Genomic DNA, 54775 nt, shown 5'->3' on the forward strand with positions numbered 1-54775 from the left:
CCTACGGAAAATCAGGCTTTTGTAGTTTCGGGGCAACCACGGGGGGATTGCCCCTACGGAAAATCAGGCTTTTGTAGTTTCGGGGCAACCACGGGGGGATTGCCCCTACGGAAAATCAGGCTTTTGTAGTTTCGGGGCAACCACGGGGGGATTGCCCCTACGGAAAATCAGGCTTTTGTAGTTTCGGGGCAACCACGGGGGGATTGCCCCTACGGAAAATCAGGCTTTTGTAGGGGCGGTGCCCCCGTGCCCGCCCTCACCCACAGATGATTTCATGGGTATTTCAGGCATCGGGGCAACCACGGGGGGTTTGCCCCTACAAGAGAATGAAACCGCCCTGCCACATTAGGGCATTCTCACTTTCTGATATCCAATGAAAGCCAATTTACTGCTGATTGCAAGCTTATAGACGGCAATAGCAGCATTTAGAAAACCAGTTTTTGAGATGTTTCGGATTAATTAAATAAGCGTGCGAAGTGCGACCAGGATTTGGTATCAGATGAAAGCAACTTGAGTTAAATGATGACATAATCTTCGCCCAAAACAACTTGATTGACCTGTGGTTCCGGGTCTATTGGGTCGCTGTAATGAGTCTCAATGTGTTGGATGAAACTTTCCCGATAAGCTTTGAGATGCGAGTTAAGTGCTTCGATATCCTGTTCTCCTGTCGCGTAACCCCTCTCTTTTCGGAAGTGACCGGATTCCTTAACAAAAGCCATGTCAACTTGCCACAAAGCTGAATCAATCGGGCGATATGACAAATCAACAATATCGTAAGCTGCGAAGCCTTGGGACTTCATAAAACTCATTACATCATACATCTGACCGAATAAAGTAACTTCTACAATTACATATTCAGTCTGCTGCAAAATCTCAGTTGCTCCTGCTAAAACATCTAATTCCTGTCCGTCTACATCAACTTTAATTAAATACGGGCCTGGCAAGTTTCTTTCCCTGCATATTCCATCCAGGGTAATTGCTGGTATGTTCCTCAAATAAGGATTGCTGCTGTCAGTAACGCGATTTTCAGCAAGTGAAGAATGCACCATACCGGGACTGACGTTGAGGGTGAAAACTCCCGATTCTTTGGTCGCTGCAGCAATAATGTATTCTGCACTTTTGAGCTTGCGGAAAATTTTGGCGAGGTAAGGTTCATTTTCGGCGATGGGTTCAATTAGCAAATGTCGCGAATTGGGGAAAGTTTCGTAAAGGTTAAAAGTTCCCAAGGCGGCACCGACATCAATCACAGTTCTTGGTTGAAAACCTAACTGTTTAGCCAGCAACAAGCTGCCTGACATCGAGTTTCTAAGAGGTTCTGTTTGTTGGCTCACAATTTTTCCCAGATTTAAATGTGGATATAATTAATATTATGTCTGCCAGCAGAGTTATTATATGTCCGAATAAAAAAAACGAAGCAATCGCCGAGGTTTGCGATTGCTTCCCTTCGGATCGCAATGACAGAAATAGGTTTCAACTGAGATATTGCACCATTCTCAATCAGTTTTTTTAGGAACAGGCTTTCCGGCCTGTTCCACAAAGAGTGAATTTTCTGGTGAAACAGGGATCTTGCCTGTTAAGCGAGAATGGTGCAAGATGTGAGTGTCAATGCAACCTGCTACTATTTCGCGGATTTCTGCGCCTTGTTTTCCGGTTCGACAGATTGCAAAGCTTCGTCGAGAATTGCCCGCGCTTCTTCGGCTTTACTTCTAGCTTCTCGATAGCGGACGTTAGCTTGAGCAAAGTTTTTGAGAACCTTGAAACCATCTTTCAAACGACTAATTTCCTCGGCAGTCACAGCCTCATCTGTAAACAAAATGTCGATCGCCGCCCGGATTTTGAGTGCTTCTTCGCGGGATTCCATCACTTTCAATTTGAGACTTGCCAAATTGCTCAAAATCTGCACTGCTTCAGTAATCGCGTCCTCGCCTTCAGACGCAGCATCTTCGATATCCTTAACTTCAACAAACTGCTTGGGCCCAAATCCCTCCACGAGTTCCGTAGGCAGCTTGCCCTCATCCATGAGCTCCATCAGCCGATCCATCGCTTCTTCGCGGGCTTTGGCTGAATCTTTCCCTTTGACAGTTAAAATAATTTCGGGGCTTTGAGGAAGTGTATAGCGAACCATATTTTGACAGCCTGTGCGCGAAAACAATTGAATGATATTTTATCTTTATTCGATCGCCAGTTGCAGCTATCAATCCGCTCCATTACCAACCGCTTGCCAAAACTTGACACATATACACTCAAAAGGAACCCTCGACAATGAAAGATAAATTTCTTAACTTGCTCAACTTGTTTTTAGTAGCTGATGTGTTTTTCGTCTTTGCCATTTTTGGGTGGTTTGTGATCGCAGTAGCAGGTCGATCGACTGGCGTGAATCTCGGTTTTGATTTGTGGTACAGTCTCTGGCAGCCCGTATTTAATCCCGCCCTCGGAATTCTTATGGGCGGTGCTATTCTCAGCGGTATAATTAACCAAGTTTCTAAACGCCTCAATCCCAAGTAAAATTGATGTTTTGTTGGAGACGGTGATTGGCGATGCTACGCAAGTTGGCGATCGAACTTGTGGAATGCTTCAGAGATGAGGCACTCAATTAGGTCGATGAAGCTTGAAAATACATAAGTAGTCAAAAACGAGTGAAACGCTCCCCAAAGGAGCGATATCTTATGAAAGCAATCACAAAAGTTATGATAGCTTTACATTCTGTTACAGAGTAAAGTTTATTTTTGCCTACCTATTTACGTCTAAAATCAGGATTGGACGATCGGGATCTAAAAATATCAACTCATATTCAGAGTAACAAAAGTCGGGCAATTATGGGAGAACAAAAATGTATCGGTATCCTCACCAGCGGGGGTGACTGTGCAGGCTTAAACGCAGTTATTAGAGCCGTTGTCTACCGCGCAACGGGAACTTACAATTGGAAAGTGATGGGGATTCGTCAAGCCACCAACGGATTGATGAGTCGTCCCCCTGAAGCAATTCCATTGGATATTGAGAAAGTAGACTCGTGGCTCACCATTGGTGGTACGATGCTAGGCACGACAAATAAGGGCGACCCTTTTGCTTTCCCGATGCCGGATGGGACTCTACGCGATCGGGCTGAGGACATTATCGAAGGCTATCATCAACTAGGTCTGGATGCCTTAATTGGCATTGGTGGCGATGGCAGTCTCGCCATTCTCAGGAAGATTGCTCAACAAGGTAATTTGAATTTAGTTGCTATTCCTAAAACTATTGATAATGATGTCGGAATTACCGAGCGTTCCATCGGTTTTGATACTGCTGTCAATATTGCCACTGAAGCACTCGACCGCTTGCATTTTACTGCGGCCAGTCACAGCCGCGTTATGATTGTTGAAGTCATGGGACGCGACGCCGGACATATTGCAATTAGTGCCGGAATTTCAGGGGGAGCTGATATAATTCTGATTCCCGAAATCCCTTACACAATTTCCAAAATCTGTGCCCAAATCCAAGAACGCCAAGACCGGGGAAAAAACTACTGTTTAATTATAGTAGCGGAGGCAGTTCGCACTGAAGAAGGCGAATTAGTAATGCACACAAATCGTTTAGGTCAAAGTCGATTAGGCGGAATTGGTCAGTATTTAGCTGATACAATTTCTGACTGCAGCGGTGCAGAAACTCGCGTCACCGTTTTGGGACACATTCAACGCGGAGGAACTCCTTCATCGCTAGAAAGATTAATTGCTTCTGCTTTTGGCATCGCAGCAGTTGATTTAATTGCCGAAGAGAAATACGACTGCATGGTATCTTGGCAAAAGCGGGAAGTTGTGAGCGTTCCTCTGGAAGATGCGATCGCCAAATACAGACCTGTAGACTTCGATGGTACTCTGGTTAAAACTGCCCGCGGTTTAGGGATTTGTCTGGGAGACTAAACAATTACCCGTCCGATTTCTCAAAGGTTTAGTCGGGGACGCACTCAGAACCACGAAACTGGGTTAACCGAGACTGAGGGTTTTAAGCCAGTGTATTGTGGTTAAAAAACCAAGGTGCTCACCGATCGTGCTTCCACGACTAATATTAACCTGGAAGTAGTGGCGTTTCAACTATGATTAGTGTAACTTGCAATCAGTTCCGATCGAGTATCGACCCAGAGCGCGATCGCACTCGGAACTACAAAATACCGCAACAAGTGGAAAGGTGAGAAATTGGCACCATTTACTGCACAAATTAGAGTGCGCCATTACGAAATGGACGCCCTCGGTCACGTAAATAATGCTGTCTACCAGCATTATTTAGAACACGCTGCGATCGAACATTTAGAACACTTGGGATTTACACTCGATCGCTACCGGGAATTGGGCGGCGTCTTTGTCATGCGGCGGATAGAGATTGACTATTTGCGATCGGCAGCCTCGGGCGATCGATTGGAGATATCCACTTGGATCGAACAAATGCGCGGCCCGCGCGCTGTCCGCCGCTACGAAATTCGCTTGGCTGGAAGTGACGAAATATTGTTAAAAGCAGAGGCGCTTTGGGTTTGGGTTGAAGTGACCACCATGCGCCCGCGAGCAATTCCCAAACAAATAATTGATATTTTTGAATCACAATCTCAAGCATTACCAACATAAAGCCAAAATCAACTATTATATTTGCAAAATCCTGTAAAAATCTATTGGTTTGTAGTGACGGCTTCAGCCCTTCATTCCCCCTTTGTAGAAGTGCAAAAAGTTGATTGTCGCCGGGGCCGCAAATCCCGATCGCAAAAAGTCGGATCGCCCGCCTGCCAGTTTGGATGCCGCAGAGGTACGATGGAATATAGGGAGGGAGGCCAAGCCGGCGAAGGTTAAGCTTGGTGACAATACCCACAGGAAGGAAAAAATGACACTTAACTTGCGGCGACCGATTTTGATAGGCGGAATAGGACTTTCAGCAGCGCTGTGGCTGCTGGAAACTCTACAGCATTCGGGTTCAGAAATGGGCGAAACGGCACTCATCGGCTTGGCGGCTGCCGGTGCGGGGTATTGGTGGTGGAAGCAACAATCCCCCAAACTCGAACTCGCACTCCCGCAACCCCTGGCCAACCGGGAAGCAGCCGAAAAAGCGATCGCGACTTCAGAAACAGCAATTAAATTGCTCGCTTCAGAAGCTCCAAACTCTGCTGATCCTGCTAATCTAACAGCACAGCTCGATCGGCTCAGAAGCGAATTAGATAGACAAGATTTACGGATTACCGTAACTGGCGGCAAAGCTGTCGGCAAAACTGCCTTAATTCAAGTTTTAAATTCTAATTGGGTCTCTCAACACTCGCAAAAGCTTAGTTTACAAGAAACAGCAGCGCTGTTTGCTAATACAAATGCCGATGCCAAAATCAACGGTGATTTAGTGCTGTTTGTGACAGCGGGCGACATCACAGATTCGGAATTTCAAACATTATCTCAGCTAGCGTCTGCAGGTCAGCGCGTGCTGCTAGTCTGGAACAAACAAGACCAATATTTGCCAGAACAGCAGTCGCAGGTTTTGCACTCTTTGCAGCAGAAAATGCAAGGAATATTGGGGACAGAAGAGATAATTGCGATCGCAGCTTCTCCCAATTCTATTAAAGTGCGGCAGCACCAAGCGGACGGCACAGTTCAAGAACGCATCGAAAATCAAGTCTCTCAACTCGACGGGCTGACGGAAAGATTGACTAAAATCTTAACTGAAGAACGGCAACAGTTGGTCTGGGCGAGTGCAGTGCGCGAGGCTGCAAGTATCAAGTTAGAGGCGAAAACCTTATTAAATGCAGTCAGGCGCGATCGGGCACTTCCCATTATCGAACAATATCAGTACATCGCCGCCGCCGCCGTCTTTACTAACCCGGTTCCAGCTTTAGACTTGCTAGCAACAACCGCCATCAGTACCCAACTTGTAATCGACCTCGGCGCTATCTACCAGCAAAAGTTTTCCTTAGACCAAGCTAAGACAGTAGCGGCAACTTTGGCAAGTCAAATGTTTAAATTAGGGTTGGTAGAAATGTCTACCCAAACTATTACTGGACTGCTGAAAAGCAATGCCGTCACCTACGTAGCAGGAGGCGCGGTGCAGGGAATTAGTGCAGCATATTTTACCAGAATAGCTGGACTGAGTTTAATTGAATATTTCCAAAGTCGAGAAGGGGAAAATGCTGGAATAGGCATTTTAAATATCGACCATTTGACTAAAACTTTGCAAGCCGTATTTACGCAAAATCAGCAAGTTTCTTTCTTGCAATCTTTCGTCAACCAAGTGGCGAGTCGCCTTTCCTCTCAGGTATCTGGACCCGAAACCCTTAAGTCGGCGGTCAATTAAGTAAAATAAAGGAACAGGCTTTCCGGCCTGTTCCACAAGACAGTTTTTTGTTGTGGAACGGGCATCTTGCCCGTTCCCCGGCAGAGCAGGGGAACCAGTTAATATTTTCCTTCTTCCTTCTATTATACAATCAAAGACAGTTTGCACGATGATACAAACTCAACCAAAAATACTAACCTTTGAAGAATTTATAGAATCCAAAGCTGAGAACAGATGCTACGAACTTCACGATGGGGTAATGGTTGAAATGCAGCCAACAGGAGAACACGAAGATATCACAGCATACCTTGTTCAAGAATTTACGCTGCTCTACACCGAACTGCAACTTCCATACCGCATTCCCTCGAAAGCGCTAGTTAAGCCACCAGCTAAAGATACAGGATATATCCCTGATGTTTTGTTATTAAACCGTCAGGCTTTAGCATCTGAACCCTTATGGTTGAAGTCAGCAACAATCACCCAAGGAACATCTATCCCGCTACTTGTTGAAGTTGTCAGTACCAACTGGCGCGACGATTATCTAAAAAAGTTGGCAGATTACGAAATGATGGGAATTCTCGAATATTGGATTGCGGATTATGCTGGATTCGGCGGTATACGTCATATTGGCGACCCCAAACAACCCACGCTTTCGGTTTGTCAGCTTGTGGACGGAGAGTATAGGATTACACAGTTCAGAGGGAGCGATCGCATTATTTCGTCTACATTTCCTAACATGGAGTTGAACGTCGATCAAATTTTCCGAGGCGGAGCCTAGTGTTAGGGAAAAGAACAGGCTTTCCGGCCTGTTCCACAAAAATTTTTTGTGATTGTGGAATGGGCAAGATGCCCGTTCAATATTTTTTGGAAAATTAGTAACTAAAAAGCTAGATTTTTTTTTTAAATTGTATTAAAATAAGAAATAGGATTTATAATTCGACGATCAATTATACCTGCTTAAACAAGCCGATCGCCAATGGCTGACAATTCCCTTCAAGAAAATCGCTTATCTCTTGCCCGTGCCAGTTTGCGCGAATCCCTGGCGCGCTACTCTCACCTGCGCCAAGGCAAAAAAAACTCGAATAATACAGAATTAGAAGCGGCGCTGCAATATCAGTTAGATATTTTAACTTCCACCTCAGAAAAACTAGACCACAACATAATCCGCATTGCTACTTTCGGCTTAGTCAGCCGTGGCAAGTCAGCCGTATTAAACGCGCTTTTAGGTCATAAAATTCTGCAAACAGGCCCTCTCAACGGCGTGACTCAGTGGCCGCGTTCCGTGCGCTGGAGTGTGCCTTTATCCTTCCTTGACAGCGAGGAACCCCCCCAACCCCCCCTTGCCAAGGGGGGGCTTATGGAACCCCCCCTTGCCAAGGGGGGGAAAGGAGGGGTGCAAGTAGAATTAATCGATACTCCCGGACTTGATGAAGTTGGCGGCGAAGTGCGCGGCGAAATGGCGAAACAAGTAACTCGCCAAGCTGACTTAATTCTGTTTGTCGTTGCAGGCGATATTACCCGAACTGAATATCAAGCACTGTGCGAATTGCAAACAGCTCAAAAACCGGTGATTTTAGTTTTTAATAAAATTGACCTGTATCCAGAATTAGACAGAAAAGCTATTTACCAAAGTTTGCAAGCGCTGGGAAATTCTGAAGAGTTAGCAGCCGCTGCGGTAATAGAGGAAACAGATAGCGAAAATTTGTCCGATCGCCCAAACAACTCCTCCGATAAATCTACTGTAAAATCACCGCCTAAAACTTCCAAATCTTTAGAAATAGTCATGGTAGCCGCCGAACCAGCGCCGGTGCAAGTGCGGGTGGAATGGTCCGACGGAAGAGTCACTTACGAATGGGAGTCGCCGCCCGCGCAGATAGACGAACTCAAACATAAAATTTTGACAATTCTTAACAGAGAAGGTCGATCGCTCCTCGCTCTAAATGCTTTAGTTGAAGCTAGAGATGCCGAAGCAAACATTGCCCGTCACGTTCTCAAATTGCGGCAAACAGAAGCCGAAGATTTAATCTGGCAATTTGCAAAATATAAAGCTTTGGCTGTCGGTTTAAATCCCGTGGCTTTCTTGGATGTAATGGGAGCAAGTGTCGCAGATTTAGCGTTAATTCGCTCTTTATCGAGACTTTACGGCTTACCTATGACTGGTTACGAAGCCGGGAAACTTTGGCAGACTATTTTCTCCAGCGCTGGCGGCGTACTTTTGGGAGAATTGGGTAGCAGTTTCCTCTTGGGATTTGGCAAAACTGCGGCCGCTGCGGCCCCGCACATCGGCTTTTCTACTTTTGCCGGAGTTGCTGTCACTCAAGCTAGTTTAGCAGCTTACGGAACCTACGCTGTCGGTCGCGCCGCCCAAGTTTATTTAGAAAAAGGCTGCACCTGGGGCCCCCTTGGACAAGATACGGTAATTCAAGACATTCTCGCCACCATCGAGCGTAATACAATTATCGATCGCCTGCAGCAAGAGTTTAAAATTGGCAATTAAAAATTGCCCTAGTAGTTGAGTAGGGTGCGTCACCAGATGGTTATTTGTGAATAATCGAAGAGCTAGCATCTGACTCACCCTAATGCTTTTCTTCTTACACAATGGTCAAAAAAGTATGCAACTGTAGGTAAACTCCCAACCACCATACTCATCAGTAATTCCCAATTCTCTAATCGAAAATCGAAAATCCAAAATCGAAAATCGTATTACCGTCTGGCAATTCTAACACCTTCCCTAAAATGCGCGATCGTCGCAATTACCGCTATAGAAAAGTAAAATATTCTAATCAGCCAAAAACAAACCCGCATTGACCAAGAAACAATAGTCGGAGCAATACCTGTGAACTGTACAAATCTGGAATTAACTTTTTTTTCAAAGCTGTCAAGGTCTTTCATCTCTGATTGTTTCGTCGGAATAACCGGAAACTGACCACTATATACGTAATAACCGATAAAACCAGGCAGTCCTACCTTTCTGTTCAAAAATGAGTTAGTTAATGTGGCAGTTTCCGGAGGCGATAATTTATCGGATTCTCCTACTTTTTCCAGCCAAGAATTATATCTGATGGCTGGCGTAATCATGAAAACTAAGGGAACTATAACTATCAACAAAGCCGCACTAATTTTGCGACCGTATTGAGGGTGTAGAAGCCTTGTCGCCACACCCACTCCCATACCGATAAATGCAAATACCAATATATTTAACAGTTCAATAATTTCGATACCCCTCAACAAATCCCCGATAATCAGAATTGTATATAATAATTTGTCTGCCAGTAGCAGAGCTGCCCACTTGATGAGCATTGAAACGCCTACAATACTAGCTACAATTGCTACATATCCGATGGCACCTAGAACGTAGAGTAAAATCGAGCCGGCTTGTTTGAATGATTGCATGGAATTATTCACTCTTGTGAAAGTTTAGGAGTCTGATTGACAAAAAAATTGAAATTTTAGATCAATCTGGAGTTCCTAATTTGACTTTTAAAATAGATTAGCTTGACATCTTGAAATCAATCTACAATCTACAATCTACAATCGATCGACAAGTTCCCGCGCCGCCGCTTTGGTAACTTGTGCGATCCGTTCCTTCACAACATCCTCTTCGTTAGCGCAGCCCTCGAAGAGGATCGCCCTCGGCTCTGGCTCCTGTTCGCGATCGATCCCCAACCATAAAAGATACTCGATATTACCGGCCGGGCCAAGTAAAGGCGACCACGTTAAGCCGCGTTGCTGCCATCCTAAAGCTGTGGCTGCCTTCCACACTTGAAAAATCGCATCAGCTTGAGTTGCTGAGTCTCGCACTACGCCTTTTTTCCCGACTCTCTCCCGCCCTACCTCAAACTGCGGTTTTACCAGCAACACTGCTTCTCGCGGTGGTACCAACAATTCCCACAGCGCGGGTAAAATCTTATCCAGGGAAATAAACGACACATCTACTACCGCCAAATCTGCATAAACCCCTATTGGCAAAGAATCTTGCTCCCCCCCTTGACAAGGGGGGGCTGGGGGGGGTGAATCTTGCTCCCCCCCTTGACAAGGGGGGGCTGGGGGGGGTGAATTTTGCTCCCCCCCTTGACAAGGGGGGGCTGGGGGGGGTGAATTGCCGTAAAGCTCAGTAGCAGTCATGTACCGCAAATTGGTGCGTTCTTTCAAAATTACTCTCGGATCGTTCCTCAAGCCCCAATCTGCTTGACCGTAGCCAACATCTACGCCGTACACTAGGGCAGCGCCGGCTTGCAGGAGACAGTCGGTAAAACCGCCTGTGGAAATGCCACCGTCGAGACAAATTCTGCCTGCAACGGGAATCGCAAAAACTTCTAAAGCTTTGGCTAATTTGTCGCCGCCTCTGGAAACATAGCGCGATCGCTCTTTGATCTGAATTTTTGCTGCAATGTCAACCTCAGTGCCCGGTTTGTCAACTACCTGTTGGTTGATGGAGACTTTCCCAGTCCGAATCAAGGCCTGAGCTTGCTGTCTGGAACTGCACAAATCTAGGCTGACCAATAAAGTGTCTAGTCGCTGTTTAGCCAAGGTTTTTAATCTGTACGGATAGGGTTAAGAACCATTAATGTCAACAATCGCCTGAAACCCTTGGGAAATCTCGTTTTTACGCTAAGTCTAGATCCCCCTAAATCCCCCTAAAGAAGGGGAGTAGGGGTTGACTTTGAAAAGACTCTTGTCCCCCCCTTCGTAGGGGCGGTGCGACCCCTACTCCCCGTGCCCGCCCGCTCGCTAGGGGGGATCTAGATTTAATAGCCACACAGCAGTCTGTGATGGGGTTTGACGTTAAGTTGACACCAATGGGTTAAGAACAGTACCAGATTAGCACTTACGCACAAGCCCCACTGCTAATTTTTGGCGATTATTTTGGTTTTTCCATTGTCGCGGGGCGATCGCCCCACCTCACATGATGTGACTGAGATCGCTCTGAGTGTGTAGTTTTATCACAGATAAACATCCGTAGAATCACACAATAATTTTTGCGACTAGCGGATGATTTATATGCAGCTAAAAGCGCTACAAATACCATCAGGGCGATCGACCATGAAAACAATTAACTTTCCTATCAGAAATCCTGGCAATTGTCAAGAAAATCCCCTCGCCTTCGTCAGCGGTGACATCATCCACATTCTTTACCCCAACGGCGAAGTAGAAGCAACAACCGTCGCACAAGTCGCTCTGCGCCAAAGCAAAAATCCCCTGGACAAATGCCTCGTCTGGGGATGTGTTGGCGATTTTTAGCACGAGTTTCAAACAACCATGCAATTATAGGGAAGCTCCAAAGCCTTAATTCGTTAGTCATTCCCCCTTATTAAAATTTTTAATCTATAATTTTTAATCTATAATTTTTAATCTTAAATCTTTAATCTCAAATGGCATAACCCATAAAAAAAGATCGCTTGGAGGCTGTGAGGTCAAAAAAAGCGATCGATCCAACTGCTGCTAACTGCAAGCAACAAGCGGAATTTGCTGCTAAAAGAACTAGCAAATTGACGTGAACAAACCTGACGGTCAACTGAGTACAGACTGAGTACAGTTAGACCGCAGGCTTCTTTTTCCTTTTTTTCAAAGGCTTTTTATAGTGAGGTAGTTCCACCTCCACTTGCCAATATAGTATCAGAGTATTTCCAGATTATCAAGGGATATACAGAAATAATTGTCGCTTTGGGTACCTACACCCGACGAGCCTTTCATCCCTGCGGTAATTTATTCGGGGTACTTCGCGCAGCGCTCAGATTAATCCCCTTTAAATATACCGAGGGACTTCCCGGCTGGTAGTTAAATATCTTGTTCGCTCAATTCGCGAATCATGTAATCAAAAGGCTGATCCAAAAAAGGCCCCACAGACAAGCCAGCAGCTTGCACTTGAGCCTTAACCATCTCCTTCATAATGCTAATCCCCATCACCGTCGGGCCAATGGGAACGCTTAGAGAATTGTAAGTTTCTCGCAAACCTTGCAGCACGCGCTCGTCGAGCACGTCGGTACTTCCAGCCACCAGGGCGTAAGTAGCATAGCGCAAGTAGTAGTCCATATCCCGCAGACAAGCCGCGTAGCGACGAGTCGTGTAGGCATTTCCCCCGGGACGGATCAGTTCCGGCTGTTCAGCAAATAGCTGAATACCAGCTTGCTTGACAATTGCCGCAGCATTGCTGTTAATCGCCGCCGCCGCCTGTACCCGTGCCGTGCCCGTTGCAAAATAAGATTTCAACCGATCGATACCATCTCGGTCTAAATACCTACCAGCAACATCATAATTTTCAATCAGGCTCGTCACTGCATCGCGCATAAGTTTCTCTCCCAAAAATCTTTATCAATACTTTGCTATCTGAGACAGACCGCCTATTGTAGACTACTACAAATCGGCGTTTGATTAAGATTTGAGATAGGATTTTCACGAAGGGTAGTCTATCCCCGGCAAACTGTCGTAAAATTCAGCCGTTTGCCTTGTATGTTCAGCCGAAAAATAATCCACAGGGCAAGCATCTCAAACTGCCGGGTCGCACTGGGTCACTATTTCTGAATTTTGTAGCCCTAGATACAAAATAGTGGATACTGAAGGCCTACGATCGCCCAAACAGTCTGAAATCGGCAGATCGCCAAGACACAACCAATATCAGGAGTAAGTCATGTTCCAGACACCCCAAGAAGCCTTAAACTACATACAAGAAAATAAGATCCAGATAGTTGACCTAAAATTCATCGATATGCCGGGGATCTGGCAGCACCTTTCCCTGTACCACGACCAAATCGACGAAACCGCATTCACAGACGGCGTACCCTTCGACGGTTCCAGCATTAGGGGCTGGAAAGCCATCAACGAATCAGACATGACGATGGTCATCGATCCGACCACCGCTTGGATGGACCCGTTCATGGCAGAACCGACCATCAGCTTCATTTGCAGCATCAAAGAACCTCGCACCGGCGAACCATACAGTCGCTGTCCCCGCACCATTGCCCAAAAAGCCATAGACTACCTGCTTTCGACCGGTCTCGGCGATACAGCATTCTTTGGCCCGGAAGCAGAATTCTTTATTTTTGACGACGTTCGCTTCGACCAAACCCAAAATTCCGGCTACTATTACGTAGATTCGATCGAAGGTCGTTGGAATTCCGGCAAAGAAGAAGCAGGCGGCAACCTCGGCTATAAACCGCGTTACAAAGAAGGTTATTTCCCAGTAGCACCAACCGATACCTCTCAAGACATGAGAACGGAAATGCTGCTGACAATGGCAAAATGCGGCGTACCCATCGAAAAGCACCACCACGAAGTCGCCACCGGCGGTCAATGCGAACTCGGTTTCCGCTTTGCCACTTTAGTACAAGCCGCCGACTACTTGCTGACTTACAAATACGTCATCAAAAACGTCGGCAAAAAATACGGCAAAACCATCACCTTCATGCCCAAACCGCTGTTTAACGACAACGGTTCCGGGATGCACGTTCACCAGTCGATTTGGAAAGACGGCCAGCCTCTATTTGCAGGCGATCAATATGCTGGTTTCAGTCAAATGGGACTGCATTACATCGGCGGCATTCTCAAGCACGCACCGGCACTTTTGGCAATCACCAACCCCACGACCAATTCCTACAAGCGTTTAGTTCCGGGCTTTGAAGCGCCTGTAAACTTAGCTTACTCTCAAGGGAATCGATCGGCATCAGTGCGGATTCCGTTGTCGGGAACCAACCCCAAAGCCAAGCGGTTAGAATTCCGCTGTCCCGATGCCACATCCAACCCCTATTTAGCATTTGCAGCCATGCTGTGCGCCGGCATAGACGGCATCAAGAATCAAATCGATCCGGGCGAACCTTTGGACGTGGACATCTACGACCTTTCCCCTGAAGAATTGAGCAAAATTCCTTCAACTCCCGGTTCCTTGGAAGGCGCTTTAGAAGCTTTAGAAAAAGACCACAGTTTCTTAACTGAAACCGGCGTATTTACTGAAGACTTCATCCAAACCTGGATTTCCTACAAACTCGACAATGAAGTCAACCCGATGCGGCTGCGTCCTCACCCCTACGAGTTTGCTCTCTACTACGACTGTTAGAAAATTAATAATTGAAAATTAAAAGTTAAAAATGGTAATTATACCATTTTTAACCTGTGATTTTTAATTAAAAAGAACGCCGCCCTTAAAAGCGGCGTTCTTTTTGAGTTTAGAACTTCTGGATCAACGCCCAGACTCTCCCGTCACCCGACACTATCTGGGCAACGCTGTGAGTAGTAGCGCCCTCTGTAGCTTCTGAGACATCCTCTACAGCCCATTTATTTGCTTTCTCATCAACAATAAACAAATCCTCAGCGGTAGTGCCTTCCTGAACCCGATATATCTTATTCAGAATGAAACGCTGCCGCGCCTCAGCTTTTGGTATGCCAACCACATCATCTGGATCGACAGAGATGGCACTGCCTTCTTTTAATGTACCTTTCGAGTTGCTTAAATTGCGATCGTCCCTTTGAGCAACCCGCACGCCGTGAATCTGCAAACCAGGCTCATTCTCAGAGATATTCCAGACAGCAGCTAGGGCCCCACTTCTTCCCAAACCGAGAACCGCTGCACTAATAGTCAAAATTAGCAAAAACTTGAAATAATTCACTGTATTTATGCTCCTTTGTTTGTGAGATTATGCACTCATTCTAAATTAGCAATTAGCAATTACCAATGACCCAATGATGTCCGATATTTTTGTGATGATCCGCAATCAGAGTAACGTCGCCATGACTTCAGTTGACGGCATTGCGTTTGTCACTTTACTGACTCAAGAAGGACGAGTGGTGGCCGAGGAGACAGTTGATCTGTTTGAGGCCGATGTGAATTTTGATAACCTGAAGCAGGGAAAATATACTGTAGTTGTAAGGCACGAAGGCGTTGAACCTCGATCGGCAACCTGTAGTGTTACAATCACCGATGAAGATAAAGTAATCATGCTGACATTTGTTTACTTGGAGCTAGAACGGGTGCTGCTGGGCATTCAGACTTCAACCGAAGAAAGACTATGACCGTAAGGAACCCCACGCTTAAAAGCGGGGGCTTTTGGGAAGTCCGGCTCGATCGCCAGCGGTGCAAGAAGAAAGCCCGAACCTTACCAGAGACAGGATTAGACCTACGTTTTTTGAGTCATGATACCGGAGAATGCGACGCTAGTTTTCCGCTCTATCGCTAAAAGTTAAACAGGCTCGGGCGGGGTTAAACCAGTGCTTTTGGCATAACAAGCTCATAAAACATTCAAGGGAGCGAACATTACCCAGGAATGGAGGACTTTATGTCTAATTTCGTTTTTGTACTTGATAGTCACAAACGACCGCTCAATCCAATCCGCCCAGGATTGGCTCGCAAATTGCTAACCACTGGCAAAGCTGCTGTTTTTAAAAGGTATCCATTCACACTCATTCTCAAAGTAGAGGTAACAGCACCCCAAAAACCAATCACTCTTAAATTAGACCCTGGCTCCAAAACTACTGGAATCGCATTAGTGCAAGGAGAGGACGTAATCTTTGGTGCAGAACTAGCTCACGCCCGGTCAATCAATTAAAGCTAGCTTGGAATCTCGCCGTTCACTGCGTAGGAGCAGAAGAAATCGCCATACTCGCTATCGAAAAGCGAAATTTTTAAATAGAACTCGCCCGAAAGGGTGGCTGGCTCCAAGCCTACAACATCGTGTCGAAACAACCCTAACCTGGGCAACTAGATTGATGAAAGTCGCTCCCATTGGTTCTATTGCTCAAGAACTTGTGCGATTTGACTTACAACAACTAGAAAATCCAGAGATTAGTGGACTGGAGTATCAGCAAGGCGTTTTATGTGGTTACGAGATCCGCGAATATTTGTTGAATAAGTGGGATAGAAAGTGCGCGTACTGTGGAGCTACAGATACACCACTACAAGTCGAACATATTCATCCCAAAGCCCAAGGCGGATCTAATCGCATTTCTAATCTTTGTCTTGCCTGTGAAAAATGCAATGTCAAGAAAGGAACTCAAGGCATTGAGCAATTCCTCTCTAAGAAGCCAGATGTCTTGAAAAAGATCCTGTCTCAAGCAAAACGTCCATTAAAAGACGCAGCAGCCGTTAATTCGACTCGCTGGGCGTTATTTAATCAACTCCGTATGACTGGTTTACCAGTTTCTACTGGTAGTGGCGGCTTGACAAAATTCAATCGCACTCGTTTGCAGCTACCTAAATCTCACTGGTTAGATGCTGCTTGCGTAGGTAAAGTCGAAGAATTAAAGGTGCTGACTTCTCAACCGCTGCTAATAAAAGCAGCAGGACACGGTACTCGACAAATGTGTGGCACGGATCGGTTTGGCTTCCCAATTCGACATAGATCAAAAAAGCAGATCCATGTGGGTTTTCTCTCCTGGCGATATTGTTGGCGCGACAGTCACCGCAGGCAAGAAAGTCGGTTCCTACGTGGGACGAGTTCTTTGCCGTGCATCCGGTTCGTTCGACATCGCTACAATGAAGGGAAGAGTAGCAGGAATTAGTCATAAATATTGCCAACCTATTCACAAAAAAGATGGCTATTCCTATGGATTTTGATTCAAGGCGACTGAAGTCGCAGCCGCTTTCCTCCCCATGTCTAAAGCCAGGGGCTTCTCGCTCGTTTTCTGGTGAAAGTTACTCCGCCAAATTCAATTAAAATGTTTCGCCCCGCGAGTGCATTTCTTGGCAAAAGACCTCTGGAGGGAAAAAAACCCGATTTGTCGGATGAATCTGGCTTTACAGTTAGCTGATGTGGCGACTACTCTGGCTAGATTAGAAGTAGAAGAGGCGCGAAAATTTCAACAAGAGTCTGCTAGTGTTGAGGCTTCAGACTCGACGGAACCTGACAAGTTTTGAGTGTATGAGGTTGCTTTGTGTGCTCCGCGCAACCCTTGCGTGATAGGAGCTTAAAAAAATAACGTAACTGTAGAAAAGCTCCAAACCCTGATAGTCATCAGTCATTTTTAATCTAAAATCTACAATCTAAAATCTCAAATGGTATGACTCGCAACTCAAAACTATTGTCATTGGTTGAGCTAGTAAAAAAATTGTCTGTATAAAATTCAATCTCCGTGCTAAACAATAACTTTCTGCCTTGCGAGTGAATTAGGAAGCCGAAAAACTGCGTTACACTTATATAGGTATCTTTACAAAACAACATAAAAGCATGACTGTTGCCTATCCCCGCAAGCTGCGGAACGCTATGGGAGCGCGCGAAATTTTAGCTCAAGTGGTGCGCGATCGCGAAATTCACCTGATCACCCTCAACCGCTACCGGTTTAGCGAACAGCGCAGTTGCAAAGACCTCACCGAGGTGATCGAACAGCTAAACGGGGAACCAGCCGAACTCGTGCGCGACCTGTCTCGGCACATTTCCGACGAAGCGCGGCACGCCATGTGGCTCACCGACTTGCTGGTAGACCTCGGCCAAAATGTGGGAACGCCGCCAGGAGTCTCCTACATTGACGAATTTGAAAGGTTGTATGACAGCGAAAAACAAGACCCCACCACAAACCGCGAAGACTTCGTAATTTCTTCCCTCGCCGCGATTAACGTCACCGAGAAGCGGGGCTGCGAATACTTCTCAGCGCACATCCACGCCCTCAAACAGGCTCCCCAAACCGCAGAAAACATCAAAATCCGCGAAACAATCGAAAAGATTTTTCCCGAAGAAGCTGGTCACGTCCGCTGGGGCAACCGCTGGCTGGGTTCCATAGCTGCCAAAAGCCCGGAACACCGCCAAAAGGTGGAACAGGCAAAGCGCAAGTATGTGGCGATCGAACAAGCAGCTTTTGAATCGGGAATGGATATCATGTTGGGGGCAGAACTCCGCCGCGTCACCCGCCTAGTGGATATTGCCAACACCATGCCGATGTGGGAACGCCCGCAATACCTGATGGAACGCTTACCCAGAACCCTGCTCGCCCCGGATCTGCAAATGACTAGAGTCGATGTAGCTCAGCGCGCCTGGAACCGCGACCCGCAGGCATTTATGGAGAAATTGGTGCCCATGTTCCTCAACGGCTTGAATACCATTGAGAAGAAGCCGACGGCGACTAAGCCCAAGCCTTAAATACGATCGGGAACCTGGTTGAAACCGCTCTGCAAGTCAAACTTGCGTCTGCCTCCGCAAACAAGCGAGATTAACTGGTTCCCAGGCCTAGCCTCGGAACCAGTTATTTAAAGTCATAATTTTAAGCTTTAGCAAGTAAACTGATTATTGGAATAGTTTTCCATCTAAATATAATCGTCAGGAACCTCAGCCTAAAGGCATGAGGCTTGAAGGAGAAATCTAACAAGCCGTTCTGACGGGCCTAAGTCTTAACTGACTACGTTTTTTGAGTCACGACACCGGGAGAATGCGTAGCTAGTTCCTTGCTCTGTCGCTGAAGGTTAAACAGTTCTAAGGTAACAGGGACAGTGCTTTGGGCCTAACAAGCTCTCAAAACAAAGGCGCGTGCTAACTTTACTCCTTCATGAGATTGAGGCAACCATACCTCATCGGAGGGGCAACCATACCCCTCCACCCCGCTGCATGTTTTAACTCAATGTAAAGCCGTCCTAAAAGGACGGGGTTTCAAACCCATATTTCTGATGACTACCAGCGAGCCGAACATACAAACAGCTTCCGCAGAAAGCCAATCGAGTGAAAGCGCGATCGCCTCCGAGCAGGTCGAAAAAGCCACAGCCGTCACCTATGCAGAAGAAATTGAAACTGTCATCGCCAGCATGGCTGTAGACCAAAAAGTGATGGTCGGTCAAAGTGAAGCTGGCGGACATCTTTGGAAGTTTAAGTACGGCAGTGTTGAAGTGTTCGTGCAACTCACGGGCGAAACCGAAGATGATACTTTGACTGTTTGGGCTTTTGTACTGCAGTTGCCAGCTAAGAATGAAGCTCAATTAATGCGGAAACTTCTAGAAATGAATTGGCTGTCTACTTTGGAATCTCATTTTGCGATTGTTGACAATCAAGTTGCCGTAGTATCGACTCGGACAATGGCGGAAATCTCGACCGGGGAAATTTCCCGGGTTATTACTATTGTCGCCACGATCGCCGATGACAACGATGACCTGCTGCAAGCAGAATTCGGTCAGTAGTCATTAGGCTGCGCGACTTTTGATCGAGCCACACTCCGCTAAATTATTGGCAATCGCGCACCTGACATTTAAGTAGCGTGCGCGACTTTTGGTCTATTTATTTAAAGAGAAATGGTTTTACAGATAAAGCCATACGATCTAATTCTGCTTTGTTGTGTTTGAGAAGATTATGTCCCCATAACTCATTTGTGTTGTCAGAACAATCTTTTGCAAGACCTTCTCCAATTTCCTCAAAAGTCTTTTTGATGTCTGTCCTTAGATTCTCTGGTTCAGATAGCACTCCCAGCACGAATACTCTTGCTTTTAGATCATCTGGAATATGACTTTCTACATAACTCAACCGATTTTCATCATCATCGAAATCAATGAGCAAAACCATCATTCTTTGTGGTAATTGTCGCATTTCAGACGCATACTTCTTCGTGAATTCCTCCACAGTTTTTTTCCAACCACCAGGAAGTGGCAGGACTTTAACAGCACGGTTATTAAGGTTTGGCGCAAGAAGAAATCCGTTGGCAATCTGGCGATTAGCATCATCTTCCGCCAACACATGAATGTGCGGTTGATACTTATTACTCATAGCTCTATGTCGCCACCAATCAAGGCATTTATCAGGTCGCCTTTAACAGACATCTCACTCAGCGGTCTGACTAAAGTTGGCTCTAAGTGGCTTTTGCGATCTAATACAAAGGTATTTTCATTTGAAAACTTGCGGATTGCTTCAGGATTATGCGATGTCACTAAGATTTGACCGCTATTTTTAAATGAGCGTCGCAGAGACATTACAAAATGTCCAACCTCCGATAAGGATAGATAGTTATCTGGCTCGTCCCAGAAGCAAAAAAGGGGGCCATAAAATTTGTTGGCAGCCAAGACAACAGCGCAAAGAAAAAAGCATTTCTCCCCGTCAGATAAGTCATTAAATTCAATACTTAGATTCGCATTATTTGCTTCAAACCGAACAATCATGCTTTTCGAGTCTTTGCCGATTAGTTCATTCAGAAAATCCTGAATGTCAGGCATGACTTCTCGGAGATATTTATCAACCTGTGTGTAGGCCGCAGGATAGCGACTCAGTAAGCCCGAAACCCACTCCCCAAAGTTTGAACCATCTCGCTTTGGTTCCAAAGTTTCACCGTTTGAGTCTCCAGTCATCAAGCTGGGAATCGGGGCTAAAATGATCGTGCGAGCCAGCCAAGTCTTGAAAATATGAAGCGGATCAGTCTCAGATTGCTCCTGAATTACTGGCAGGGCAACAAGATGCCAATCTACCCGAAACTGAGCTTCACGATTTTGGGAGCTGGTGTGAAGAGTGACTTGGGCTTCTTTTCGAGAATAAATTGGCTCTCCTGCAACTAGCAGTTGCTCTTCAAAAACTCGAAGCTCTCTAAATTTTTCTGGTAAATCTAAGGCAAGGACATATTTGTATAATTTTTCTTCGAGTAATACTTCTATTTCAAACCGGATGGGAACATCCGACCTTCCACGAGCGAAATCTTTCGAGCTAATAAGGTTAAGTTTTTCCAGGTCGCGCATTCTATTGATGCCTCGACAAATCTTCTGAAGGACTTCTAATGCAGAGGCAGTAGTTGATTTACCTGCACCATTTTTTCCAATCAAGAGAGCAGATGGCATCCCCTTTATCGGCAGTTCAAAGTTTTCTAGGCATCTGAAGTTGTGTACATATAGTCTTTGGAGCATAGCAAAACAATTCCAAGGAGTGGGAAGTGAAAAAACTTTTTGAACTTTTTGAAGTGCTTAATTAGGGAATAGGCATTGCCATAAACTTCCAAAAAGTTCGGGTGCTTTTCTGAGCTAGAGACGGATGAGTTGCCGAACTATTAATCCCCGCCACCAACTTTTACCTCCAACTCGTCAAAAAACACCACTGCCCCAAATTTACTCCGTACTTAAAACTTAATATGCAGGCCCTGCGATCCAAGCAATAGTGATTCCCAGCCCCAAACCTACAAGCACTTGAAAAGGAGTGTGTCCCAGCAACTCTTTCAGGCGAGCTTCATTAAGGTTGTGATCTTCCTCAAAAAACTCGTCAATAATTTGGTTGAGGATGCGAGCTTGCTTGCCTGCAGCTTGGCGGACGCCTGCTGCGTCATACATCACAATAATTGCAAAGATCGCAGCGATCGCAAACTCTGGACTTTCCCATCCCATCGTTTGTCCCACTCCAGCAGCCAAAGCGCCCACAAAAGACGAGTGAGCGCTGGGCATTCCCCCCGTTGTTACCAAATACCGAAGATTAAACTTGCGGTTTTTGACCAACTCGATCGGCAACTTCATGATCTGAGCCGCCAGACAAGCGATCAAAGCAACCACGAGTACATGATTGTTTAAAATGCCGCTGCAAATTTCCTGCATAGTGTTTAGTATTTCTAGTTACTGCGGCTGGTAATATAATCGGCGATCGCCAGCAGCGGTAGAGCTTTACTCCCAAACACTGCCAATTGAGCCTTAGCATCAGCAACAAGCTGCGAAGCTTGGCGCCGAGACTCCTCAATTCCCCACAAACTCGGATAAGTGACTTTTCCTGCTTGAACATCTTTGCCAGCAGTTTTGCCCAGTTCTTCTTGGGTAGCAGTAATATCCAAAATGTCGTCAACGATCTGGAAAGCCAACCCAATATTTTGAGCGAAACGAGACAGCCGCTGCAAATCCGCAGCCGAAGCCCCAGCCAGAATTGCCCCACAAACTACGCAAGCCTCTAACAGCGCGCCTGTTTTGTGAGCGTGAATGTAATTCAAAGTTTCCAGAGAAACATCTGTCTTTCCTTCCGATTCCAAATCAACCACTTGACCGCCTACGAGTCCAGCAGCACCCGATGCCCGCGCCAAATGGGCGATCGTCTGCAACACCTGTTGGGGGGGTACGTTCTCAGTTTTAGTGGCGATAAATTCAAAAGCATAGGTCAGCAAACCATCGCCAGCCAAAATGGCGATATCCTCGCCGTAGACTTTGTGGTTCGTTAGTTTGCCGCGCCGGTAGTCGTCATTGTCCATTGCCGGCAAATCGTCGTGGATCAGCGACATCGTGTGGATCATTTCCAAAGCGCAAGCTGTCGGAATTGCCATAGATGTAGTGCCGCCGGCCAGTTCGCAGCTAGCCAGACACAGGATCGGACGCAGGCGCTTGCCCCCCGCTAGCAGCGAGTAGCGCATTGCTTCGTAGATTTTCTCTGGGTAGATGACCGGGAGTGAACTGTCGAGAGCTACCTCGATCGCCTCTTTTCGCTTGACTAGATAAGTAGATAAATCGAAAGAGGATTCCGGTTGGGACGAACCCATTTCTGTTGCCAATACCATCCCTTGCTCTCTTGTACTTAATATTTATATGGGATATTGTGAGCCGTTGGGGTCGCATCGTACCGACTTTTACGGCAGTAGTTGCTCGAACTCCGAGCATCAATTAATCATTCTACGGGTGTTGTTGCACAGAAAATCTTTGAGTTTTGATAAGTTTGTCAAATTGCCAGTCAATCTAAAATTTACAATCTCAAATCTCAAATCCGCTGATTTGTCTGGCGACTTCCAAAAACCGCTGCACCGCCGCCGTTGGATCGCTGCGCCAAATTAGAGCGATCGCCACAATGCAGGTTGATTCTGGCAGCGCTTTGTAAACAACCCCGCTGCGCTGGAAATTTTGCATCGACGCCGGGACGATCGCCACGCCCATTTCGGCGGCTACCAAGCTGACAATGGTTTGCATTTGAATTGCTTCTTGAGCCGCGATCGGGCTAAAACCTGCTTGCTGACAAAGACTGACGATCGCATCGTAGAGTCCCGGAGCCTGGGAACGCGGAAACAAAATGAACGGTTCCGTGGAAAGTTCGCGTAATTCAAGATGCGTGCGATCGGCCGCCGGATGCGTTTCTGGCAGTGCCACTATCAGCGGTTCTCGAAAAACGATTTCAGAATTTATCCCCTCTTCCTCAACCGGAGGGCGCACGAAGCCGATATCAATTTGCCCGAACCGCAGTCGCTGCAACTGTTCATTGGTTGTCAGTTCCTGCAGTTCGAGTTTGACGGCGGGACACCGAGTGCGAAAGGCCTGCAAAATAGCTGGAACCACGTTGTGTGCTGCCGAACTCACAAAGCCGATCGTCAGTTGGCCGAGTTCGCCCCGACTGGTTTGTCTACCGAGTTGAATTGCTCGATCGACTTGCTGCAGAATTTTCCCGGCTTCCTCGAAAAAAACCTGTCCCGCTGCCGTTAACTGCACCGTCCGCTTGGTGCGGCGAAACAGTTGAAATCCCAACTCTGCCTCTAAATGCTGGATTTGTTGGCTCAGCGGAGGTTGGGCAATATGCAGTTTTTCGGCTGCACGAGTAAAATTCAGTTCCTCTGCAACTGCAATGAAATAACGCAAATGCCGAAGCTCCATAAGTCCCCATGATTGATATTTTAAAAGTATAAATTGTTAGTTAAACATATATTGGACATTGATGCTGATATTTCATACAGTGATTAATAGGCGAAGTTGAGAATTAAACAATGGCTAATTTGGATATCAGAATTAGAGAAGCAGATGTGGCAGATTTGGAATTAATCGTGGATTTTATTTCTCAAAAAAGCGAGTTTGATGGCTCTAAAAATTTGTTGGCAGCAACAGCAGATAAATTGCAGCAAACGTTGTTTTTCCAGCCTCCGCTAGTGCGGGTTTTGTTGGCGGAAGTTGCGGGAAAAGCGGTAGGATTTGCTATGTTTTATTCCTCCTATTCAAGTTTATTGACGCAGCCGTGCCTTTGGCTTGATGATTTATTTGTGCAAGCTCCTATGCGCGGTATGGGAGTCGGGACAGCGCTGTTAAAGTGTTTGGCACAAATTGCTGAGTCAACAAATTGCGGCCGTATGGAATGGACTGTTAATACTGCAAATGCGCCCGGAATTGCTTTTTATGAAAAGCAGGGAGCCCGGATTTTGGAAAATATTAGAGTTTGCCGTATTGATGGGAATGCAATTAATCTGCTTGCTGGCAAATAATTTAATAACGAACCGCGAAGGCGCTAAGAACGCGAAGAGAAGAGAAAAAAAGAGGAAAGAAGAGAAGAGATGTCAGAAAATTATTGGAATTCAGCTCTTTATGAGCAAAATCATGCTTTTGTTTGGCAGTACGGCGAATCACTTTTGGAGTTACTCGCTCCGAAGGCTGGTGAACAAATTCTGGATTTGGGCTGCGGTACGGGACAGTTAACTGAAAAGATTGCTCAAAGTGGTGCTTGTGTGCAAGGTATTGATTCCTCTTTGTCGATGATTTCCACGGCAAAAGTTAACTATCCTCACATTAAATTCGCTGCCGCAGATGCGAGGAGTTTTAAAGTAGGAGAGCCGTTAGATGCTGTGTTTTCTAATGCGGTTTTGCACTGGATTAAACAGCCGGATGCTGTGATTAATTGTGTGGAAAAAGCGCTGAAGCCGGGAGGGCGTTTTGTGGCTGAGTTTGGCGGTAAGGGGAACGTGGGGGCGATCGTCCGCGCACTTTTGAGTGTTTTGTCAGAAATTGGCTGCGAGGAGCCTGAAGCGCTTAATCCTTGGTATTTTCCGAGTATTGGCGAGTATGCTGGGCTTTTGGAAAAGCAGGGTTTTGATGTGGGTTATGCGGTTTTGTTCGATCGACCGACTCCTCTAGAAGGTGGCAGCGCGGGTATGGTAAATTGGATTGAGATGTTTGCTGGTGGGTTTTTATCGGGGTTGTCTAATAATGTGCGATCGCAGGTAATTAACTCCGTTGCAGAGCGTTTGCGATCGGCGCTTTACCGCGAGGGTAATTGGATTGCAGATTACCGGCGAATTCGCGTTGTTGCTGTCAAAAAAAATTCCTATTGAAATTTTATATGAAGAGCAAAATTAGGTTAACATAACCCGGCCCTGTCAAATTAAGTTGACACGCATTCTATGCCTACCTTAAAAGAACTTCAATCCATCTTCCAGCCTCCGACCTTTGCGACGGTTGAGGAAGAACGCCGCCATCGCAAGCAGCACCTTGCTGCCGCCTTACGTCTGTTTGGACACTTTGGGTTTAGTGAGGGCATCGCAGGACACATTACCGTCCGCGACCCTGAACACCTCGATTGCTTCTGGGTCAATCCGTTCGGTAAACACTTCAGTCTCATCCGGGTCAGCGACCTGCTGCTGGTGAACCATCAAGGTGAAGTTATAGAGGGCAATAAGCCTATTAACACGGCAGCTTATGCCATCCATTCTCAAATTCATGCAGCCCGTCCTGATGTGGTGGCAGCAGCACACGCTCATTCAATTTACGGCAAAAGCTGGTCTAGCCTCGGTCGTCTCCTCGACCCCCTCACCCAAGATGCCTGTTCCTTCTACGAAGACCACAGCCTGTTTGATGACTACACGGGAGTAGTTCTCGAACTTGAGGAAGGCAAGCGCATAGCAAGAGCACTAGGGGAGAAGAAAGCCATTATCCTCCGCAACCACGGTCTACTCACGGTGGGTCATTCAGTTGATGAAGCGGCTTGGTGGTTTGTCGCAATGGAACGTTCTTGTCAGGCGCAGTTGATGGCAGAGGCCGCTGGCACCCCCATCCGCATCGACTCCGAAAATGCTCGTCTGGCGCAGCGCCAGGTAGGCTCACATCAGGTAGGCTGGTTTAGCTTTCAACCGCTTTACGAATTAATCGTACATCAACAACCTGAACTGCTGGAGTAAAGCAGGTTTGATGTATTTTGAATATAGGACTATTGAGAAAGATCCAGGAATCGGCAGTGATTGTTTCAACCACACTCTGTACAAAATAGAAAATAGCTAGGAGATAGATATGAAGGTAAATACACCGCTTTTATCAGAAAATGTTGGTCAACAAATCATCAATAAGGATAATGTCAATATTTTAGACCTGGACAGGGAAGAAATTATTAACCTGTTTAAATCTTATGGTTTCTTGCTGTTTAGAGGGTTTGAAAATAGTGTTGACACTTTTACCCAATTCACTAACTCCCTTAGTACAGATTTTCTAGATTACACCGGAGGCGTCTTTAATCGCCGAGTAATTAATGGAAATGCAACAATTTTAAGCGTAAATGATTTTAAGGACGAGATTAAATTACATGGAGAAATGTACTATCAGCAAGATATTCCGTTGATGCTTTGGTTCTTCTGCGCTCATCCAGCATCACAAGACGGTGAAACAATACTATGTGATGGTAGGCAATTATTTAATGAACTCAGTAGTCCACTCAAAGAGTTATTTAGCAATAAAAAATTAAAGTATTTTGGTCATTTGAATAAGGAGGGTTGGCAAAATAAATACAAAACTGATGATTTAAGAGTAGTAGAACAGAACTGTAGAAACAATAATTTACTATGGCAAATAAACGAAGATGAATCAATCGATCTTCAATTTATTTGTCCAGCCATACACCCAAGTAGATGTGGAAAATATCCGACCTTTATCAACAGTCTATTGGCAGCAAAACATATAAATCCAAACACACCTTGCTTTGATGATGATTCAGAAATTCCTGATGATATTGTTTCTGAGCTTAATGAAGTAGCTGAGAGAATAACTACAGAGATATCCTGGCAAACAGGGGATATCCTAATGGTTGACAATACTAGAATCATGCATGGTCGAAGAGCTTTTTCTGATAATCAACGGGATATTTATTTGCGGTTATGTTCTCCAGCGTTTCCCTTCTAAATGCAACTCCCCGCAATCAGGGTAAGAGCATCTCAATCAGGCTTGGCACAAGGACTGGAGAATTTTCATTATGTAGTCATCATTCATCGCAGCTCGTAGTATTTTCTGTCGTAAGCTAAGCTTGAGAGTGGTTGTTTGATTGACAGCATTAAGAGCCATCCCGCTGAATACAGCCAAGTTCCGAGGGCGGTTAAACGAGCGAATGCGACATTAAGGTTGATTAACAGCAGTAGGGTACGTCGCCACCCTTAAATATTCAAATCCCATATACCATATCACAGCGACGCACCCTACTTCTGATCAGTTTGTCAGGCCACCACTGGTTGTCCTGAATTTAGAAACCCTGAACGGAAACAATCCTGTTTTGTAGTTCATTAGGCGTTACATCGCCTACAAAACCTAAAATCGCGTTAGAATTCCTGACTCTGATTAGAGTTCCTGAAGCAAAGCCGCTAAATTCGCTGAGCTCATTTGGAGGGATGGATTGTAGTATAACTTGTGGCAACTCTCGCCTCAATGTTAGTGTCACATCCTGTACCTGCTCCAACACTATATCATTGACCGTTAAGTTACTCGCTAATCCAATGCGATCTAAATTAGGATCAAAACCTGCGATCAGATCACTAGAATTGATATCTGTATTGGCCGGATCTATTCCCAGAACGCATAAATTATTGCCAAACTCACAATTTAATAAGTCTCTGCCCAAGCCGCCAACCAGAGTGTTATCCCCCCCTGCGCCGGATAAAACATCATTGCCTCTACCCCCAAATAAAATATCATCGCCAGCTTGTCCACCAAGGTAATCAGCATCTAGACCACCACTGAGGCAGTCATTTCCAAAAGTTCCATACAGCCCATCTCTTCCTTTTCCCCCAAATAAAGAATCATTGCCGTCAAAACCTACGAGAATATCTTCCCCTTCATTTCCCAGGATTAACTCGCTACCCCCTGAGTTGTCATATACTGTATCGTTGCCATCGAGTAACCAAGCTCCTAAAGGGAAATTGGTTAGAGCTCCAGGAGAAATTACAATTAATTCCGAGGTGTTGTCGCCAATTAAGCGCAATGCTCCTGATGGATCGGGTTTTAAAGCCATAATTAAAATCTGTGTGTGTTGGTAGATTACTAACCCTACTTGAGCCAATACTGGCTCACAAGTGGATCCCAATTCAATTAGAACCGTATTCAATATAACTCGAAACGGTATTTTCCAAAAGCATTGCAACAGTCATCGGCCCGATTCCTCCCGGTACCGGCGTGATAAATTCGGCTACTGTTTTAACAGCATTAAAATCAACATCTCCGGCCAAACGACTCGTACCGTCTGGATTGATGACGCGGTTAATACCGACATCAATTACTACTGATCCAGGTTTGACCATATTAGGTGTAATCATTTCTGTGCGGCCGACTGCGGCTATTAAAATATCGGCTTGATTGGTAATCGATTCTAGGTTTTGCGATCGCGAATGAGCTACAGTAACAGTGCAGTCGGCTTCTAACAGCATCAGTGCCATTGGTTTACCTACCAAAATACTTCTGCCCAAAACAACGGCATTTTTTCCTTTTAAATCAATCTGGTATTCTTGCAATAACCGCATCACTCCGGCGGGAGTACAACTCCGCAAACCTTCCTCCCCGCGCACGAGACGGCCTAAATTTACAGGGTGAAGCCCGTCAGCATCTTTATCGGGAGCAATTTGGTACAGCAGCGAAATTGCATCTAAGTGTTCTGGTAGCGGTAATTGAACTAAAATGCCGTCTACTCGATCGTCCTCGTTGAGTGCACGAATTGCAAGTTCTAGTTCCGCTTGAGTAGCGTTTGCGGGGTAATGCTGGCCGAAGGAAGCTATGCCAACTTTAGCGCAGGCTCGCTCTTTATTGCGAACATAGGCTGCACTAGCTGGGTTGTCCCCCACCATCAGCACCGCAAGTCCCGGAGGACGCCCCTTTTGGGGTTGTAGGGCGCGGACTCGATCGCTCAGCTCGCTTTGCATCTTTGTCGCTAAAGCTTTGCCATCTAGTATTTGAGCAGTTTTGGCATCCATTGTAGACTCTGGGTTAGGGGCTGACGATTTTAGATTTTAGCTTAATCCCCGTCAAGGACTCCACTAGAGAAATTTCTTACTTGCGATCGATTCTGGGGATTCTGTTAAAGTAAGTCGTATCTCAAATCTCAAATCAAATGCAATGACTACTGCAATTAAGCAAGTTTGGGTTCAAAGATTCTGTACCAGCTCTTTGTCGCTAATCCTCGCCAGCGGTTTCTTCAGTTGTGGCAATTTACCCATGTCTCAACTTAATCTTGGCTTTAATGTTGCTAGCATTGGCGACGTTCAACAAAAGCGGCAAGTGGATGCTGAAGTTTATCTCCGGGGAAAGGTAGAAAATCGCGCTCCGTTTGTAGGGAATGCGGCTTATCAACTTGACGATGGTACTGGCAGTATGTGGATTTTAACCAAGCAAGAGTTGCCCCAGCTTGGCGATGAAGTGTTGCTGAAGGGAGAAGTCCGCTACAAGAGTATTACTCTGAAGGAATTGGCCGGAAAGGATTTAGGTGAAGTTTATGTTGAGGAAATGGAACAATTAAAGCGGACTCCCAGTTCAGACAAGGGGAAATAGGCATGGGTTATTTGTTATTTGTTATTTGATAATTGCTCTTGGTTCCCTCTTCCTAATTTATTTAATATCTGAGGAATACTCGATAATTAATCCGTGTATTCCTGTTAAATAACTAATGACTAATAACTACTGACTAATGAGTAATGACTAATGACTAAAATTCACGTTGCGATCGCGATTTTATACCAAGACGGCAAGTTTCTCTGTCAGTTGCGAGACGATATTCCTCATATCAGGTATCCCGGACATTGGGCTTTGTTTGGCGGACACTTGGAACCGGGAGAAACTGCCCAAGTGGCTGTATTGCGGGAATTATCAGAGGAAATTGGCTATGCTCCTGCAAGTGTTTCTTTTTTCTGTTGCGATGTCGAACAAGATGTGGTTCGCCACGTTTTTCATTCACAACTTAGTGCGGATGTCAAGGATTTAGTTTTGCTTGAGGGTTGGGATATGAAGTTGTTGACACCGGAGCAGATTCGGGCGGGAAAATGCTTTTCTGAGCAGTCAGGAGATGTGCGACCTTTTGGGATTGCTCACCAGCGTATTTTATTGAATTTTATTGACTCGATTTGAGAAAATTGGCACGCACCCTACATTGCATGGGTTTGAGCAGGGAGCAATTGCTAGGATGATATTTTCCTAGACTTGTAGGTAATACTCATGACAATTGGTGTAGACTGAAGTAGCCTGCATAAAACCATCAGTAATGATGACTTCGACTTTCTCTCACTTCTCTCAAGCTTTCGCTTGAGAGCATCTCTGTAATCCTTGCGGTTCGAGGTTGGTCAAAACCAGTGAAGAATACACCTCCAAAATTTGTGCAAAATTTGTGCAAAATACGGTGAGAGCCATAAAAGTTAGGTGGCTCTAAAATTTTTCAAGGCCCCAACTGTGGTTAGAAAACACCAAGTTTGAGTAGCGCTTTAGGGATTTTCCTTAAAGCTTTGTGGGATACCACCATGCTCTGGGACCTGTCTGATGAGTGTGCTATATTCGGATTCTCTCAGGTTGTGGGAGATTGTCGGGATTAAAAGTATCAGATACTCGTAAGGTGCGATCGGTGGTGCACCCTACATTGCAGGCAGAGCTGTTTCATTCTCTTGTAGGGGCAGCCCCCCGTGGCTGCCCCAATCTCTGAAACACGAGCAAATCGTGGATGGGGAGGGTAGGCACGGGGAGTAGGGGTAGCACTACCCCTACAAAATCATCGTTTTCCGTAGGGGCAATCCGACCCCTACTCCCCGTGGTTGTCCCGAAACAGCCCTGACATTGCAGGGGTTTTAAAAGTTAAGAGCGAGCCGCAATCATTCCCGTTTGGCGCGCGTAGTCAAACAACCCTCCGGCATCAATCACTGGCCCTACTTCTCCTAACGGCTTGAGCGAGAAAGTTCGATCGAGAGTGTGGTTGACAATTACCTCTGCTGTAAAGTCGATCGTCACTTCTTGGCCCGTTACAAACAAGTCGCAGAGCCGCTCAACTGATTCCATCGGGTACAATTCGCCAGTAGCCGAGCAATTGCGAAAGAAAATGCGCGCGTAAGACAAAGCCACCACTGCTGTGACGCCTGCAGCCCCCAGAGCGATCGGAGCGTGCTCCCGCGAAGAACCGCAGCCAAAATTTTCGCCCGCTATGATAATCGGATACCGGGTTTTCTGTTCACCGGATTCGATAAACTTACCGTAGCGATCGGGCAACCCAATCATAGCGTAACTGCCTAGTTTCTCGTACTCGTCCGGCTTCGAGGGAACCAGGGTCAGGTATTCTGCCGGGATAATTTGATCTGTATCGATGTTGTCGTCTACAACAAAAATTTGACCGCTAATTACTTTACCCATAGTTTATTTCCTGTTAGCCTCGTTCGATGCTGTGGTGATAATTTTAAGTGGATCGGTATGCAAGATTTGCATCTGTTCATTTTAACCTGGCAGTGTCAGTGATAACCTGTTTGACATCCACCCCGACCGTCGCGGACGGGGATTCCCAAACCTCACGATTTGAATTTCTGCTTCTTCGCAACTGCCTCCACCCTAAAAGAGATTTGGTCTTATGTTCGCTCCACAGACTAACCCCGCAAGAGAAAGCGGTTTTTACGTGTCGAATACCAAACGGAATTCTTCTTCGTTTTTGATTCTAGGGATGTTTACCATTGCCCTATCCTATGCATCCCGGTCTACCGATTTTGCTTCGCCGCCAGCACCTCGGGCTGAACTTCGCTCGTATAGGCTGTTTGATCCATCGTCTCGGGTGGGTCGTTGACCAATTATATTGTAAGATAAAGCCGTCCTAAAAGGACGAGGTTTCTACCCAATTTTCTGATGAGTAAAAATTAGATCCGAGACTTTGGGTTAACAATTAACAGATTGCTAAGCGTCAAGATAGTTTTATGGCAAATCCAATAGATGACATTGCTCGACAAGCTCGCGAGGGCTCGGTTGCATCGATTATTCAAATCCTTAATGACGAACTGGCACAGGTAGGGGTCAGGGCCAGGGCCGTGTTTGCCGACGGGGTGCTGCAACTGCTGTGCGAAGCTGCAACGCCCCAACTGCTCGAAGAGTCTAGTTTGGTCGATCGAGTCCGAGAAATTTTGGAACGCATTTCGCCCCACAATATTCGCCGAGTCAACATCAACAGCCGGCTTGTCCGAGAACACCAACTGCTGTGGCTGGAAGAAATTAGCCGCGATCCCGAAAATCAACTGTTGTGGTCTCAAGAAATTAAACTCCGAAAGCCGAATTTGTTCAAGCGTTTAGCTCTGAGCAACCATCACGAACGCCAAGCTGTGGCAGGCAAGCGGGCTTTGCCGAGAATGGCTATACCTCGATCGATGCAGCAACCGCGGCAATTTCAGCGCGGTATCGTCGGCGGCATCAGTTTGAGTGTGCTGTTGCTTGCAGCAGCGGCCGCCATCTACAAAGGACTTAATTCCCAAGTGCCAAACAGCACCCAAGCCAGCACCCAAGCAGTTGCCAGTGCCCCTCCCTCGGAGGCAAAACCTGCTTTGAAAATTTCTAAGGAGACTGTTAATTCTGCTGTTGACTCTTTTGCCCAAGCAGTGCGAGTAGCCGAACAAGCAGCCACCGAGGGCAAAACCGCTCAATCTCGCCAGGATTGGTTAGTCGTAGCTGCTAAGTGGCAGCAAGCTTCCGATTTGATGGCCGCTGTGCCTTCCAAGCATCCCCGCTACACAACGGCTCAGAACCGGACGGCACTTTACCGCGAAAATAGCGATAAAGCCCAACAGGAATCACAAAATAAATAAATTTAACAAGAGAGTTCGCCGCGCTGCTCTAGGTGTTGTGAAAAATGAGTTGTTGAGTAAAAACTCGGAAACTCTCAGCCGGCGTTATGAGTCATAATTTGGGGATTTGGAATTTTTGCGATCGGCATTACTCGATCGGCCGATTTGTATCAAAATAAAAATTTGTTAAGATCACAAACTTAAATAGGAAACATCACAGGGTGAGGAGATGGGTGTCACTAAGCGGTCTCTAGAAAAACTTCATACTACTAATAACCGTCAATCGATTTTAGATTTTAGATTTTAGATTTTAGAGGCGACCCCACGGATAAATACGTTCGGCAAGTTTCATCGGATACAGGTTTTTTATTTTTGGACGGATGAATCCAGGGGCTTGTATCCTAGATGCGAGGGGGTCAAAATTAGCGGGAATGGGATTGATAATCATCCGGTAAAGGATGGTAAAGTTCATCCCGTACAGATCGAAGGGTAGAAAACAGGAAAATAGAACTCAGTCAGCTCTGGGTATATTTTCACATATCTAGTGACCCGCCGATCGGCTGCACAAACACAGAAAGCAGCCTCATAACCGTCAAGCCGACAGTTATGGAGAGGTTCTAGATTGGCAGCGGGAGCCGGCTCAAACATCTTAGAATAAAGGCTTGGTTGCCATGATCGATCGCCAGGGAAATCAAGACTTTACTTCGATCGACAGATCGCCGTCAGAGTCTTGCACTTTGCATTTACCGCAAATCCAAGAACCAGTATCAGTCCAAAAATTTCTGGATCGTCTTATGCAGTTCCAGGTCGATCCTGCCCTTATCGGGCGACAAATTTGCCAACTTCTCGCCACCAGCTTCGATCGAGAACTCCTGCTGCTGCAAATAGCCAATACTTTGGGGGTTGCATGGGGGGCAGATTTCTGTGTGGTTACTGCTGTGGTTGGCCAGAAAGTAGTAAATCCGAATGCTTACTGGCAAAATAGCAGCGATTTTCCCTATGTGGCTGGTGTTGCGGATTCCACGGAAACACCGGAACACCCCCAAACCACAAGATTAAAACCGCCTAGCATATCACTCCAACACCCCGCTTGGGCAAACGTCCTAGCAGACGGCGAGATAGTGGCGATATCCGACTATCTTGATATTCCGCCAACTTCATCGCCCAATTCCCCTGTGACTCCGCTGCCTTTTCGGGCAATTTTGGCAGGGCCTGCGCGATTTGGAGGGGCTGTAAATGGCATGATGATTGTTGGTAAGTCGCAACCTCACGAGTGGTCGGTAGCCGATCTGCAGCGCCTTGAATCCGCATCAGACGCGATCGGCAGCGCGATTTCTCACCTTCAAAAAACTCAAGAAATTGCCAGCTTAAACGAACAGTTACAGCGACAAGCTAAATACAAAAATCTACTCAGGTCAGTTGCTGCATCGATCGACACCAATTCAGAAGTCGATCGAATATTGCAGCAAGTTATTGAAAATACCGTCGATACCCTGGAAGTAGATAGAGGTCAAATCCTCCTATTGAAATATACAGATCCTCTATTTACAACTTGCTCCCCCAATCAAACTCCCAAAGCGAAAGTCGAATTAGTTGGCGAATATGTTGTAAAAAAATATCCAAACAAACAGGCAATATCACAAAGCGCGATCGGCAAAAAAAGCTCAACACCCAAAACAAAAAACAAGGATAAAACTGCTAATTCCCAATCCAGAATCCCCAACTCAAAACCCAATAACTCTCCCGCTTTTTGGCTGTCAGAATCTAATTTGTGCCACCAAGCATTCCACAGCGCACCCAAACCCCTCGCCCTCGTTGACACAGGCGAATTAATCGGCAAAGAACAAGAGGCAGCCACAGCAATTTTGAAACTCCAAGGCATTCGCGGCTTGCTGCTGGTTCCCCTCACGGGCGGTAGCTGCCACGAAACAGTTTTAGGTTTCTTGGTTTTGCAGCACTCCGAGCCGCGCACTTGGAGCCCGGAAGAATTAGAAGTTCTCGAATCAGTCAGCGCTCAAGCGAGCAAGATGATTATCCAAACTCAAACGCTTAAGGAATTGCAAACCGTAGTCTTCGACAGAACCGCTCAGTTGCAGCAAAGCCTCGACGTGCAGGGGAAGCTGTACGAACAATCTGCCAATCAGCTAGAGCAAATGCGGAAATTGAAGCTGATTAAAGACGAGTTTCTCAGCACTCTGAGTCACGAGTTGCGTACCCCTTTAACAATCATGAAGCTGGCGATTCTGATGCTCAAACAAGCTGAACAGCCGTCAGCGAATCGAACTAAGTATCTCGACATTCTAGAACAGCAGTGTTCTAAGGAAACTGCTCTGGTTAACGATTTGCTGGCCCTCAAGCAGTTTGAGCCTCAGCAATTCCCGATTTCTCTAATCAAAATCGATCTCAACCGTTTATTTCAAGATTTAGTTAGGGATTTTGAAAAACAGTGGGCGGATAAGCAATTGACTCTTAAGGTGGATTTGCCCAAGTTGACCCCTTGCTGGGAAACTGACCCGGACATTCTCAATCGGGTACTACTGGAACTACTGACGAATGCTGGAAAATACTCTGCTTCTGGAACGGCGGTAGTTTTGGAGGCGTCTGAGGCAGCCGGCTATATTGTCCTGAGCATTTCTAATTTCGGGCGCGGCATTTCTGCGGCTGATTTGCCCCACATCTTTGACAAGTTCCGCCGTGGCACTGGCATTACTGACCAAGCTATCGCCGGTACGGGTTTGGGTCTGGCGCTGGTAAAGTCTTTAGTGCAGCACTTGAATGGTACTATTGATGTATCTAGCTGTCCTGCCGAAAGTTCAGAAGCTGACAATTTGTGGCGCACATCTTTTACTCTGACTCTGCCGCAATTAGCAGCGGAACTCTGTAATGTAGAAGAATAGTTCGGTTGAGAAGCTGCTGGGAATTGGCAGCGAACAGGCGAAACTAGAAGACTTGCCCGAAGAGGGAGATTTGGAAATGTCGTAAACGCTACCAAGTCCTCTGTTTTGAATTGTTGGTCTGGTTGCCGTCTAAATTGCCGGTTCTCGATTGCTGATTTTCCCCAGGACTTATATTATGCCAGGTTATTAGCCTGTAATTAGCGCGTGTTTGTAGTGAGTACGACTGTCCTCTATTTATTAATTAATCAGGACTTGCATTACTTACTAGGAACTTAATTATAATTGTATAGCCGGAGATGATATTAGGCAGTATAGACCAAAGAAACTGAGTTTTGTAACTGTTTCAAAGGTCTGCAACCCGTCTTTTCGTACAAGCCGGTTTCTGCGTCCTGGATAGTCCCTAAAAATTGTCACGGTGCATGGAATTTGATCGCCAATATTATGCTCACAAAAGCTGCACCTAAAACCCTGCGTTGGCAACGTTCTAAATATTCGCCACTGGCACGGCAAATAGACATTTTTGCAGCGGCGGGAAAGTTTATGTTTTTTTTGTGGTGGGACGCACTGCTGCAAAATAATTCGCCTCAAACTAGGAGAATTCGCGCTCATTGGTTGGTCAATACTTTGCTGAATTTAGGCCCGACTTTTATTAAAATCGGGCAGTCTCTCTCGACTCGGGCGGATTTGCTGCCGCTTGAGTATGTGAAGGAACTCGAACAGTTGCAAGATCGGGTTCCTCAGTTTAGTTCCGAAGAGGCGATCGCTCTTGTAGAATCAGAGTTAGGCAAGGATATTTATGCTTTGTACCGCGATTTTGACCCGTCGCCTCTGGCGGCTGCGAGTCTGGGACAGGTGCACAAAGCAAGGCTGCACACCGGGGAAGATGTGATTGTAAAGGTGCAGCGTCCGGGTTTGGAAAGTTTATTTGATTTGGATGTGAAGGCGGTGCGCCAAGTGATGCGTTTTTGCGATCGCTATTTGCCTGGGACGCGCAAGTATGACCTGGAATCTATTTATCACGAGTTTTTTAAGATTTTATATCAAGAAATTGACTACCTGCAAGAAGGTAAAAATTCCGATCGCTTTAGCCATAATTTTCGAGAATATCCTCAGATTATTGTCCCGAAAGTCTACTGGCAATACACTACTAAAAAAGTGCTAACTCTAGAATACGCACCCGGTATTAAAGTAGACGACCGCATTAGTTTAGAGGCGATTGGAGTCGATATTGTGAAACTCAATCAACTCGGAATTTGCTGTTATTTGAAACAGTTGTTAATTGACGGTTTTTTTCAAGCTGACCCGCATCCGGGAAATTTGGCGGTGACAGAAGATGGTAGCTTAATTTTTTACGATTTTGGGATGATGGCTGAGGTGAAGTCTCTGGCTAAAGACCAAATGGTCAAGACTTTTTTTGCTGTGATGAGAAAGGATACTGACGAGGTACTCAATACTTTAATTACGATCGGCTTAGTTGAGCGGATGCCGGATATGATGCCGGTACGCAGGCTGATTGCTTTTCTGTTGGATAAGTTTATTGATAAGCCGATCGACTTTCAAGCTTTTAATGAAATTAAGAACGAACTTTACATCATGTTCGAGCAGCAACCGTTTCGCTTGCCTGCAGAAATGATGTTTATTGTCAAGTCGGTAACGACTCTCGACGGCATTGCTAGAACTCTCGACCCTGAGTACAATTTCATAGCATCCGCTCAGCCTTTTGTCAAGAGTATTGCGGTGAGCAAGGGGCGGGGAAATGCGATCGGAGAATTGGCAAGGCAAGCGCGAAGTTTTATTACATATAAGTTACGGCAGCCGAGTAAATCGCAAGTTTTTCTCAAGCGTTTGGAGCAGCGAATTGAAGAGGGCGAACTGCAAATTAGAGTGCGAAATCTAGAGAGCGAAAGAGCCTTGAAACGCATTAATTTAGCCCTGAAAACTCTAATTTTCGCTTGTTTGACTGGTTTTGTGTTTTTGTCGGGTGCAGTGCTGCTACTGGGCGGATATCAAACGGGGGCGATCGCAGCTTTTGCGGTTTCGGGATTCGGTGGCTTGTTTCTGTTGCGATCGTTGTTAGACTTGTTGGTTAAGGAAAAGCTCGATCGAATGGTCGATCGATAAATATACTGGGTAATGGGGAATTGCGATCGTAGTCAGGACTTTAGCCCTCATTAAAAAAACTAATGCTGACTCATCTCTCCTGCAATAGTTAGTCTGACGAGTATCCTTTCCTACTGCTATATCTTGTTAAACAGGAGAATTGGTGATTTTTTGAGCCATCAAGTTTTTAATCTCGTGAGGCTCACTCTTGATGAGAGAAAAAGGAGATCCCTTATTTTGCACCCTATATATAGGGGGCCTGCGTAAGTCCTGTCAAAGCTAAAGTCCTCTTAGATACGAATCAAGAACTCATTAGTCCTCATAGCGAGCACCTTAGCTAAAAACCCCGTGGGTTTCAACCCCTGGCGGACTTGCGGACGATCGGCTGACGTTGGTACTGCAAACTAAACTTGTTAAAATAATTTGCGACTTTAGGTAGGGGCGGATGCTCAAAGCACGAAGTTATACTCCTAACATATATTAAACGCGATCGCCCGCCCCTACAAAAAATGTACGCCCAAACATTGCTAAAACCAGACGGCCGCCCACTCACACTGTACAGTCGCTACCCAATCCCAGAAGGTATCGCGGCCGTAAGTCCCAGCAATGAACCCGTAGAGGCAAACCCGCACTTTCGCTGGCATCCTTTGCGGGGGGAATGGGTAGCATACGCCAGCCACCGTCAGGGGAGAACTTTCATGCCGCCGCCGGAATACAACCCGCTGGCTGCTACAATTAACGCTAAGTTTCCGACAGAATTGCCGCCGGGAGATTACGATGTAGCCGTGTTTGACAACCGCTTTCCCTCGATGACTTTGCAAGCAAAAAACGCACCTGCAAATATTGTCGAAACTTTGCCAGCTAAAGGCATTTGCGAAGTCGTAGTTTTTACTCAAGATCCGCAGGCTTCCTTGGCTTCTTTGGAGTTATCTCACTTGGAATTATTGTTAGAAGTATGGGCCGATCGCACTTCAGTTATTGGCCGCAATTCCGAAATTCAATACGTCTTGCCCTTTGAAAATCGCGGTGTCGAAGTCGGAGTAACTTTGCACCATCCCCACGGTCAAATTTACGCTTATCCGTTCGTGCCACCGGTGCCGGCACGGATGTTAGAATGTCAATCGGTTTACTATCAAAAAAATAGTACCGGTTTGCTGCAAGATTTGATTCAAAAAGAGATTTCCGACAACCAGCGAATTATTTATTTAGACGAAGAGGCGATCGCCTTTGTCCCCGCTTGTGCCCGCTACCCTTACGAAGTGTGGATAGCCCCGATCGCCCCCGCTGCTACATTTGTCGATTTGACGGAAAAACAGCGCCAATCACTCGCTAAGGCCTTAAAAACAGTCACCCTCAAATACGACGGTTTGTGGCATCGCCCGTTCCCTTATTTGATGGCTTGGTTTCAAGGGCCCACAGACGGGAAACCCCATCCAGAAGCGCATTTGCACGCCCAATTTTATCCGCCCTATCGATCGAGCGAGCGATTAAAATACCTAGCAGGAACCGAACTCGCCGCCGGAATGTTTGCCAACGACGCTTTACCCGAAGAAAAAGCTAAAGAATTGCAAGCAGTATCTATCGATTTTGGATTTTAGATTTTAGATTTTAGATTTTAGAGATTGTAGATTTTAGATTTAGCCAATGTTAACTAAAATCAGTGATTTTCTTCCTTCTTCCTTCTTCCTTCCCCCCTTCTGGGGGAGCGGGGAGTTGATTTCTTCCTTCTTCGTTCTTCCTTCTTCGTTCTTCCTTCTTCCTTCTTCGTTCTTCCTTCTTCGTTCTTCCTTCTTCGTTCTTCCTTCTTCCTTCTTCGTTCTTCCTTCTTCCTTCTTCGTTCTTCCTTCTTCCTTATTTCATATATGATAAACTCATTAAACCCAGAAGTTGAAAGCAAACTCGAATTCATCCGCAAAGCCTTAACCGAAACAAAAGCGAGATCCCTTCGCTTGCGAGGCACTGACTGGTTTGCCTGGGCCACAGCCGGCGGTTCCCATACAGTATTGCTAACCGCAGAAACCGGAGTTGCAGAAATATTAATTACTGCCGAAAACGCTTGGGTTCTCACCGATGAAATCGAAGCTCAACGCTTGCAGGACGAGGAATTGCCAGCCAACTTTCAAATGCACATCTATCCTTGGGCTGATGTTGCACAGCGCGAAGCTTTCGTCAAAAAAATTACTGGTGGCGGTAACGTCATGAGCGATCGGCCAAATTCCCAAGAAATGCCAATAATCGCATCTTTACAATCCCGCAAACAGACAATGATGTCAAGCGAATTAGAGCGATATCGGCGAGTCGGGCGTTTAGCCAGCGAAGCGATGACAGAGGTACTTTCCGCCGCCAAACCCACATGGACAGAATATCAGCTAGCCGGAGCCGGTGCAGAGGCTTTGTGGGCGAGAGGTTTGCATCCAGCACTTACCTTAGTTGCTGGAGAAAGGCGTTTGCCGCTGTACCGCCACGCCACAGCAACCGCCGAACAAATTGGACGACAAGCAATGTTAGTATTTTGCGCGAGGGGATGGGGTTTGTATGCAAATTTAACTAGATTTGTCTGTTTCGATTTTCTTGGGGAAAAGCATTCAGAGTTGCACCGAAAAGTCAGAGAAATTGAAGCAGCGGCGCTAAATTTTTGCCGACCGGGAGTAACGCTGAATGCGGTTTATGATACGCTTAAAACTACTTACGAAGAGCACGGATATCCTCAAGCAATTGCGGAACACCATCAAGGCGGAACTACGGGATATTTGGCGCGGGAAATTGTGGCGAATCCGGCTACTTCAGATATTTTGGCAGAAAATATGGCTGTGGCTTGGAATCCTAGTTTGTCGGGAGCAAAAATTGAGGATACGTTTTTAATTCACAGCGATGGAACGTTGGAAAATTTGACTTTTGATCCGAATTGGCCGAGTGTTGAAGTAGCGGGAAGGTTGCGCCCTGTGCCGCTGGAAATATGGAACGATCGACCTTAGTCAATCTCAAGCACTACCGAGCGATCGCAACCCGCTACGACAAACGCGCTGCAAACTTTTTAGGTGCAATTTATCTAGCAGCTTCTGTCATTTGGGTTAATTTAGGACACGCCTCAGAGGAAAAAAAGGACACTACCCTACAAAATGCATTAAATTGAGTTCGGATCGCCGTACTTAATGTTTTGTTACATACGGATGATTTTTCCCACCGACTTACTTAAGCAAAAACGCTGCTACATAAGGGTTTCCAGAACTTGTAGTTATGTAAAAGATTTTTCAACACCGAAAAAGTCTCATATCGCTTCCGGTTGCATCAAAATAATAAAATCGAGTTAACAGTTAATACTCAACCATTGAGTTTTTCCACCCCTCCTTCAACAGTCAACAGTCAACAATCATGTATGAGTGCAACCGGAATTGATATCACTCCGTATTGGTTTGGATCGCAACGATAGCAGCAGGCGACGGAAGTTCCGCTCACTCTACCCCACAGCCCTGTCTTTTAGTCTGCTGTTTCTAATTCCTCTAATTCTTGCGTAGACTGCCATCCAGCTTGCCAGAGCGATCGGTCTTTGAGCTGTGCGGCGTTCAGCCAAAAACGGACATTTGGATCGCAAGCCGCCACCATTTCTGCAAATACCCATTTACCTTCGTTTTTTCGGTTGACGACTTGAAAGTGTCGCCACCCCCAAGTTTTTTGGTGTGAAGTCCATCGGGAACCAACTAAATAAGGAAATTTTTGTTTTTTGCTCACAGTATTTTTGTGGAAAAATATATTAGAAAGCAAGTGAATTGTAATATAGCCATGCTAAATCCTTTGTGTAATTCTTGTAGGGGCAAACCCCCTGTGGTTGCCCCCATGAGGTCGGGGTAGGCAAAGAAAGGCACTATCCCTACATCTTTGTACGACTCCTGCAAAGATTGCTATAACTCGTTCTGTTTGATGATATTAATTCCCTATTAAAGCTCGTCAAATCCTCTCCCCCTCTCCCCTTCTCTAGAACATACCAGATAATATAGAGCCGCAGCAGCTTACATGAGACTTCACCTGGGAGCATCTCACCTTTGCAGCCCTCCGCTAGAAATAGGAGTTTTGAGGCAGGAGGCAGAAGGCAGGAGGCAGAAGGAAAGATGAAGAAGGAAAGATGAAGAAGGAAGGAGCCAGAAGAAGGAAGGAGCCAGAAGAAGTATTTTTACAAATATGAGATGCTCCCCTTCACCTAAACTCTATCTGCAAGTAGATGCGTTCATTGTAACTTGCAGCAGTTTCGGATCGGGGTTCAAAAGTAAGGGCAGTTCAATGACTGCCCCTGTAATTAGTTATACCTATTGAATAGGATAATTTTTCAGGCGATCCACAAATAGCCTATTTATCCAATACCAGCTAAATCGTGAATCTCAAATCTAAAAGCAAATAACCCAGGTTATAGTTGTGCAGAATAATCCCTTCTGTGAAACTTACTCAAATCTACTTTTAGAGCAGGTTTGACGTTCACTTCCTGCTTCAACCAAGGCGGTCGGCCGCTTCTTGTCCACAGGCGTGTTTTCGAGCCCAACTTTCCCTACAAACATTTTTTCAATCTTAATCGTGTTTCATTGATCCTGTACAGCTCAATAAAAACGAACTTTTAGGTAAGATTGACTAATTTCTTTGATTCTGTCGCTACCTCTTGATTACTTCCCTGTTAAGGCTTTTGGCCGGATAAGTCCAGAGGAAGTTGGGGAAGCCGGAGGCGAACCGCATTTGTTTGCAGCCACAGAGTGATAGCGTGCTTCCGTTGCGGAGTCACGTACTCTCCGGGTCGGATCACGCCAGCACAGACGCCGATGTTTTTCATAAGGGTTTCTCGCTCCGATGAACTTGCACCCTGTAGCAACCTGACTTGGGCTTTGATAAAATCCACGTTCATAGCTGAAAGTAAAAGTAAGTAAAGAACTCAGTTAAATAGCGATGCTTTGCTTCCGATTGTAACTCTAAAACCACTTGGTATGAATCAAATTGATTCAACATCCCCAGGATGGGGATCGGGGCGTCTAGAGCTAGCCAACTTTATTTACTTTATCTGTTTTTGCTAGCAAAAGTGTCACTATGCTAGCAGTTTTGGCAGAATTCTTTATAGTTAAGAACTGTTACAAAGTTGGCTCGATTTCCACCATACGGCAGAGTTTAGTGCTAACGCTACTTTCCTGAACTCAAAAAGTTCAGCATTGTCTCCAACTCCTTGCCTTCCTAGGTTTTACACCCCCCGATTGGGAAGCGATCGCTCCGGGAACATTCCTATTCGATCGCCCCTCTTAACACCCGGACACTGCCACATCACCCTATTGATTTAGCTCGTCCTGTAGACTTGGCTGTGGACTATAACTTTAGGCATACGTGTTGTTACCGGGGCTACAATAAGCGAGCAAGTTTTTATTCTTGTTTCTCAAGGAAATATTTTTGGGATTTTCTTGCAAAGCCCTTATTTGTGTTAATTAAGGCAGCGTTGTGAGCTCCGGGCCAACGAAGACTCGCAGCTTGCGAATCCAGATATTTTGTGCTGTGTGGCGGTGAATCTGTTTCCTGAATTCATTGAGGGCGATCGCTCGTCGGCGAGAATTGCCAGTAACGGCTCATTTTGTATAATTCATAACAGATCGGTCACTGCTAATAATTTAAAAACAGCACAAGTTTAAACAGTGTTCCATCCGTCGATCGCTCCTAATAGCCCACAAAGAGCGATAAAAAAAATTAACTCTGCATACCCGATCTTTTAAGGCGATTTTGCCTTAGCCATTTCCCTTAGATAGCAATTCGATATAGCCCAATTTGCTGACCAATAAAGTTAAAATTAACTATAAATTAAGCGCATAGTATTATTACCCAATAAACTACAAAAATTAACTTTTTCTTGACTATTAAAATTAAATAATTGCACAGTTCTTCAGCATTTAAACATATATATACCGCCAGTTTTATTGTTAAAACACCTCGTTTTTGACGGTGAAAGCGCCGAGTTAGAGAACTCTGGATGTGAATTAAAGATATTAATTAACCCGCGTTGCACAATTTGAGGATTATTGTGGGGAGTAGGGTTAGGCGTCCCGCCTGCTGTGAAAATACACGCCTTCAGGCTCATGGGCCCATCCACAAAAAACATCAAAATCATCCCAGTATTATGCAACCCCAATTAACCAGCCCATACGATATCTTTCACTCTACAAAAACGAACCTGCCAGGGGGCATAGAAAATCCCCTCCCGCCGAAGCTGGGGAGGGGAAATGGTGCAGAAAATTATTGGTTTTAAATTATCGATATGTCGGTCTCTTTTTTGCACTATCAAGAGGTATCGAGCGAGCGAACGACCTACTTCGGTCAGTCGCTAAGATAATTTCCCGGTGGCAAACCGAGAAATTATCAACTAAATCAACCTTTTTTCTGCTGGCGTTGGAGCTTCGTTTTCCAATTGGCGATATCCTTCTGAGCCGGCTGATAACTCTTAGTACCCGACGGCACCAGCGAAGCAGCTTCAACTGCCTCTTTCAGCTTTCCTTGAGAGCCGCGCAACTTAGCAATTTTGAGAATACTTTCGCTCCACTCTCCAATTAACTGTTGAGCTTCTTCATACTTCGGCTGACCGGGTTCAATTTTATTAGCTTGCTGGATGCCTTTACTGTAAGAAGAGGCAACCCCCCGCTTAATTTGACCCTTAGCAGCCGATAGCAAAGCAGCATTTACATCCTGGTCTTTGGATAGCTCCTCCCACTGAGCGATCGCCTGTTTCGACTGATTGTACACAGGCTTATTGACATCCGGCATCAATTTAGCCGCGCCGATCGCCCCCTGGAAATCGCCCCGAGCAGCCCGCCCGTTAGCTATATCCAAAATCGTTAAACTCCAGCGCTCAATATCCTGCTGAGCCTGCGGGAAGAGCGGATCGCTAGGCGGAATCGTTCGAGCCTTAACCACCGCTTTATTAAAACTAGAAGCCGAACCATCCTTAAGGAAAGTTTTTGCCTCAGCCCACACCTGCTGGCTCGATGGTGGCTGCTTGGTTCCACTCCCTGCTTGCACCGCCCGCGGTTGGTTTTGCGACCCCCCAGTACCAATAGATTGTTGAGCTCCAGGGTTTTGGGCATTTTCAGCCGGCGATCGAGGATCTCTTTCCTGCTGACCAATAAAAATTGATTTGTTCGTCACAAAAACACCCAACAGCAGTACCAAAGCCGTAGCTGAACTCCACAACACTAGCTGCTGCAAAAATGACTTATCCGACCCCCCGTTATGCTCATCCTGCGGCTTTTGCAAGTTCGGTCGATCGCCCCCCCGATCGGCAGGGGCCACAGCATTCGGCTGCGACACAGGCGGCATCTCAACCGGCGAATCCTCAGCATTGCGAACTGCCGGAGGCAAATCCATTCGAGCCGTAGCCGTAGCCATTTGCGGGTGATCGAACCCATCAGCCGTACCAACCGTCATATTGCCGTTGCGTCCGGCCAACGCAGCAGTTGGTACCCCTGAAGCATCCGGCAAAATCACCAAATTAGCCTTTCCCGGAGGATGCACCACCATCAAAGGTTCTTGTTTCGGACGCAAATGGTGGTCACACAGCTCCGGCACTCGATCGCTCAAAAAACGGTCTAAACCCTTAATGGTCATGCACTGTCCCGATCGTAGCCCCTCCAAAAGCGCCGTCGTAAAAAACCCCTGACGCAAAGCCGAAGTTTCCCGCGAAACTTGATTCGGGCGGCAAGAAAGCACCGTCGGGATTTCCCGTTCCCGCGCCAGCTCAACCGTTTGAGAGCCGATCTTTTCCCCCGCTTTCACAATCTGGCTGCGGTTCATATCAACCAGCACCAATACCGTTTCCGTAGGAGCGTTTTTCAGAGTATTCAACAGCAACTCTACCGGAATCCCCGTACCCTGAATGTCAGCCGGATTGCCGTCAATCGGCATCAAATAATCCTTACCTTCATAGCTGACACCGTAGCCGCTAAAAAAACACCAGAGTAAATCTCCTTGTTGCACATGTTGCGCGCAGAGGCTTTGGGTCAATCTCAGAATATTTTCCCGATTTGGATATGTAGATTGACCCCACAGCGACGGCGAGCTATCGGTCATCAGTAGACATCCATCCGGCGCAAAACCCGCCTCCTCAGTCAAAAAACCGTACAGCGCCTCTGCATCCTCTTGGGCATAACTCAAAGGCTGGAGTAACTGATATTGATTGATGCCTATTGCAATACAAGCGTGATTTTTCATCCCCATATGCCCTATATATATAGTGGACAGCTTGCACAAAACGATAACACATACTCGTTTAAGGTTATACCCACTTTCGCCAGCACTCACACAGTTGTCCGAAGGCAGAACTCCCAACAAGCCCCCAAATTTAGCATCCTAGAATTTTTAATTTTTATATTGCAGTAAAAAATTATACCCGGTGCCTGCCTTGAGAAAAATAAAGTTAAATTGGATACATAGCCCAGTCTATTTGACTCTAATTTTCACCAAACTACACCAAAAAGGAATAACCCGCCAATGGTCTCTACCGCCAAAAAAGAAATCTCCCCTCACAGCGAATCATTACTGAAGCAAAAGCATCCTAAAACTCATAGCCACTATAGGTTTCAGGATTTTTTTGCCTTCGATCGCCAGATGGGTACAATTGACGACTGGAATGAGTCACGCAACATTTTTACCAGCGAAGACTTCATTATCGGTTTGGTGGAGGGGCTCGAAGAAGAAGTCGGCCCCGCGTCCTCTGTCATCATGTATACTATTGGTTGCCAGTGGGGACTCCAAGATTCCGAATTTTTTCAAAAATGGTTTAGTGCCGAATACAGCCAGAACATTCGCCAGTCAAATCTCATGTTTCTGCTAGAAACTTGGTGGTGGCCTTTCACGGCTCAAGGTTGGGGTCGCTGGGAAGTAGACATGAGCGATCGCAAACACGGCTGCATCTTCATCAACCTCTTTGACTCAGCAGTTGCTCGCACATTGGGAGACGTAGGCAAACCGGTTTGCCACCTATACGCCGGTTTGTTCGCCGGTTTCTTCGGCTCTTTAGTCAAAAAGCCTCTGAGCTGCATAGAACTCCAATGTTACTCAATGGGAGAAACCTATTGCAAGTTCCTGCTTGGCAACCCAGATAAAATTGATGCAGCAGCATTCTGGCTCAACGAAGGTGCCAACGCCCGCGATATTCAAAATCGATTGCAACACGGTGAAATATTGCGGTAAACAACCTGGAAAGGCACATCCCCTGCCCTGCCTTTCCTCCCACCAATTTCGCCATGAAAGTGCGATGGTGGATTTCTCCAGGCAGGAAGAAAGATGAAAAGTCAAACTTCATGGTTGGACCAATCTGTCCAAGAATTCTTTGGTCACTATAATTGGCTGGGAAAATCTTTAGAAACCCCAAATGGCTCGACCCCCGGTCAACTTCTGAGTTTAACCCAGCCCGTAGCAGACTTTTTTCAAGCTATTTCTTGGGAAGGAATTCCGGAAGTAGGTGCCCTACCCCTACCGCCACCCTTGCCAGTAATTTCTATTTCTGAACAAGCAGAAGTCACCATTGATGACCTATTTGACCTGTTTTAATCTGTGTTCCAAATGGAAAATAAAAAATAGGGCAATCCCTCATCCATCTTCCCTCACCCATCTTTCCTCCTCCCTCAAAATCCATTAGTTAAACCCGTTAAATCCCGTACATAGCTCGTTGCCGAACTTCCTTCCTTTTATCAATTACCGATTACCACTTAATTAAAATCATGCACCCTGAGATTGAGGCGCTGCTGGATCAGGCAGAAAACCGCTTTTTAAAAGGCGAAGAACTCATGGCTTTTAAGCGTCAAGCTGTAACCCTTGTCCAGCGCTTAAAAATTTACGAATTTTTGCGAGAGAAGGAAGCAAGCATCTTCCAACCAGTAGCCAACAAACTACAAGAAACATTCCCCGACGAAAAACAAGAAACCTTAGAAAGATCGCTCAAACATTGGGTGTTAGTCTTGCGGTACTGCGCTATGGCTATGCTGCTAAACGATCAAAATTTTCTCGAACAGCGCCTTGTAGACTGGCTTTCCGGCATAGTCGAAGCCCACCAAACTCAAAAGATCGAAGCAACTGTTTGCAATCTGCTGCAAACTCGCTTAAAAGAATTGCTTTCCGAGCAAGCCCGGGCTATATTGCAACCATTTTTCGACCAAGCGCAGTCAATTATTGACCAAGGTAATAAATAATCAGCTTTCTTCCCAATTTCCAATTCCCGATTCCCAATTCCTAATTTCCGATGATTAATATTGCCGACTTACTCAAACAGCCCCGACTCCCTGGAAACTACTTTGCCAGCGATGCCTACGTCCGAGGCGACCTCGAACTCGGCCTCCTCGAAAACCGCCGGGGCGATCGGCTTTTAGCACTCCCAGAAACACTGATTCAAGCCATTTATATCGGCTTAGAACAAGAAACAGGTCAAGCCTCCCGCCTCGTGCTTTTCAACTGCGGTCGCTGGTGGGGTAAAAACTTCTACGTGCGTTTTTGCGAAGAAGTTAGCGAATACTACGGTCAGCCAGTTTCTGAAATGGAAATGGTAGAATTTCTTCAGTCCTTACAGCAGTGTTGGAAAACTCATGGATGGGGAACATTTGAATTTGACCCCAGCTATTCCGAACAGGGATTTTTAATAGTAAAAATTGCTAACTCTCTTTTTGCTAAAACAGCTCCCAAGTCTAAGCGACCGGCCTGTTTTTTAGAAGCAGGTATTTTAAGTGCGTTCTTTAGTCAGCTTACGGGTCGAGAACTTCACTGTCTGCAAACATCCTGCGAATCATTGGGATCGGACTGCAACCGCTTTATTTTAGGGCTGCGCGAGCGCCTCCAACCGGGCGAGTCTATGGTCGAAGAAGGAAAAGACCATGAAGCTATTCTCACTCAACTTTTTCAAAAAAACTGACTTATTTGACAGCTATTAGTTTGTTGCTAATAGCTGTCAAATCGATTTTTGGGCAGCCATATTATCGACCGTATCATCAAAACTGTGAGTTAAATTATAAAAAAGCTCGTGAGTTAAAAAATAAGGTTTTAGCAATTCAAATAAAACCTGATGAGAACTAGCAGCTAGAAACTTCATAACTTACTCTAGAAACTCATAAAATTTAAAAGCCATCAAAACCTCAAACATTTTGCTAGAACTTAATGGACGCCAATGAACTTCTAACTCGATATGCAGCCGGCGAAAGAGATTTTAGACTGGCCAATCTGCGCGGCATTGTGTTGAGTCCGATCGATTTATACCGTTCCAGCGATGCCCCAACTCTAATTTTGGCAAACCTCAACCAACACCAGCAACGACCCTACTTAATCGGTGCTAACCTCAGCGGGGCCGACCTCACCAAAGCCCATCTGAGCCGAGCCAATCTCAGCAAAGCTGACCTCAGTGGAGCCAATCTCACCGGCGCCAACCTCATGGCAGCCAGTCTGAGTGGAGCCAATCTGAGCGATGCCAATCTCACCGGCGCCAACCTAGCCGGATCTCATCTGAATTGGGCAAACCTGACCGGAGCAATTCTTCCCAATGCTAATCTCATAGGTGCAGATATGAGCGCCGCTAACCTCACCAAAGCCATTCTCACTGAGGCAAATCTCAGTAAAGCCTATCTGATTAAAGCCAATCTCAACGGAGCAAACTTCAAAGATGCTTACTTAAGTCTAGCGAGTCTCAAAGAGGCAGACTTGACCGAAGCACAGCTCACCGGAGCCGAATTATCCAAAGCCAACCTAGCCGGAGCCAACTTAACCCGTGCTAACCTCAGCAAAGCCAACCTGTTGAAAGCTAATCTCAGGCGAGCTAACCTCACTCAAGCCTATTTAAACGGCGCGTGCTTGAGCGGATCAGACCTTAGCGAAGCTTGCTTAGATAGAGCCAATTTGTGCAAAGCAGACCTCAGCAAAACCTACCTGAGAAACATTACTTTGAATGGCAGCCACTTAAGCGGTATTAACCTCAGCGGGGCAGATCTGGGCGGTGTAGACTTGAGCCGCAAACTTTTAACTGGAATTAATATGGCAGAAGCATTGTTGAACGAAGCTAACTTGAGCGGTGCTTATCTGATGGAAGCTAACTTGAGCGGAGCAAACCTCAGCAAAGCCAACTTGAGTCTAGCCTACCTGATCAATGCCGACCTTTCTAATTCTTGCCTGCATGAAATTAACTTGACCAAAGCTAACCTGAGTAAAGCCAACTTGCAGAAAGCTGACTTGACAGGAGCCAACCTCCGGGGAGCCATTCTCACTGAGGCGGATTTGACGGGAGCGAAGTTGATTGGAGCCACTCTTCCTAACGGCACAGTTTATCGGCGTTAACTTGTCAACCCCCTTGATTATTTGCCTAGTAAAGTGCGGTTGATGTCCAGAATTGGAAAAAATAGGTTCCTTTCTTCCACTGTGAGATATTGTTTGAGAACCTTTTTCATCACATCGTAAGTCACGGTCGCACTATTTCTAACTTGAACAGCGCCTAAAATAGTTTGCAACCAAAGTAGTAGCCGATCGCGCAATCGTTCCGTATCATTAATCAACAGTGCGGCCGCCGAATGCCTCAACACCCGCACAATATCTCCACGGCACTTTTCAGTCATATCGTTACCCCCCCGCCGAAATAAACTAGGGTCTAGAGACAGCATTTGTGCTTCCACTTGCCGCATAATTTCTGTTTCAGATGCTTGAATTTTTTTATAAGCACTCATCCGGTGATTCAAAGACTGAAAGTAGTCTTTCAAAAATTGGAGTTCTTCTGCACTGGCGTAGCGTCCGTCTGCTTCCATGCTCAAACGCGCAAGTTGGCTCAACATAGATTTTTCTCTACTACTAAAATACAAACATATCAGTTTTAAGCTTGTTTAGTCCGAACTAAATACTGTCCTACTTGAAAGCGGGTTTCATTAAGCTGTGTAACGATAGAACGAGTAATTAACTTTCCTGATTCTACAACTACTTGACCCGTAATTGGGTGTAATAAATCTTGCTGGGCCCGGCGGCCGATCAGAGCTTCGACATTTTCAATAGCATTAATGTACATCCCCGCAGGCAACTCTACAACCACACCCTCGCCCATAATTTGAGCCTGACAAGCAAGTCGCGAATTGGCTTTAGCCGTTGTAATGACTTCCAACGTCCTTTTCTCGCGGCGGTTCATGTCCGACAAGCCTTCCATGCCTTCTTTAATGTAAACATGGCAGGTAGCGCACATTCCCCGCCCCCCGCATTCCTTGAGAACGTCTAAGTCTTTGGAAAGTAAGGCAGATAGGATATTCGATCGGGTTTCGACTGCTATTTCCTCCGCAATTGGATCTAGTTTAATAATTTTAACCATATTGATGTTTGCTCCTGTCAAGTTCAGTATTTAGCAAGTTACGATCAACTTATTCAAAGCGCAAAAAAATTTGGCTAACACTCAAAAAGGTTAAGATGCCTTGACGACAGCATCGGCTTCTGGCTCTCTAACCCCTATGGCATAACCGCACTTCTGTTTTGGTCATATCGCTGTTCCCTGGCCCCGATTCCCCAGCTTAGCCTTTAAAAGCTAAAACCTTAGAGACTTTCTGCATGGCATTGAAAAAACTGTAATAGTCGCGATCGACTAAAATAGCAGCCACAGGTAGTTCCCGATCGGGTACCGGCATCCGGCAAGATTGATAGTGATTCCGAAGCTCAAGGATTTTAGTAGGTGCGACTGTGCGATCGCTCTCAAGGAGGCTGAGAATGAACCTGAGATAACATAGGCTGTACCTGGCGAGCGATTCAAAAAGTTGAATTTTTGTCAGAATTATTTACATATTTTAATACTAGCTCAAGCTTTTTCTATAATTAGACCGATGCAACATTCTAAGTACCGCATTTTAGGGCTAGTCGGACAAGGACAATTTGGTCGAGTCTTTTGTGCCAGCGTTCGAGAAGCTCCCGCCCAGGACTCCCGCCTCACCAGCCAACTGGTTGCTCTCAAAGAACTTAGTCATCAAAAAGCCCCAACTAGCGAATTCTTGCGAGAACTGTGGTTTCTGATCACCTTGCAGCACCCGAACATTGTTACCTGCCGAGCTCTAGAACACACAGCTACAGGCCGGTACTTGGTTATGGACTACTGCGAGGGAGGAACCCTCCGCAACCTGCTCAAACAAGAGCGCCCCTTGCGTCTGCTCGAAGGTTTGCAGCTCGTCATGGAAGTTTTAGCCGGCTTAGACTACGCCCACCGCCGAGGCGTAGTTCACTGCGACATCAAACCCGAAAATATCCTCCTAACTTTAGGAGCAAAAGGTTGGTCGCCCCGGCTGTCTGACTTTGGCATCGCGCGTCGGCTGCCAGAAATAGGTACCACTCGCCTCCACCAAGAAATTTCTCCCGACGCTACCGTAGGTTCCCCCGCTTACATGGCCCCTGAGCGGTTTTACGGTCTCTTTTCGCCGATGTCAGATATATATGCAGTAGGAATTCTGCTGTTTGAATTGCTAATGGGCTACCGCCCTTTCGGGGGAACCCCCGGAGATTTGAGGTGGGCGCACCTGAATCAACGCTTGCAATTTCCCGACGCCATCCCCGAACCTTTGCAAGCAATAGTCAAAAAATCTTTAGAAAAGCTGCCAGCCCGCCGTTTTGCCAGTGCTTCCCAAATGGCTCAAGCTCTGCGGCTGATCATGTACGACCCTGCTGTCAGACAATTGGGCGACTGCATTATTCCCTGGGAAAATCCCACAACCAGTGGTGATAAAGGTCTGAAGTCGGAAACTGAGTCTTTGCTAGAAGTTGAAGAGGAAAAAGCTTCACAGTCGGCTATTAATTTACTTCGGACTGTGCGCTATTCGCTTTCGCAGGCAAAGCCACTGATACTTCCTGCACCGTTGACCGCTTTAATTGCCACTGAAACGTATCTCTATGCTGCTGTAGGTACAGAGGTGAAGATTTGGTCTCAGCCGGAAAAACAGCTAGTTACAGGAGAAATGTCTACTTCTATTTCATTAATGCCGGAAATCGTGCGCGGCATTTTACCTGTTTCCAACGGCTGCTGCGTTCTCACTCCGCAAAAACTTTACTGGCTCAATGAACACTCTTGGGAGCCTCAGTGTTTGCTGGATATGGGTTTGAGGCAAGGCCCAGATGCTTTAAAAGCTGCTATTGACTCTCACGGCAACTGGTTGACAGTAGCGGTTCCCGGCGAACTGCGTTTTTATTCTTTAGCGGCAAACAGCACGGCGGGCGATCGGAAAAAAGCGCTGAAGCCGATCGCTACTGTGCCGTTACCAGAACACTATTTACCAGAATTAATGTTTTTGGATCGGCGACACGTCTTAGCAGTTTGGCCTGACAACGAACCAAAAAATCCTCAAACTATTTTTAGAGTTTACACTCGCCGCGGCACGCCGGTGGGTTCTGTGCGGTTGTCTGCCAGCGTGGGACAGATGCTGTTGACACCTGAGCCTTATACTTTGCTGGGAATTCCCCAAGGTGGTAAAGCGGCTGTGCTGTTGATGAAATTGTGGCCGCTCAAGGTAGCGCGAATTCCCCTGGAAAGTTTGCCCGTGTCTGCTTGTGTGGCTAATTGGGGATGGGTGTTGGCAGATGTTGAGGGGCAGATAGAAGTGTTAAACAGTCAAGGGATTCAAGTAGGGAATTTTAGCAGCCCCGCCTCACCCCGGGCGATCGCTCCTTGGGGGAATAGAGGTTTGGTGATTGCTGTCAATACTGAGGAAGAGAGTCACTTGCACTTTTTAGATGTAGATGTTGAGGAGACCAACTCGCGCTCGCTCATCAAGGGCTGATAACTGGCGTAACTGAAGGAGTTTGGGGGTGTAATTCTGGAGAGTGTATTTGGGGGCGATCGATTCCTGGGAGTTCGATCGGGGTTAGAGTACCGTGTCGTGTCAGCTTCTGGATTTTGAATCAGAGGAATTGTTAAGGGCGATCGGCTCAATCTGAGACCCAAACCTCCCTCAGTAAAGTCCCAGAAATGCAGACACCACTTACATATATATATATGACTCATGCACCAGCCTGCTTCTGTCATCCTCACCCTGTGATCCAGCCTCACCCCTTACACTCTAACTTTGCCTAACCTCTACTCCAAGTAAGCCCCATCATGTTGAACCACTGAGCCCTTCTACCCATGCGCGGGAAATAGTCTGCCCCAAAGTCCAATCTTGCCCCAAAAAAAGACCCCATAGTTAAAAGAGGAGTCAGCCAGGGGATACCGGAGCAGGTCATAAATGCCGAAACCCTTGGTGTGTATAGGTTCAAAAAAAAGTCAAAAATATTTTCACAAAACGCTTGACAACTCTGGGGAGAGTTGATACATTAATAAAGCGCCAGAAGGGAAGCGGTTCACTGAACCACGAACTAAAGGTCAAAAGAAAGGCAAAAAACTGAACCTAGAAAAAAGAATAGTTTGAAAGCTTAAAGCACTATTAACCTCGTCAAAAGAATCAAGATAGAGAGTAAAAGCGAGAGCTGATACTCAATATCGCAAACAACGAGAAAAAAGTCAAGGGAAAAAAACCAGCCTTGAGGGCTGAGTAGAAAGAACTTGATTAAAGCCAAAAAAAACAATCCAACACGGAGAGTTTGATCCTGGCTCAGGATGAACGCTGGCGGTCTGCTTAACACATGCAAGTCGAACGGAGTAGAAATACTTAGTGGCGGACGGGTGAGTAACGCGTGAGAATCTGCCTTCAGGACGGAGACAACAGTTGGAAACGACTGCTAAGCCCCGATGTACCGAAAGGGAAAATATTTATAGCCTGAAGATGAGCTCGCGTCCGATTAGCTAGTTGGGGGGGTAAAGGCCCACCAAGGCGACGATCGGTAGCTGGTCTGAGAGGACGATCAGCCACACTGGGACTGAGACACGGCCCAGACTCCTACGGGAGGCAGCAGTGGGG

The 54775-nt window shown here is 46.2% G+C and carries 50 protein-coding genes, 1 rRNA gene and 1 pseudogene; 32 read left to right on the plus strand and 20 right to left on the minus strand.

Annotated elements, in window-relative coordinates:
• Positions 1 to 515: 515 nt before the first annotated feature.
• Together QT990_RS23340 and QT990_RS23345 are read right to left on the minus strand one after the other, a co-directional pair.
• Entirely contained in the window at positions 516 to 1331 is an 816-nt protein-coding gene (locus QT990_RS23340) for an FkbM family methyltransferase (protein WP_333465807.1), read from the minus strand.
• Between the two features lie 287 nt (positions 1332 to 1618).
• Complete coding sequence (locus tag QT990_RS23345) at positions 1619 to 2125, minus strand: hypothetical protein (protein ID WP_333140734.1); 507 nt, start codon at positions 2123 to 2125, stop codon at positions 1619 to 1621.
• 137 nt (positions 2126 to 2262) lie between these two features.
• Between QT990_RS23345 and QT990_RS23350 the strand changes: the two genes are divergently transcribed.
• The 6 genes from QT990_RS23350 (at position 2263) to QT990_RS23375 (ending at position 8770) form a co-directional block, all read left to right on the plus strand.
• Entirely contained in the window at positions 2263 to 2505 is a 243-nt protein-coding gene (locus QT990_RS23350; RefSeq protein ID WP_333140736.1) for a hypothetical protein, read from the plus strand.
• A gap of 311 nt (positions 2506 to 2816) precedes the next feature.
• Positions 2817 to 3899: an ATP-dependent 6-phosphofructokinase gene (locus QT990_RS23355; RefSeq protein ID WP_333140787.1), complete on the plus strand. Its 1083-nt coding sequence runs from the start codon at positions 2817 to 2819 to the stop codon at positions 3897 to 3899.
• A 273-nt stretch (positions 3900 to 4172) separates the two neighbouring features.
• A complete protein-coding gene (locus QT990_RS23360; RefSeq protein ID WP_333140738.1) occupies positions 4173 to 4595 on the plus strand; it encodes a thioesterase family protein in 423 nt (140 codons plus the stop codon).
• Between the two features lie 250 nt (positions 4596 to 4845).
• On the plus strand, positions 4846 to 6294 hold the full coding sequence (locus QT990_RS23365) for a slr1306 family protein (protein ID WP_333140742.1): 1449 nt from the start codon (positions 4846 to 4848) through the stop codon (positions 6292 to 6294).
• Positions 6295 to 6442: 148 nt separating this feature from the next.
• Positions 6443 to 7051, plus strand: a complete 609-nt coding sequence (locus tag QT990_RS23370) for a Uma2 family endonuclease (RefSeq protein WP_333140744.1) — start codon at positions 6443 to 6445, stop codon at positions 7049 to 7051.
• 198 nt (positions 7052 to 7249) lie between these two features.
• Positions 7250 to 8770, plus strand: coding sequence for a DUF697 domain-containing protein (locus QT990_RS23375; protein WP_333140746.1), 1521 nt, complete (start codon positions 7250 to 7252; stop codon positions 8768 to 8770).
• 206 nt (positions 8771 to 8976) lie between these two features.
• On the opposite strand, the gene QT990_RS23380 is transcribed toward QT990_RS23375, so the two are convergent.
• The gene (locus tag QT990_RS23380) at positions 8977 to 9666 is read right to left on the minus strand and encodes a hypothetical protein (protein WP_333140748.1); all 690 of its coding nucleotides are present in this window, start codon (positions 9664 to 9666) and stop codon (positions 8977 to 8979) included.
• Between the two features lie 135 nt (positions 9667 to 9801).
• The gene (locus QT990_RS23385; RefSeq protein WP_333300354.1) at positions 9802 to 10803 is read right to left on the minus strand and encodes an SAM-dependent methyltransferase; all 1002 of its coding nucleotides are present in this window, start codon (positions 10801 to 10803) and stop codon (positions 9802 to 9804) included.
• Positions 10804 to 11274: 471 nt separating this feature from the next.
• Here QT990_RS23385 and QT990_RS23390 point away from each other — a divergent pair, with 471 nt between their 5' ends.
• Positions 11275 to 11514 carry a hypothetical protein gene (locus tag QT990_RS23390; protein ID WP_333140752.1) on the plus strand — a complete coding sequence of 80 codons (240 nt, stop codon included), beginning with the start codon at positions 11275 to 11277 and terminating at the stop codon, positions 11512 to 11514.
• 537 nt (positions 11515 to 12051) lie between these two features.
• On the opposite strand, the gene apcB is transcribed toward QT990_RS23390, so the two are convergent.
• The gene (apcB, locus tag QT990_RS23395; RefSeq protein ID WP_333036060.1) at positions 12052 to 12561 is read right to left on the minus strand and encodes an allophycocyanin subunit beta; all 510 of its coding nucleotides are present in this window, start codon (positions 12559 to 12561) and stop codon (positions 12052 to 12054) included.
• Positions 12562 to 12901: 340 nt separating this feature from the next.
• Between apcB and glnA the strand changes: the two genes are divergently transcribed.
• Positions 12902 to 14323: a type I glutamate--ammonia ligase gene (gene glnA, locus QT990_RS23400; protein ID WP_333057654.1), complete on the plus strand. Its 1422-nt coding sequence runs from the start codon at positions 12902 to 12904 to the stop codon at positions 14321 to 14323.
• Positions 14324 to 14432: 109 nt separating this feature from the next.
• On the opposite strand, the gene QT990_RS23405 is transcribed toward glnA, so the two are convergent.
• Positions 14433 to 14873, minus strand: coding sequence for a hypothetical protein (locus tag QT990_RS23405; RefSeq protein WP_333140754.1), 441 nt, complete (start codon positions 14871 to 14873; stop codon positions 14433 to 14435).
• A gap of 73 nt (positions 14874 to 14946) precedes the next feature.
• On the opposite strand from QT990_RS23405, the gene QT990_RS23410 reads away from it, so the two are divergent.
• From QT990_RS23410 to QT990_RS23430, 5 genes and pseudogenes are all read left to right on the plus strand, one after another.
• On the plus strand, positions 14947 to 15276 hold the full coding sequence (locus tag QT990_RS23410; RefSeq protein ID WP_333140756.1) for a hypothetical protein: 330 nt from the start codon (positions 14947 to 14949) through the stop codon (positions 15274 to 15276).
• A 263-nt stretch (positions 15277 to 15539) separates the two neighbouring features.
• Positions 15540 to 16816: pseudogene (gene iscB, locus QT990_RS23415) on the plus strand (RNA-guided endonuclease IscB).
• A gap of 168 nt (positions 16817 to 16984) precedes the next feature.
• Positions 16985 to 17116, plus strand: a complete 132-nt coding sequence (locus QT990_RS23420; RefSeq protein WP_333140760.1) for a hypothetical protein — start codon at positions 16985 to 16987, stop codon at positions 17114 to 17116.
• A 310-nt stretch (positions 17117 to 17426) separates the two neighbouring features.
• Positions 17427 to 18332 (plus strand): ferritin-like domain-containing protein, encoded by a 906-nt coding sequence (locus QT990_RS23425; protein WP_333140762.1) that lies wholly within the window; start codon positions 17427 to 17429, stop codon positions 18330 to 18332.
• A 521-nt stretch (positions 18333 to 18853) separates the two neighbouring features.
• Positions 18854 to 19357, plus strand: a complete 504-nt coding sequence (locus tag QT990_RS23430; protein WP_333140764.1) for a YbjN domain-containing protein — start codon at positions 18854 to 18856, stop codon at positions 19355 to 19357.
• Positions 19358 to 19454: 97 nt separating this feature from the next.
• Here QT990_RS23430 and QT990_RS23435 read toward each other — a convergent pair whose 3' ends face one another.
• The 5 genes from QT990_RS23435 to QT990_RS23455 form a co-directional block, all read right to left on the minus strand.
• A complete protein-coding gene (locus QT990_RS23435; protein ID WP_333140766.1) occupies positions 19455 to 19937 on the minus strand; it encodes a hypothetical protein in 483 nt (160 codons plus the stop codon).
• Positions 19934 to 21058: an AAA family ATPase gene (locus tag QT990_RS23440; RefSeq protein ID WP_333140768.1), complete on the minus strand. Its 1125-nt coding sequence runs from the start codon at positions 21056 to 21058 to the stop codon at positions 19934 to 19936. The genes QT990_RS23435 and QT990_RS23440 overlap by 4 nt, the downstream gene beginning before the upstream one ends.
• Before the next feature lie 216 nt (positions 21059 to 21274).
• The gene (locus QT990_RS23445; protein ID WP_333140770.1) at positions 21275 to 21733 is read right to left on the minus strand and encodes a divergent PAP2 family protein; all 459 of its coding nucleotides are present in this window, start codon (positions 21731 to 21733) and stop codon (positions 21275 to 21277) included.
• Positions 21734 to 21747: 14 nt separating this feature from the next.
• Complete coding sequence (crtE, locus tag QT990_RS23450; protein ID WP_333465808.1) at positions 21748 to 22674, minus strand: geranylgeranyl diphosphate synthase CrtE; 927 nt, start codon at positions 22672 to 22674, stop codon at positions 21748 to 21750.
• A 190-nt stretch (positions 22675 to 22864) separates the two neighbouring features.
• Positions 22865 to 23737, minus strand: a complete 873-nt coding sequence (locus QT990_RS23455) for a LysR family transcriptional regulator (RefSeq protein ID WP_333465809.1) — start codon at positions 23735 to 23737, stop codon at positions 22865 to 22867.
• Positions 23738 to 23862: 125 nt separating this feature from the next.
• On the opposite strand from QT990_RS23455, the gene QT990_RS23460 reads away from it, so the two are divergent.
• The 4 genes from QT990_RS23460 (at position 23863) to QT990_RS23475 (ending at position 27028) form a co-directional block, all read left to right on the plus strand.
• Positions 23863 to 24351, plus strand: coding sequence for a GNAT family N-acetyltransferase (locus QT990_RS23460; RefSeq protein WP_333465810.1), 489 nt, complete (start codon positions 23863 to 23865; stop codon positions 24349 to 24351).
• Positions 24352 to 24420: 69 nt separating this feature from the next.
• A complete protein-coding gene (locus QT990_RS23465; RefSeq protein WP_333465811.1) occupies positions 24421 to 25194 on the plus strand; it encodes a methyltransferase domain-containing protein in 774 nt (257 codons plus the stop codon).
• Between the two features lie 69 nt (positions 25195 to 25263).
• Positions 25264 to 26037 carry a class II aldolase/adducin family protein gene (locus QT990_RS23470; RefSeq protein ID WP_333465812.1) on the plus strand — a complete coding sequence of 258 codons (774 nt, stop codon included), beginning with the start codon at positions 25264 to 25266 and terminating at the stop codon, positions 26035 to 26037.
• 109 nt (positions 26038 to 26146) lie between these two features.
• Positions 26147 to 27028 carry a TauD/TfdA family dioxygenase gene (locus QT990_RS23475; RefSeq protein ID WP_333465813.1) on the plus strand — a complete coding sequence of 294 codons (882 nt, stop codon included), beginning with the start codon at positions 26147 to 26149 and terminating at the stop codon, positions 27026 to 27028.
• A gap of 334 nt (positions 27029 to 27362) precedes the next feature.
• Here QT990_RS23475 and QT990_RS23480 read toward each other — a convergent pair whose 3' ends face one another.
• Both QT990_RS23480 and folD read right to left on the minus strand, forming a co-directional pair.
• Complete coding sequence (locus QT990_RS23480; protein WP_333465814.1) at positions 27363 to 28127, minus strand: calcium-binding protein; 765 nt, start codon at positions 28125 to 28127, stop codon at positions 27363 to 27365.
• Between the two features lie 73 nt (positions 28128 to 28200).
• Positions 28201 to 29079, minus strand: a complete 879-nt coding sequence (folD, locus tag QT990_RS23485) for a bifunctional methylenetetrahydrofolate dehydrogenase/methenyltetrahydrofolate cyclohydrolase FolD (RefSeq protein WP_333465815.1) — start codon at positions 29077 to 29079, stop codon at positions 28201 to 28203.
• A gap of 142 nt (positions 29080 to 29221) precedes the next feature.
• Here folD and QT990_RS23490 point away from each other — a divergent pair, with 142 nt between their 5' ends.
• Positions 29222 to 29653, plus strand: coding sequence for a DNA-binding protein (locus QT990_RS23490; RefSeq protein WP_333465816.1), 432 nt, complete (start codon positions 29222 to 29224; stop codon positions 29651 to 29653).
• Positions 29654 to 29803: 150 nt separating this feature from the next.
• Positions 29804 to 30226: an NUDIX hydrolase gene (locus QT990_RS23495; protein ID WP_333146218.1), complete on the plus strand. Its 423-nt coding sequence runs from the start codon at positions 29804 to 29806 to the stop codon at positions 30224 to 30226.
• Positions 30227 to 30940: 714 nt separating this feature from the next.
• Here the strand turns inward: QT990_RS23495 and QT990_RS23500 are convergent.
• Positions 30941 to 31489: a LeuD/DmdB family oxidoreductase small subunit gene (locus tag QT990_RS23500; protein ID WP_333146220.1), complete on the minus strand. Its 549-nt coding sequence runs from the start codon at positions 31487 to 31489 to the stop codon at positions 30941 to 30943.
• 548 nt (positions 31490 to 32037) lie between these two features.
• On the opposite strand from QT990_RS23500, the gene QT990_RS23505 reads away from it, so the two are divergent.
• From QT990_RS23505 to galT, 4 genes are all read left to right on the plus strand, one after another.
• A complete protein-coding gene (locus QT990_RS23505; RefSeq protein WP_333465817.1) occupies positions 32038 to 32916 on the plus strand; it encodes a hypothetical protein in 879 nt (292 codons plus the stop codon).
• Positions 32917 to 33566: 650 nt separating this feature from the next.
• Positions 33567 to 35792 carry an ATP-binding protein gene (locus QT990_RS23510; RefSeq protein ID WP_333146226.1) on the plus strand — a complete coding sequence of 742 codons (2226 nt, stop codon included), beginning with the start codon at positions 33567 to 33569 and terminating at the stop codon, positions 35790 to 35792.
• A gap of 441 nt (positions 35793 to 36233) precedes the next feature.
• Positions 36234 to 37913, plus strand: a complete 1680-nt coding sequence (locus QT990_RS23515) for an AarF/ABC1/UbiB kinase family protein (RefSeq protein ID WP_333465818.1) — start codon at positions 36234 to 36236, stop codon at positions 37911 to 37913.
• Positions 37914 to 38401: 488 nt separating this feature from the next.
• Positions 38402 to 39490 carry a galactose-1-phosphate uridylyltransferase gene (galT, locus tag QT990_RS23520; protein ID WP_333465819.1) on the plus strand — a complete coding sequence of 363 codons (1089 nt, stop codon included), beginning with the start codon at positions 38402 to 38404 and terminating at the stop codon, positions 39488 to 39490.
• A 59-nt stretch (positions 39491 to 39549) separates the two neighbouring features.
• Here the strand turns inward: galT and QT990_RS23525 are convergent, their stop codons facing one another.
• Positions 39550 to 39852 (minus strand): hypothetical protein, encoded by a 303-nt coding sequence (locus QT990_RS23525; RefSeq protein ID WP_333465820.1) that lies wholly within the window; start codon positions 39850 to 39852, stop codon positions 39550 to 39552.
• Between QT990_RS23525 and QT990_RS23530 the strand changes: the two genes are divergently transcribed.
• Both QT990_RS23530 and QT990_RS23535 read left to right on the plus strand, forming a co-directional pair.
• The gene (locus QT990_RS23530) at positions 39842 to 40867 is read left to right on the plus strand and encodes a M24 family metallopeptidase (RefSeq protein ID WP_333465821.1); all 1026 of its coding nucleotides are present in this window, start codon (positions 39842 to 39844) and stop codon (positions 40865 to 40867) included. The genes QT990_RS23525 and QT990_RS23530 overlap by 11 nt on opposite strands.
• Positions 40849 to 41025, plus strand: coding sequence for a hypothetical protein (locus QT990_RS23535; RefSeq protein WP_333146251.1), 177 nt, complete (start codon positions 40849 to 40851; stop codon positions 41023 to 41025). The genes QT990_RS23530 and QT990_RS23535 overlap by 19 nt, the downstream gene beginning before the upstream one ends.
• Before the next feature lie 344 nt (positions 41026 to 41369).
• Here the strand turns inward: QT990_RS23535 and QT990_RS23540 are convergent, their stop codons facing one another.
• The 3 genes from QT990_RS23540 to QT990_RS23550 all read right to left on the minus strand — a co-directional run bounded on the left by QT990_RS23540 (position 41370) and on the right by QT990_RS23550 (position 46109).
• A complete protein-coding gene (locus tag QT990_RS23540; protein WP_242725377.1) occupies positions 41370 to 41621 on the minus strand; it encodes a TIGR02450 family Trp-rich protein in 252 nt (83 codons plus the stop codon).
• 931 nt (positions 41622 to 42552) lie between these two features.
• Entirely contained in the window at positions 42553 to 42777 is a 225-nt protein-coding gene (locus QT990_RS23545) for a hypothetical protein (protein WP_333042394.1), read from the minus strand.
• 1496 nt (positions 42778 to 44273) lie between these two features.
• Positions 44274 to 46109, minus strand: coding sequence for a caspase family protein (locus QT990_RS23550; RefSeq protein WP_333301062.1), 1836 nt, complete (start codon positions 46107 to 46109; stop codon positions 44274 to 44276).
• 279 nt (positions 46110 to 46388) lie between these two features.
• Between QT990_RS23550 and QT990_RS23555 the strand changes: the two genes are divergently transcribed.
• The 5 genes from QT990_RS23555 (at position 46389) to QT990_RS23575 (ending at position 50210) form a co-directional block, all read left to right on the plus strand.
• On the plus strand, positions 46389 to 47090 hold the full coding sequence (locus QT990_RS23555; protein ID WP_333128737.1) for a V4R domain-containing protein: 702 nt from the start codon (positions 46389 to 46391) through the stop codon (positions 47088 to 47090).
• A gap of 93 nt (positions 47091 to 47183) precedes the next feature.
• Positions 47184 to 47450, plus strand: coding sequence for a hypothetical protein (locus tag QT990_RS23560; protein ID WP_333042386.1), 267 nt, complete (start codon positions 47184 to 47186; stop codon positions 47448 to 47450).
• A 170-nt stretch (positions 47451 to 47620) separates the two neighbouring features.
• Positions 47621 to 48088, plus strand: coding sequence for a phycobilisome protein (locus QT990_RS23565; protein ID WP_333146239.1), 468 nt, complete (start codon positions 47621 to 47623; stop codon positions 48086 to 48088).
• A 50-nt stretch (positions 48089 to 48138) separates the two neighbouring features.
• Positions 48139 to 48801 (plus strand): V4R domain-containing protein, encoded by a 663-nt coding sequence (locus QT990_RS23570; RefSeq protein ID WP_333146241.1) that lies wholly within the window; start codon positions 48139 to 48141, stop codon positions 48799 to 48801.
• A 242-nt stretch (positions 48802 to 49043) separates the two neighbouring features.
• A complete protein-coding gene (locus tag QT990_RS23575; protein WP_333146243.1) occupies positions 49044 to 50210 on the plus strand; it encodes a pentapeptide repeat-containing protein in 1167 nt (388 codons plus the stop codon).
• A gap of 17 nt (positions 50211 to 50227) precedes the next feature.
• Here the strand turns inward: QT990_RS23575 and QT990_RS23580 are convergent, their stop codons facing one another.
• Positions 50228 to 50698 carry a phycobilisome protein gene (locus QT990_RS23580; protein ID WP_333146245.1) on the minus strand — a complete coding sequence of 157 codons (471 nt, stop codon included), beginning with the start codon at positions 50696 to 50698 and terminating at the stop codon, positions 50228 to 50230.
• A gap of 38 nt (positions 50699 to 50736) precedes the next feature.
• Entirely contained in the window at positions 50737 to 51219 is a 483-nt protein-coding gene (locus QT990_RS23585) for a 2Fe-2S iron-sulfur cluster-binding protein (protein ID WP_333146247.1), read from the minus strand.
• Between the two features lie 502 nt (positions 51220 to 51721).
• On the opposite strand from QT990_RS23585, the gene QT990_RS23590 reads away from it, so the two are divergent.
• Both QT990_RS23590 and QT990_RS23595 read left to right on the plus strand, forming a co-directional pair.
• Positions 51722 to 53659, plus strand: a complete 1938-nt coding sequence (locus tag QT990_RS23590; protein ID WP_333146249.1) for a serine/threonine-protein kinase — start codon at positions 51722 to 51724, stop codon at positions 53657 to 53659.
• Between the two features lie 787 nt (positions 53660 to 54446).
• Positions 54447 to 54775 (plus strand): 16S ribosomal RNA (locus tag QT990_RS23595); the annotation flags it as partial.

It is taken from the genome of Microcoleus sp. T3_B1 (assembly GCF_036700445.1).
In the GTDB taxonomy this organism is placed as follows: Bacteria; Cyanobacteriota; Cyanobacteriia; order Cyanobacteriales; family Microcoleaceae; genus Microcoleus.

What these genes read in the sequence shown, in the direction of transcription:
- QT990_RS23345 (WP_333140734.1), bottom strand. Translation starts at nt 2,125, where the DNA reads ATGGTTCGCTATACACTTCCTCAAAGCCCCGAAATTATTTTAACTGTC.
- QT990_RS23350 (WP_333140736.1), top strand. Translation starts at nt 2,263, where the DNA reads ATGAAAGATAAATTTCTTAACTTGCTCAACTTGTTTTTAGTAGCTGAT.
- QT990_RS23355 (WP_333140787.1), top strand. Translation starts at nt 2,817, where the DNA reads ATGGGAGAACAAAAATGTATCGGTATCCTCACCAGCGGGGGTGACTGT.
- QT990_RS23365 (WP_333140742.1), top strand. Translation starts at nt 4,846, where the DNA reads ATGACACTTAACTTGCGGCGACCGATTTTGATAGGCGGAATAGGACTT.
- QT990_RS23370 (WP_333140744.1), top strand. Translation starts at nt 6,443, where the DNA reads ATGATACAAACTCAACCAAAAATACTAACCTTTGAAGAATTTATAGAA.
- QT990_RS23375 (WP_333140746.1), top strand. Translation starts at nt 7,250, where the DNA reads ATGGCTGACAATTCCCTTCAAGAAAATCGCTTATCTCTTGCCCGTGCC.
- QT990_RS23380 (WP_333140748.1), bottom strand. Translation starts at nt 9,666, where the DNA reads ATGCAATCATTCAAACAAGCCGGCTCGATTTTACTCTACGTTCTAGGT.
- QT990_RS23390 (WP_333140752.1), top strand. Translation starts at nt 11,275, where the DNA reads ATGCAGCTAAAAGCGCTACAAATACCATCAGGGCGATCGACCATGAAA.
- apcB (WP_333036060.1), bottom strand. Translation starts at nt 12,561, where the DNA reads ATGCGCGATGCAGTGACGAGCCTGATTGAAAATTATGATGTTGCTGGT.
- glnA (WP_333057654.1), top strand. Translation starts at nt 12,902, where the DNA reads ATGTTCCAGACACCCCAAGAAGCCTTAAACTACATACAAGAAAATAAG.
- QT990_RS23410 (WP_333140756.1), top strand. Translation starts at nt 14,947, where the DNA reads ATGATGTCCGATATTTTTGTGATGATCCGCAATCAGAGTAACGTCGCC.
- QT990_RS23420 (WP_333140760.1), top strand. Translation starts at nt 16,985, where the DNA reads ATGAATCTGGCTTTACAGTTAGCTGATGTGGCGACTACTCTGGCTAGA.
- QT990_RS23425 (WP_333140762.1), top strand. Translation starts at nt 17,427, where the DNA reads ATGACTGTTGCCTATCCCCGCAAGCTGCGGAACGCTATGGGAGCGCGC.
- QT990_RS23430 (WP_333140764.1), top strand. Translation starts at nt 18,854, where the DNA reads ATGACTACCAGCGAGCCGAACATACAAACAGCTTCCGCAGAAAGCCAA.
- QT990_RS23435 (WP_333140766.1), bottom strand. Translation starts at nt 19,937, where the DNA reads ATGAGTAATAAGTATCAACCGCACATTCATGTGTTGGCGGAAGATGAT.
- QT990_RS23440 (WP_333140768.1), bottom strand. Translation starts at nt 21,058, where the DNA reads ATGCTCCAAAGACTATATGTACACAACTTCAGATGCCTAGAAAACTTT.
- QT990_RS23445 (WP_333140770.1), bottom strand. Translation starts at nt 21,733, where the DNA reads ATGCAGGAAATTTGCAGCGGCATTTTAAACAATCATGTACTCGTGGTT.
- crtE (WP_333465808.1), bottom strand. Translation starts at nt 22,674, where the DNA reads ATGGTATTGGCAACAGAAATGGGTTCGTCCCAACCGGAATCCTCTTTC.
- QT990_RS23460 (WP_333465810.1), top strand. Translation starts at nt 23,863, where the DNA reads ATGGCTAATTTGGATATCAGAATTAGAGAAGCAGATGTGGCAGATTTG.
- QT990_RS23465 (WP_333465811.1), top strand. Translation starts at nt 24,421, where the DNA reads ATGTCAGAAAATTATTGGAATTCAGCTCTTTATGAGCAAAATCATGCT.
- QT990_RS23470 (WP_333465812.1), top strand. Translation starts at nt 25,264, where the DNA reads ATGCCTACCTTAAAAGAACTTCAATCCATCTTCCAGCCTCCGACCTTT.
- QT990_RS23475 (WP_333465813.1), top strand. Translation starts at nt 26,147, where the DNA reads ATGAAGGTAAATACACCGCTTTTATCAGAAAATGTTGGTCAACAAATC.
- QT990_RS23480 (WP_333465814.1), bottom strand. Translation starts at nt 28,127, where the DNA reads ATGGCTTTAAAACCCGATCCATCAGGAGCATTGCGCTTAATTGGCGAC.
- folD (WP_333465815.1), bottom strand. Translation starts at nt 29,079, where the DNA reads ATGGATGCCAAAACTGCTCAAATACTAGATGGCAAAGCTTTAGCGACA.
- QT990_RS23490 (WP_333465816.1), top strand. Translation starts at nt 29,222, where the DNA reads ATGACTACTGCAATTAAGCAAGTTTGGGTTCAAAGATTCTGTACCAGC.
- QT990_RS23495 (WP_333146218.1), top strand. Translation starts at nt 29,804, where the DNA reads ATGACTAAAATTCACGTTGCGATCGCGATTTTATACCAAGACGGCAAG.
- QT990_RS23500 (WP_333146220.1), bottom strand. Translation starts at nt 31,489, where the DNA reads ATGGGTAAAGTAATTAGCGGTCAAATTTTTGTTGTAGACGACAACATC.
- QT990_RS23505 (WP_333465817.1), top strand. Translation starts at nt 32,038, where the DNA reads ATGGCAAATCCAATAGATGACATTGCTCGACAAGCTCGCGAGGGCTCG.
- QT990_RS23510 (WP_333146226.1), top strand. Translation starts at nt 33,567, where the DNA reads ATGATCGATCGCCAGGGAAATCAAGACTTTACTTCGATCGACAGATCG.
- QT990_RS23515 (WP_333465818.1), top strand. Translation starts at nt 36,234, where the DNA reads ATGCTCACAAAAGCTGCACCTAAAACCCTGCGTTGGCAACGTTCTAAA.
- galT (WP_333465819.1), top strand. Translation starts at nt 38,402, where the DNA reads ATGTACGCCCAAACATTGCTAAAACCAGACGGCCGCCCACTCACACTG.
- QT990_RS23535 (WP_333146251.1), top strand. Translation starts at nt 40,849, where the DNA reads ATGGAACGATCGACCTTAGTCAATCTCAAGCACTACCGAGCGATCGCA.
- QT990_RS23545 (WP_333042394.1), bottom strand. Translation starts at nt 42,777, where the DNA reads ATGAACGTGGATTTTATCAAAGCCCAAGTCAGGTTGCTACAGGGTGCA.
- QT990_RS23550 (WP_333301062.1), bottom strand. Translation starts at nt 46,109, where the DNA reads ATGAAAAATCACGCTTGTATTGCAATAGGCATCAATCAATATCAGTTA.
- QT990_RS23555 (WP_333128737.1), top strand. Translation starts at nt 46,389, where the DNA reads ATGGTCTCTACCGCCAAAAAAGAAATCTCCCCTCACAGCGAATCATTA.
- QT990_RS23560 (WP_333042386.1), top strand. Translation starts at nt 47,184, where the DNA reads ATGAAAAGTCAAACTTCATGGTTGGACCAATCTGTCCAAGAATTCTTT.
- QT990_RS23565 (WP_333146239.1), top strand. Translation starts at nt 47,621, where the DNA reads ATGCACCCTGAGATTGAGGCGCTGCTGGATCAGGCAGAAAACCGCTTT.
- QT990_RS23570 (WP_333146241.1), top strand. Translation starts at nt 48,139, where the DNA reads ATGATTAATATTGCCGACTTACTCAAACAGCCCCGACTCCCTGGAAAC.
- QT990_RS23575 (WP_333146243.1), top strand. Translation starts at nt 49,044, where the DNA reads ATGGACGCCAATGAACTTCTAACTCGATATGCAGCCGGCGAAAGAGAT.
- QT990_RS23580 (WP_333146245.1), bottom strand. Translation starts at nt 50,698, where the DNA reads ATGTTGAGCCAACTTGCGCGTTTGAGCATGGAAGCAGACGGACGCTAC.
- QT990_RS23585 (WP_333146247.1), bottom strand. Translation starts at nt 51,219, where the DNA reads ATGGTTAAAATTATTAAACTAGATCCAATTGCGGAGGAAATAGCAGTC.
- QT990_RS23590 (WP_333146249.1), top strand. Translation starts at nt 51,722, where the DNA reads ATGCAACATTCTAAGTACCGCATTTTAGGGCTAGTCGGACAAGGACAA.